Origin of the sequence: [Zimmermannella] faecalis ATCC 13722 (assembly GCF_000381765.1) — a bacterium.
Lineage (GTDB): Bacteria > Actinomycetota > Actinomycetes > Actinomycetales > Microbacteriaceae > Gulosibacter > Gulosibacter faecalis.
Genome location: NZ_KB907078.1, coordinates 170,972 through 228,642 on the forward strand (window position 1 = coordinate 170,972; position 57,671 = coordinate 228,642).

The 57,671-nt window shown below is 68.2% G+C and carries 46 protein-coding genes (2 of these 46 running past the window's edge); 10 read left to right on the forward strand and 36 right to left on the reverse strand.

Annotated features, from left to right (window positions below; all coding sequences use genetic code 11):
• The 5 genes from G328_RS14750 to G328_RS0107845 form a co-directional block, all read right to left on the reverse strand.
• On the reverse strand, nt 1-294 hold the start of the coding sequence (locus tag G328_RS14750) for a hypothetical protein (protein ID WP_019618793.1). It extends 420 nt beyond the left edge of the window; only the first 294 of its 714 coding nucleotides appear in the window; the start codon lies at nt 292-294; its stop codon lies off the left edge, out of view.
• 86 nt (nt 295-380) lie between these two features.
• The gene (locus G328_RS14755) at nt 381-3,017 is read right to left on the reverse strand and encodes a bifunctional metallophosphatase/5'-nucleotidase (RefSeq protein ID WP_154651548.1); all 2,637 of its coding nucleotides are present in this window, start codon (nt 3,015-3,017) and stop codon (nt 381-383) included.
• Between the two features lie 123 nt (nt 3,018-3,140).
• The gene (locus G328_RS0107835) at nt 3,141-4,106 is read right to left on the reverse strand and encodes an aldo/keto reductase (RefSeq protein ID WP_019618795.1); all 966 of its coding nucleotides are present in this window, start codon (nt 4,104-4,106) and stop codon (nt 3,141-3,143) included.
• A gap of 198 nt (nt 4,107-4,304) precedes the next feature.
• Nucleotides 4,305-7,265 (reverse strand): ExeM/NucH family extracellular endonuclease, encoded by a 2,961-nt coding sequence (locus G328_RS0107840; protein WP_019618796.1) that lies wholly within the window; start codon nt 7,263-7,265, stop codon nt 4,305-4,307.
• Between the two features lie 158 nt (nt 7,266-7,423).
• A complete protein-coding gene (locus G328_RS0107845) occupies nt 7,424-7,930 on the reverse strand; it encodes an amino-acid N-acetyltransferase (protein WP_026339741.1) in 507 nt (168 codons plus the stop codon).
• Between the two features lie 423 nt (nt 7,931-8,353).
• On the opposite strand from G328_RS0107845, the gene G328_RS0107850 reads away from it, so the two are divergent.
• Nucleotides 8,354-9,226: a Ppx/GppA phosphatase family protein gene (locus G328_RS0107850; RefSeq protein WP_338063024.1), complete on the forward strand. Its 873-nt coding sequence runs from the start codon at nt 8,354-8,356 to the stop codon at nt 9,224-9,226.
• 89 nt (nt 9,227-9,315) lie between these two features.
• Here the strand turns inward: G328_RS0107850 and G328_RS0107855 are convergent, their stop codons facing one another.
• The 5 genes from G328_RS0107855 to G328_RS0107875 form a co-directional block, all read right to left on the reverse strand.
• On the reverse strand, nt 9,316-10,602 hold the full coding sequence (locus G328_RS0107855; RefSeq protein WP_019618799.1) for an MFS transporter: 1,287 nt from the start codon (nt 10,600-10,602) through the stop codon (nt 9,316-9,318).
• A gap of 139 nt (nt 10,603-10,741) precedes the next feature.
• Entirely contained in the window at nt 10,742-11,359 is a 618-nt protein-coding gene (locus G328_RS15865; protein ID WP_019618800.1) for an ElyC/SanA/YdcF family protein, read from the reverse strand.
• Between the two features lie 4 nt (nt 11,360-11,363).
• Complete coding sequence (locus G328_RS0107865; RefSeq protein WP_019618801.1) at nt 11,364-12,470, reverse strand: NAD-dependent epimerase/dehydratase family protein; 1,107 nt, start codon at nt 12,468-12,470, stop codon at nt 11,364-11,366.
• Between the two features lie 148 nt (nt 12,471-12,618).
• Nucleotides 12,619-13,218, reverse strand: a complete 600-nt coding sequence (locus G328_RS0107870) for an arsenate reductase/protein-tyrosine-phosphatase family protein (protein ID WP_019618802.1) — start codon at nt 13,216-13,218, stop codon at nt 12,619-12,621.
• 12 nt (nt 13,219-13,230) lie between these two features.
• Nucleotides 13,231-14,745 carry a tyrosine-protein kinase domain-containing protein gene (locus G328_RS0107875; RefSeq protein WP_110463817.1) on the reverse strand — a complete coding sequence of 505 codons (1,515 nt, stop codon included), beginning with the start codon at nt 14,743-14,745 and terminating at the stop codon, nt 13,231-13,233.
• 140 nt (nt 14,746-14,885) lie between these two features.
• Here G328_RS0107875 and G328_RS16500 point away from each other — a divergent pair, with 140 nt between their 5' ends.
• On the forward strand, nt 14,886-16,244 hold the full coding sequence (locus tag G328_RS16500; RefSeq protein ID WP_019618804.1) for a hypothetical protein: 1,359 nt from the start codon (nt 14,886-14,888) through the stop codon (nt 16,242-16,244).
• The gene (locus G328_RS14765) at nt 16,241-17,269 is read left to right on the forward strand and encodes a glycosyltransferase (protein ID WP_019618805.1); all 1,029 of its coding nucleotides are present in this window, start codon (nt 16,241-16,243) and stop codon (nt 17,267-17,269) included. The genes G328_RS16500 and G328_RS14765 overlap by 4 nt, the downstream gene beginning before the upstream one ends.
• Before the next feature lie 107 nt (nt 17,270-17,376).
• On the opposite strand, the gene G328_RS0107890 is transcribed toward G328_RS14765, so the two are convergent.
• From G328_RS0107890 to G328_RS0107950, 13 genes are all read right to left on the reverse strand, one after another.
• Complete coding sequence (locus G328_RS0107890) at nt 17,377-18,570, reverse strand: hypothetical protein (protein WP_019618806.1); 1,194 nt, start codon at nt 18,568-18,570, stop codon at nt 17,377-17,379.
• Nucleotides 18,571-18,586: 16 nt separating this feature from the next.
• A complete protein-coding gene (locus G328_RS0107895; protein ID WP_019618807.1) occupies nt 18,587-19,933 on the reverse strand; it encodes a glycosyltransferase family 4 protein in 1,347 nt (448 codons plus the stop codon).
• A complete protein-coding gene (locus G328_RS0107900; protein ID WP_019618808.1) occupies nt 19,930-21,126 on the reverse strand; it encodes a DegT/DnrJ/EryC1/StrS family aminotransferase in 1,197 nt (398 codons plus the stop codon). Before G328_RS0107900 ends, G328_RS0107895 begins: the two co-directional genes overlap by 4 nt.
• Nucleotides 21,123-23,045 carry a polysaccharide biosynthesis protein gene (locus G328_RS0107905; protein ID WP_019618809.1) on the reverse strand — a complete coding sequence of 641 codons (1,923 nt, stop codon included), beginning with the start codon at nt 23,043-23,045 and terminating at the stop codon, nt 21,123-21,125. The genes G328_RS0107900 and G328_RS0107905 overlap by 4 nt, the downstream gene beginning before the upstream one ends.
• Before the next feature lie 496 nt (nt 23,046-23,541).
• The gene (locus G328_RS15870; RefSeq protein WP_019618810.1) at nt 23,542-24,204 is read right to left on the reverse strand and encodes a GntR family transcriptional regulator; all 663 of its coding nucleotides are present in this window, start codon (nt 24,202-24,204) and stop codon (nt 23,542-23,544) included.
• Nucleotides 24,205-24,236: 32 nt separating this feature from the next.
• Nucleotides 24,237-27,176, reverse strand: coding sequence for an FAD-binding and (Fe-S)-binding domain-containing protein (locus tag G328_RS0107915; protein ID WP_019618811.1), 2,940 nt, complete (start codon nt 27,174-27,176; stop codon nt 24,237-24,239).
• A 26-nt stretch (nt 27,177-27,202) separates the two neighbouring features.
• Nucleotides 27,203-28,471, reverse strand: a complete 1,269-nt coding sequence (locus G328_RS0107920; protein ID WP_040905122.1) for an aspartate aminotransferase family protein — start codon at nt 28,469-28,471, stop codon at nt 27,203-27,205.
• A 157-nt stretch (nt 28,472-28,628) separates the two neighbouring features.
• Nucleotides 28,629-29,312 carry an HAD-IA family hydrolase gene (locus G328_RS0107925; protein ID WP_019618813.1) on the reverse strand — a complete coding sequence of 228 codons (684 nt, stop codon included), beginning with the start codon at nt 29,310-29,312 and terminating at the stop codon, nt 28,629-28,631.
• A 35-nt stretch (nt 29,313-29,347) separates the two neighbouring features.
• A complete protein-coding gene (locus G328_RS0107930) occupies nt 29,348-30,550 on the reverse strand; it encodes an FAD-dependent oxidoreductase (RefSeq protein ID WP_019618814.1) in 1,203 nt (400 codons plus the stop codon).
• Nucleotides 30,551-30,601: 51 nt separating this feature from the next.
• Entirely contained in the window at nt 30,602-31,249 is a 648-nt protein-coding gene (locus G328_RS0107935; RefSeq protein WP_019618815.1) for an amino acid ABC transporter permease, read from the reverse strand.
• Complete coding sequence (locus G328_RS0107940; protein ID WP_019618816.1) at nt 31,249-31,905, reverse strand: amino acid ABC transporter permease; 657 nt, start codon at nt 31,903-31,905, stop codon at nt 31,249-31,251. Before G328_RS0107940 ends, G328_RS0107935 begins: the two co-directional genes overlap by 1 nt.
• Nucleotides 31,902-32,678 carry an amino acid ABC transporter ATP-binding protein gene (locus G328_RS0107945; RefSeq protein WP_019618817.1) on the reverse strand — a complete coding sequence of 259 codons (777 nt, stop codon included), beginning with the start codon at nt 32,676-32,678 and terminating at the stop codon, nt 31,902-31,904. Before G328_RS0107945 ends, G328_RS0107940 begins: the two co-directional genes overlap by 4 nt.
• Nucleotides 32,679-32,686: 8 nt before the next feature.
• Nucleotides 32,687-33,565, reverse strand: a complete 879-nt coding sequence (locus G328_RS0107950) for a substrate-binding periplasmic protein (RefSeq protein ID WP_019618818.1) — start codon at nt 33,563-33,565, stop codon at nt 32,687-32,689.
• Nucleotides 33,566-33,742: 177 nt separating this feature from the next.
• Here G328_RS0107950 and G328_RS15875 point away from each other — a divergent pair, with 177 nt between their 5' ends.
• Nucleotides 33,743-34,738 carry an Lrp/AsnC family transcriptional regulator gene (locus tag G328_RS15875; RefSeq protein ID WP_019618819.1) on the forward strand — a complete coding sequence of 332 codons (996 nt, stop codon included), beginning with the start codon at nt 33,743-33,745 and terminating at the stop codon, nt 34,736-34,738.
• A 6-nt stretch (nt 34,739-34,744) separates the two neighbouring features.
• Here G328_RS15875 and G328_RS0107960 read toward each other — a convergent pair whose 3' ends face one another.
• From G328_RS0107960 to panC, 7 genes are all read right to left on the reverse strand, one after another.
• On the reverse strand, nt 34,745-35,713 hold the full coding sequence (locus G328_RS0107960) for a D-2-hydroxyacid dehydrogenase (protein ID WP_154651549.1): 969 nt from the start codon (nt 35,711-35,713) through the stop codon (nt 34,745-34,747).
• Nucleotides 35,714-35,846: 133 nt separating this feature from the next.
• Nucleotides 35,847-37,325: an NAD-dependent succinate-semialdehyde dehydrogenase gene (locus G328_RS0107965; protein ID WP_019618821.1), complete on the reverse strand. Its 1,479-nt coding sequence runs from the start codon at nt 37,323-37,325 to the stop codon at nt 35,847-35,849.
• 288 nt (nt 37,326-37,613) lie between these two features.
• Nucleotides 37,614-40,142: an ATP-dependent Clp protease ATP-binding subunit gene (locus G328_RS0107970; RefSeq protein WP_019618822.1), complete on the reverse strand. Its 2,529-nt coding sequence runs from the start codon at nt 40,140-40,142 to the stop codon at nt 37,614-37,616.
• Nucleotides 40,143-40,223: 81 nt separating this feature from the next.
• Entirely contained in the window at nt 40,224-41,333 is a 1,110-nt protein-coding gene (locus G328_RS0107975) for a hypothetical protein (protein WP_154651550.1), read from the reverse strand.
• A gap of 123 nt (nt 41,334-41,456) precedes the next feature.
• Complete coding sequence (locus G328_RS0107980; RefSeq protein ID WP_019618823.1) at nt 41,457-41,648, reverse strand: hypothetical protein; 192 nt, start codon at nt 41,646-41,648, stop codon at nt 41,457-41,459.
• A 109-nt stretch (nt 41,649-41,757) separates the two neighbouring features.
• Nucleotides 41,758-43,260, reverse strand: coding sequence for a lysine--tRNA ligase (gene lysS / locus G328_RS0107985; protein ID WP_019618824.1), 1,503 nt, complete (start codon nt 43,258-43,260; stop codon nt 41,758-41,760).
• A 370-nt stretch (nt 43,261-43,630) separates the two neighbouring features.
• Nucleotides 43,631-44,485 (reverse strand): pantoate--beta-alanine ligase, encoded by an 855-nt coding sequence (panC, locus tag G328_RS0107990; protein ID WP_019618825.1) that lies wholly within the window; start codon nt 44,483-44,485, stop codon nt 43,631-43,633.
• A 349-nt stretch (nt 44,486-44,834) separates the two neighbouring features.
• Between panC and G328_RS15880 the strand changes: the two genes are divergently transcribed.
• Nucleotides 44,835-45,578: an LppP/LprE family lipoprotein gene (locus tag G328_RS15880; RefSeq protein WP_019618826.1), complete on the forward strand. Its 744-nt coding sequence runs from the start codon at nt 44,835-44,837 to the stop codon at nt 45,576-45,578.
• Between the two features lie 3 nt (nt 45,579-45,581).
• Here the strand turns inward: G328_RS15880 and G328_RS0108000 are convergent, their stop codons facing one another.
• From G328_RS0108000 to G328_RS0108020, 5 genes are all read right to left on the reverse strand, one after another.
• The gene (locus G328_RS0108000; protein ID WP_019618827.1) at nt 45,582-46,154 is read right to left on the reverse strand and encodes a YdcF family protein; all 573 of its coding nucleotides are present in this window, start codon (nt 46,152-46,154) and stop codon (nt 45,582-45,584) included.
• Between the two features lie 2 nt (nt 46,155-46,156).
• Nucleotides 46,157-46,909, reverse strand: a complete 753-nt coding sequence (locus G328_RS0108005) for a Rossmann-like and DUF2520 domain-containing protein (protein WP_019618828.1) — start codon at nt 46,907-46,909, stop codon at nt 46,157-46,159.
• 90 nt (nt 46,910-46,999) lie between these two features.
• Nucleotides 47,000-47,542, reverse strand: a complete 543-nt coding sequence (locus tag G328_RS0108010; RefSeq protein ID WP_019618829.1) for a DUF3558 family protein — start codon at nt 47,540-47,542, stop codon at nt 47,000-47,002.
• Between the two features lie 79 nt (nt 47,543-47,621).
• Nucleotides 47,622-47,942 (reverse strand): transcriptional regulator, encoded by a 321-nt coding sequence (locus tag G328_RS0108015; protein WP_019618830.1) that lies wholly within the window; start codon nt 47,940-47,942, stop codon nt 47,622-47,624.
• Nucleotides 47,932-48,390, reverse strand: coding sequence for a hypothetical protein (locus G328_RS0108020; RefSeq protein ID WP_019618831.1), 459 nt, complete (start codon nt 48,388-48,390; stop codon nt 47,932-47,934). The genes G328_RS0108015 and G328_RS0108020 overlap by 11 nt, the downstream gene beginning before the upstream one ends.
• A gap of 211 nt (nt 48,391-48,601) precedes the next feature.
• Here G328_RS0108020 and G328_RS0108025 point away from each other — a divergent pair, with 211 nt between their 5' ends.
• Complete coding sequence (locus G328_RS0108025) at nt 48,602-49,114, forward strand: protease inhibitor I42 family protein (RefSeq protein WP_019618832.1); 513 nt, start codon at nt 48,602-48,604, stop codon at nt 49,112-49,114.
• A 17-nt stretch (nt 49,115-49,131) separates the two neighbouring features.
• On the opposite strand, the gene G328_RS0108030 is transcribed toward G328_RS0108025, so the two are convergent.
• Nucleotides 49,132-49,950 carry a universal stress protein gene (locus G328_RS0108030; RefSeq protein WP_019618833.1) on the reverse strand — a complete coding sequence of 273 codons (819 nt, stop codon included), beginning with the start codon at nt 49,948-49,950 and terminating at the stop codon, nt 49,132-49,134.
• 360 nt (nt 49,951-50,310) lie between these two features.
• On the opposite strand from G328_RS0108030, the gene G328_RS14785 reads away from it, so the two are divergent.
• The 4 genes from G328_RS14785 to G328_RS0108055 form a co-directional block, all read left to right on the forward strand.
• Complete coding sequence (locus G328_RS14785) at nt 50,311-53,886, forward strand: family 78 glycoside hydrolase catalytic domain (RefSeq protein ID WP_154651551.1); 3,576 nt, start codon at nt 50,311-50,313, stop codon at nt 53,884-53,886.
• A gap of 262 nt (nt 53,887-54,148) precedes the next feature.
• A complete protein-coding gene (locus tag G328_RS16175; protein WP_187325748.1) occupies nt 54,149-55,555 on the forward strand; it encodes a polysaccharide pyruvyl transferase family protein in 1,407 nt (468 codons plus the stop codon).
• A 58-nt stretch (nt 55,556-55,613) separates the two neighbouring features.
• On the forward strand, nt 55,614-57,353 hold the full coding sequence (locus G328_RS14795; RefSeq protein WP_019618837.1) for a glycosyltransferase family 4 protein: 1,740 nt from the start codon (nt 55,614-55,616) through the stop codon (nt 57,351-57,353).
• A 168-nt stretch (nt 57,354-57,521) separates the two neighbouring features.
• Nucleotides 57,522-57,671, forward strand: partial view of an ABC transporter permease gene (locus tag G328_RS0108055; RefSeq protein WP_187325749.1) — the beginning only. Its footprint extends 741 nt past the window's final position; the window shows 150 of its 891 coding nt (coding positions 1-150); it begins with the start codon at nt 57,522-57,524; its stop codon lies beyond the right edge, outside the window.

Genomic DNA, 57,671 nt, shown 5'->3' on the forward strand with positions numbered 1-57,671 from the left:
CTCGGGCGACTCGGTCGGTTCCGGCGTCGGCTCGGGTGTCGCGGTGTCGCCCGGGTTCGCGGGCGTCGCGTCGGTGGAGGAGGTCGGCGCGACCTGCGCGCCCGTCTCAACCGGCGTATCCCCGCCCCGCAGCGCGCCGACGAGCGCGGCAACACCCCACCACACGAGCAGCACGACCACGACGACTAGCAGCGCCGCTACGAGTCGCCGACGGCGATACACCGCCGCGCTCGGCTTCTTGCCTGCGCCCCGCTGTTCACTGCCCTGCCCCGTGTCACCACCCTGCCCGCTCATGCGCTCAAGCCTAAACGGCCACGGCGGGCGAAGCCGGAGCCTCGCCCGCCGTGGCGGTGTGTTGCGTTGTGCCTAGTGCGTGTTGCCTACGCGTCGCCGCGGCGGCGCACCAGCATGAGCGTCAGGCCGAGCGCGAGGGCGAGCACGCCCGCCGCGATACCCGCGAACATCGCGGTCTCGTTCGCACCGGTCACGGCGAGCCCGTCGTTCGAGCCGTTGTCGCCGTCACCCTTGCCGGGGATGTCACCCGAGTCGCCTTCGGTCGGGGAGGCCCCGCCGTCGTCATCGCCGACCGTGAAGGTCACCGACGCGGCGAGCTCGCCCTGGGTCGCCGACACCGTGTAGGTGCCGGCCGGCCACTCGAGGTTGTCCTCGATGACGGCGCCCGTGTCGGCGTCGACCGTGCGGTACGTGAGGGTGCCGCCGAACATGCCGTCAGCATCCGCCTGCACCTCCTCGACCTCCGAGGTCGCGCCCGAGGCGTCGGTGATCGAGATCGTCACGGCCTCGTTCGGGGTGAAGTACGCGCCGGCGTACTGGATGCCCTCGGCCGACTCCGCGAACGTGTAGTGCTCCTGCTCGGTGACGATCGTCGGGTCCTGCACCTGCGTCTCGGTCGGCGACTGCGTCGGGTCGGTCTGCGACGGCGACGGCGACGGGGTCGGTGGCGTGGTCTGCGCCTCGGTGACGGTGAGCGGCAGGTTCACGGTCGAGCCCGAGGGCTGCGCGACGAGCTGCACCGTGTAGTCACCGGCGGCGGTGTCGGCCGGGACCGTGAGGGTGACGGCGGCGGCCGTGCCCTCGTCGCCCGCTTCGAGCGTGCCCTCGCCGATGACCTGACCGTCGAGCTGCACCTCGACCGAGGTGTTCTCGACCGCGTCGAGCGACGTGAGGTCGGTGTCGCTCACGGTGAACTCAAGCGAGTCGCCCGCGGCGACCGACGGGGTCGTGCCCGCTTCGCCGAAGTAGTCGGCTACCTGGAAGTTGCCGCGCGTCTGGTTCGGCACGAGTTCCTGGTTCGGCTGGCTCTGCACGTACTGCACGAACGCGTCGAGGTCGACCGAACCGGTGTCGTAGACACCCTCGTTGTTGTTGATCGAGAAGAAGTTGTCGCCGCCCGCTGCGAGGAACGACGGCATGACGACCTTGTAGACCTGGTCGTCGACGAGCGCCTCACCGTCGATGTACACCGACGTGATGTGGCTGCCCTGCGTCGTGAGCGGGTCGTCGGAGGTCGAGCCGGTGTAGGTGTAGTCGACGTTCGACGACACCCCGAGCTGCAGGTACGGACGCGACGGCACGGCGCCCTCGGCGTCGACCTGCCACTGCTCCTCGAGCACGTTCTTCAGCTCGGCGCCGGTGAGCGACACGACCGAGAGGTTGTTCACGAACGGGAGCACGACCTGCGCATCCTTGTACGTGAGCACACCGTCGCCGGCGATGTCGGCGCGCAGGCCGCCCGGGTTCATGATCGACAGGTCGGCGTCGAGCGCCTCGGTACCGACGCTCTGCGCCCAGCCGACCATCGAGTCGGCGATGAGCGTGCCGAGCGTCGACGTCGCGGCACGGTTGTCTTCAACCGTCACGTTGCCGTTCTCGTCGTAGGTCTTGCCGCGGGTGATGTCGTCGTTCACGACGCCGATCTGCTCAGCGCCGAGCACCTCGGCCTCTTCGAGCGCGGCCTCCTGAATCGCGACGACCTCGTCGTAGGTCGCGCGCGAGGCGTCAGAGAGGGTCGTGTAGTCGACGCGCGGGGCGCTCTCGCCCTCGGCGTCCTCCACGAACGTCGGAATCACCGACGACGACGAGGCGACGACGTTGCCGTCGGCGTCAACGTCGAGCACGATCTGCCCGACGTTCTCGGCGTACTGGCCGGCCTGCACGACCTGGCGGGTCTTGCCGTCAACCGTGGTCTCGTAGTTGTAGGCCTGGTGCGTGTGGGCCTCGTAGATCGCGTCGACGTCGGTCGAGGTCTCCTCGGCCATCTTCACGAACGTCGCGTTCGAGGCGTTCGAGTCGTAGCTGCCGCTCGTCGGGCCGCCCTCGTGGTACGAGGCGATGATGATGTCGGCTTCGCCGTTCGAGTCATCGCCGTCGGAAAGCTCGGCGGCGACCTCGTTGACCGCGTCAACCGGGTCGGTGAACGTGAGGCCCTCGATGCCCGCGGGGCTCACGCCCGACGCGGTCGACTCCGTCACGGCGCCGATCACGGCGACCGTGAAGCCCTCGATTTCGAAGGTGTTGTAGGCGTCGAGCAGCAGCGTGCCGTCTTCCTTGACGACGTTCGCCGCGAGCAGCGACCCGAACTCCTCCTGGATCGCGAGCGCATCCTCTTGGCCCTTGTCGAACTCGTGGTTGCCCGAGGTGAACGAGTCGACGCCGAGCGCGACGAGCGCGTCCTTCGTGGGCTGGTCACCGGCGACCGACGACTCGAACTCCGACGCGCCAACCTGGTCACCGTTGCCGATGATGAGGCTGTTGTCGGCGCCGAAGGTGTCCTGCACCTGCAGCACGTTCGCGGCGAACGCGTCGACCTGCGTGATGCGGCCGTGGAAGTCGTTAAAGCCGATGAGGTTGATCTGGGTGGTGCCGGCGGTGGGCTGAATAACCTCGCCGGTCGACAGGGCATCGGCCTGCGCCGGTGCCACGAACGCGGTGACGGCGAGTGCGCAGCCGGCAGTGGCTGCGACACCGCCCTTCACCATCTTGGACTTGTGAGCCACTTGGCCTCCTGTTGCTGGAAGTTGAACTCGGCAAGAGTTTCACTCCCAAGTAACGATCAGGTAAAGCTCAGGCAATAGCAAGCCCTTGACGTCGGTTGACGCCGAATTCGTGCCGAACTGCGGCTACTTCGCGCCCTCCGGCTGCCAGGTTGACACCTCGGTGAGCGAGGCAAGCTCGTCGTCGCTCAGGGTGAGGGTGGCGGATGCGATGAGGTCGGGCAGCTGCTCGGCGCGCGACACGCTCGCGATCGGCGCGGCGACGGCGGGCTGCTGGCGCAGCCAGGCGAGGCCGGTCGACGTGATGCTCGCGTCGTGGGCGGCACCGATGCGCTCGAGCTCGTCGATGATGCGCAGGCCCTGCTCGGTGGCGAACTTCGAGGCGCCGCCGGCGCGGGGCGAGTCGCCCTGCTCGACCTGCTCGCGGTACTTGCCGGTGAGGAAGCCGCTCGCGAGCGAGCCCCAGGGCAGGATGCTCAGGTTGTGGCGCAGCGCGACCGGCTGCACGTCGTCCTCGACATCGTTGCGGTGCACGAGGTTGTATTGCGGCTGCAGCGCGACCGGCTTCGCGGCGCCGGTGCGCTCGGCGATGTCGAGCCAGCGCTCGGTCTCGGCGCCCGAGTAGTTCGAGAGGCCGATGTTCGCGATGATGCCGTCGCGCACGAGCGCGTCGAACGCCGCGACGGTGTCTTGGAGCGGCGTTTCGGGGTCGGGCTGGTGCGCGTAGAAGAGGTCGATCTGTTCGACGCCGAGGCGCTCGCGCGACTGCTCGGCGACCGCGCGCACGTTCTCGGCGGTGAGCGACGTCGCGCCGGGGAGCATCCCCACCTTCGTCGCGATCTGTACGCCCTCGGGCTTGCGGTCGGCGAGCCAGGCGCCGATGACGCGCTCGCTCTCGCCGCCCTCGTGGCCCGGAACCCAGGCGCTGTACGAGTCGGCGGTGTCGATGAGGGTGCCACCGGCGGCGACGAAGGCGTCGAGGATCTCGAAGCTTGCGGCCTCGTCGGCGGTCCAGCCGAAGACGTTGCCGCCGAGCACGAGCGGGAAGATTTCGAGGTTGCTGTCGCCGAGACGGATGCGTGAAGTAGTCATGTGGGCGACAACCGACGGTGTTGCGTGGGTATTCCGGCGGGTTGCTGAAGTGTTGCTGGGTGCTACGCGCGGGTGCCGCTGCGTCGCGACGGCAGCGGGTGCATCCTGCGGTGGGTGGGTGCATGGTGTGCCATACACCCGCCCGCCGCAGGATGCTCCCGTTCGAGGCCGGGACCGCCGGGTTCGGAGCAGCCTGGACTAAGCGCGTCGGCGGGCGATCACGAGGCCCATCCCCGCGAGCACCAGCACGAGGGCCGCCGCGGCGCCGATGAGGAGCGCGTCGTCGGCACCGGTCTCGGCGAGGCCGCCGCCGTTCCCGCCAGCGTCGACGCCGTCAACGCCGCCGCTGCCACTGCCGTTTCCGCTGCCGGTCGTGCCGTCGCCCGGCGCGGCTGGGTCGGTCGCTGCCGGATCCGTCGTCACCGGATCGCTCGGCGCCGGAGTCGCGCCAGGCGCATCCGTGTCGCCAGGCGCGTCCGTGTCACCAGGCGTCTCACCGGGTGCGTCCGTGTCGCCAGGCCCATCCGTGTCGCCGGGCGTCTCACCGGGTGCGTCCGTGTCGCCAGGCCCATCCGTGTCGCCGGGCGTCTCACCGGGTGCGTCCGTGTCGCCAGGCCCATCCGTGTCACCAGGCCCATCCGTGTCGCCCGGCTCCTCGTCGGCGACCGACATGCCGACGATGATCGGGTTGTGGTCGGATGCGCGGAACGGCGACTCGTCGTATAGCTGCGTCACGTTGTAGTTGAAGCGGCTGTACTCGAGGGCGATGGGCTCGTAGGCGTTGATGGTCCAGATGTCGGCGGCGTCCATGCGCTCGGCCGCGGCGGGCGAGAGCAGCAGGTGGTCGAGCGAGCCGACCGTGCCGATCTTGCCGCCGGTCGCGAGCTCTGACGTGTAGAGGTAGCTGTAGTCGCCGTCGTCGGTGGCCGGAACGTATCCGGCGTCGGTGAGCGTCGTCACCGGCGCCTCCATGGAGTACGAGTTGAGGTCGCCCGTGATGAAGAGGAGATCGGTGCCGGCCGCCTCCTGCTGCGCGTCGGCGAACTCGAGCAGGGCCTCGGCCTGGCGCACGCGGTCGCCGTTCCAGCCACCGACGGCGCTCGCCGGGTTGCCGGCGTCGAGGTTCTCGTTGTCGCCCTCGCCCGAACCACCCTTCGACTTGAAGTGGTTCGCGATCACGACGAAGTAGTCGTCGACGTCGGCGACCGGGGCGAACGTCGCGGCGAGCGGGGCGCGCGCGTCGGCGAACGCCGGGTCGTCGAGCAGCACGGTGCTGCCGTCGAGGTAGGTGACCTCGGCGGGCTGGTAGATGAACGCGGTGCGGATCACGTCGTCGCCCGTCGCCGGAATCACCTCGGGCGAGGGCACGTAGGCCCACTTCTCGGAGCCCGCGGCCTCGTTCAGCGCGTCGACGAGCTGCGCGAGCGCGGCGTCGCGGTCATCGCCGAAGTCCGACGAGTCTTCGATCTCTTCGAGCCCGATCACCGACGCGTCGAGCGCGCTGATCGCCGTGACGATCTTCTGCTGCTGGCGCTCGAAGTTCGCCTCGTCGTAGGCGCCGCGCGGCGTGCAGTAGTCGGCTGTCGTGGGGTTGCCCTCGCGGTCGGGGTAGTACTCGCAGCCCTCTTCGGTGTTGCCGAGGGTCGTGAAGTAGTTGAGCACGTTGAACGAGGCGACCGTGTAGTCAGAGCCCGAGAAGTCGGCGGGCGCGTGCTCGCGGGCGTCGCTGAACGACGCGGGCGCGTTCTCGGTGCCGACGACCTGCTCCTGCGGCTGCAGGCGCCACATGTCGTAGCCGTACGACACGATCACCGGCTGGCTGAACGTCGTCGTCGCGCCGACCGTCACGGGCGAGTCGAGGTCGAGGTACGGCAGCGGCGAGTTCTTCGCGGTGTCGTTGCTCGAGTAGTCCCAGCTCGCGCCGTCGTCGAGCAGCACGGCGCGGGCCGTGTTCTCGTCGACCTGCGCCTGCGCCTCGGCCGAGCCGGGGGCGCCGACCTCGGTCGCGTTCACGAGCGGACCGTCGCCGAACGCGAGCCCGATCTCGCCGAAGCGGTTGAGCGAGTAGTTGTCGGTCACCGTGTAGGTGCCCTGCGGCGCGACGAGCATGCCCTCGTACTGCTCGCGCTCGGCCTCGGTTGCGGGCCACTCGTCAAGTTCGAGCGCCTCGACCGAGCCGATCGACTCGGGTAGCTCGGCCACGGTTGGGTTCGTGAGCTGCGTGAGGCCGTTGTACTCGTCGGGGGTGCCGGTGACGGCGACCGAGTCGCCGATCTCGACCGAGGGCGCTGAGCCCGTGTAAACGAAGATGCCGGTGGATGAGCCGTCGACGGCCTCGACGGGCGCGCCGGCCGCGTCGGTGGTCGGGGTCTGCAGGTAGAAGCCGTTGAGCCCGCCGGTCGGGTACGCCGCGGTGACGATGCCGCAGGCGGTGACCGGGGTGTCGCCCGGCAGCTCGGTCGCGTTGCCAGTTCCCTGAATCTCGGCGATCTCGATGTCGCACTCGGCCGGCTCGACCGGGTCGGGCGACGGCGGCGTCGACCCGTCGCCCGTCGTGACCTCACCCGGCGTGGGCTCGGCCGCCACGAAGTCGGCGGAGTTGTCGTCGGTGTCGGTGCCCTCGGCGTCGCGCTGCGCCGAAACGGCGTTGCCGAGCGCAGGTGCCGGAGCGGTCTCGTAGGCGTTGCCGCCCACCGTGCCGAAGCCGACGAGGTCGACAATCTCGCCCTGCGCATCCTGCAGGTGCACTGCCCCGTTCGATGCCCCGAGCGCGAAGTTACCGTCGACGTCAACCTCAACGTCGGCCGCGTCGGTGTTGTTGCCGTAGGCGCCGCCCACGACGAGCGTCTCGCCCGGCGCGATCGTCGTGCCCGCCGGCAGCGTGACGGCGTCGTCTTGCGGGTTACCGCTGCCCGAGTACCGCACGACCTGGTAGCTGCTGAGGTCAATTGCCGCGTCGGTCGGGTTGTAGAGCTCGACATAGTCGCGGTTGACGGGGGCGCCGCTGTTGCCGCCACCGCCGTAGACCTCGCTAATCACGACCGCGGTGCCGTCGGGCGCGGCCGCCGCCGAGCCGGGCTGGCCGAGCACGGCAACGCTGCCGGCTCCGAGTGCCACCGCGAGCGCCGCGGCGCCAAGTTGCTTGAAGGGGTTTCGCACGAACGCTTCCTCACGTCAGGAACAAGTTGTCCCGACCCTAGGCCAACCCAGCGACACGAAGGTAACGCGCGGGTAACGCGGCGGATGCGCGTGGGCGGGCTGGGCGATCGTCGTGCGGTGGCGTGTGGGCGGTCGTCGTGCGGTGGTGTGTGGCGGCGTCAGCGCGAGAAGGTGAGCAGCATGCGCGTGTTGCCGAGCGTGTTCGGCTTCACCCACGGCAGGTCGAGGAACTCGGCCGTACCCGCGTCGGGCGAGTGCATGATCTCGCTGTAGGTGGCCTCGTCGACGACGTGCTCGCCGACGGCTTCGAAGCCGTGGCGGCCGAAGAATTCGGTCTCGAACGTGAGGCAGAACAGGCGCTCGAGGCCGAGGTCGCGGGCGCGGTCGATGAGGTCGGCGAGCATCGCGTGGCCGACGCCCTTGCCACGCACCGCGTCGGTGGTCGCGATCGAGCGGACCTCGCCGAGGTCGCGCCAGAGCACGTGGAGCGCGCCGCAGCCGACGATCTCGCCGTCGAGTTCGGCGACGACGAACTCCTGCACCGCTTCGTAGAGCACCACGAGGTCTTTTCGGAGCAGGACATTGGTCGCCATCATGGGCTGCAAGACGTCGCGAATCGCGACCACGTCATCTGTGCGCGCGCGGCGCACGACCAAATTCTGCATCCCCCAAGTCTACGAGCGTCGTGGCCCCGCCCGCTGGCCGCACGCCGAGCCGCGGATGACCTGGGCACAGCCGGGCCACCCGGGCACACTTGGCCACGACACCCGACCCCGCCCACTGCATCCGAGGCCCGAGCCGGGAACGACGTGGGCACAGCCGGGGCCCGTGGGCACACTTGCCCACGACACCCAGCTACACCCACTGCATCCGGATGCGCGGGGGCACGCGGAAGCGCATCCGGCCGCGGCGCCTGGCAGCGCCCCCGCGACGCCCGCCCCACCCCACCGAGACCGAAACGTGGCCGGCGACTCCGGCGCAACACGCGCACCGTCGCCTAGGCTGTGGAGATGCGATTGGGCGTTCTCGATGTCGGTTCGAACACGGTACACCTTTTGGTCGTTGACGCTCATCCGGGCGCGCGACCGGTGCACAAGACGTCCACGAAGTCGGTGTTGCGGCTCATGAAGTACCTGCAGCCTGACGGCTCGATCTCGAAGGCGGGCGTCGAGCGCATCATGGAGACGATGCACGCTGCGGCCGCGCACATTGAGGCGGCGAACCTCGACGAGCTGCTCCCGATGGCGACGAGCGCGCTGCGCGAGGCGAAGAACGGCCCGAAGCTGCTGAAGCGCATCCGCAAGGAGTGCGGCATCGACCTGCAGGTGATGAGCGGCGCCGACGAGGCCCGCGTGACTTTCCTCGCGGTGCGTCGCTGGTTCGGTTGGAACGCCGGCCGCATCCTCCTCGTCGACATCGGCGGCGGCTCGCTCGAGCTCGCGGTCGGCACCGACGAGCTACCCGAGCTCGCGCTTTCGCTGCCGCTCGGCGCGGGCCGCATGACGAAGCAGTTCCTCACCGACGACCCGCCCTCCGACTCCGAGCTCGAGACCCTGCAGGCACACATCGACGAGGTGCTGCCCGAGGCCGTCGAGCGCCTCGGCGAGCTGCGCCACGCCGACCAGGTCGTCGGCTCGTCGAAGACCATCCGCTCGCTCGCACGCCTGGCCGGCTCGCAGGCCGAGGGCCTCGGCGGCAACACCCGCACCCGCCTGTACCGCTGGCAGCTCGAAGACTGGCTCCCCCGCCTCGCCGAGCTCCCCTCGAAGGCGCGCAGCGCGCTGCCGGGCATCACGCAAGACCGCGCCTTCCAGATCGTCGGCGGCGGCACCGTGCTGCTGTCGGTGATGCGCGCGCTCGACATCGAACGCCTCGACATCTCGCCGTGGGCCATGCGCGAGGGCGTGCTGCTCGACTACCTCGACCGGCTGCCGAACGACCCCGAGAAGAAGCGCAAGTAGCGACACGGGGCCGGATACGCGCCCCACGCCGCGCACGACGCCCAGCACCTGGCACCCAACCACCCGCCGACAACCGGCCGTGACCCCGCCTATCCGTCGCCGCGCGGCAGATACTTCGGCACGTACCGCCAAAGCAACCAGGCGCCGAAAATCCCGAGCACGCCGAACGTTCCGGCGGTCGCGGCGAGCCCCGCGACAACCTGGATTCCGGCGATGAGGAACGGCACGATCGAGCCCGCGCCGTCGCTCACGGTTCGCCAGGCGGCGAGGAACGGGGCCGGATGCTCGCGGTCGGCGAGGTCGGCGCTGAGCGTCATGTTGATGCCCGAGCCGACGCCGTTCGCGACGCCGAGCCAGAGCGTGATCGCGACGAACCAGGCGGCCGACGACGGCAGCTCGTGCGTAAACGCGAGCACGATGAACCCGACGCCGAGCCCGAGCATGGCGGGGAGTCCGCTCGCGAGGCGACCCCACTTATCCATGATCCAGCCCGACGTGAAGAACAGCGCGAAGTCGATCGCGCCGGCGATGCCGATGATGAGGGTCGTGAACGCGTCGTCGAGCCCGATCGAGATGCCCCACAGCGGCAGCAGAATCTGCCGGGCCGAGCGCAGCATCATGAGGATGCCCGCCCCTGCGCCCACGGTGAGCAGCACGTCGCCGCGGGTGCGAAACACCTGCCACACCGACTCGCGCACGTACGGGGTCTCGTCGGAGGGCAGCTGCACGGCGCCGGTCGCGGTGTCGTTCGCCGCGTCGAGGTCGATCTCGCTGCGGGGCCGCGTACCGGCGAGCTTTTCGACGTCGGGCAGCACCGACACGACGATCGCCGAGAGCGCGGCGCAGGTGATGAACACCCAGAAGTTCGTTTGCACGTCGCCGGTCGAGGCGATGAGCCAGGTCGCGAGGAACGGCCCCACGAACATGCCCGAGCGGAACACCCCGCCGAGCGTCGACATCGCCCGCGCCCGGTATTCAAACGGCACGTAGGTGCTGAGGAACGCCTGCCGCGCGAGCGCGAACGTCGCCGCCATAAGCCCCTGCAGGAACACGCCGGCGAGGAGCATCCAGGCGTTCACCGCGAACACCGAGATGAGGGCGCCGACGATCGTCGCGAGCGCCGAGATCACCATGGCGCGCCGCTCCCCCACGCGGCTCACGACGCCGCCGGCGGGCAGGTTGCCGAGCGCCTGGCCGATCACGAGTGAGCCCGCGATGAAGCCCGCGAAGCCGAGGTCGGCTCCGAGCGAGGTCGCGACGGCCGGGATCACCGGCACGATTGCGCCCTGCCCGACCGAGTACGTGAAGGTCGGCAGCAGGGCGATGACGAGGATGCGCCAGAGCGGCGGCTGCGCGCCATTCGTCTTGCTCGCCATCGCACTCCTCTGATTTCGCCGTGCCTAGTGCACGCTACTCCGTTCGCGACGCGCGTCGTGAATCGGCGAGGTCAGCGAGATGCGCGAGGTCAGGATGCGCGGGGCAGGCGGGATGCGCGGGGCAAGCAGCGCCCCAACCTCAGTGACACTTCACGGCGCTCTCGAACACGGCCTTCACGATGGCGGCGTTCTCGTAGACGAGCTCCTCGGCCCATTCGCCGGGCGTCAGCTCGGTGGGCGCGACCTCGACGTCGACGCGGGTACCGGCGGGCAGGCACTGCGAGAACACGTACTTCGCCCGGAACGCGTGGGGGCGGTCGGTGACGAGCAGCACGCTCGTCCACTCGTGCTCGATCAGCAGCTCTCGTAGCGCGAGCGCCTCGCCGAGGGTGCTGTCTTCAACGGGCTCGAAGCAGAAGAGGTTCGCGTCGGCGTTCCGCTCGCACACGCTCGTCTGCAGCACGATGCGCGAGTAGCGGTCGGTGTCAGAGAGCAGGGCGTCGTCGGCGATCCACGACACCGCGAGGTGCTCGGCGACGCCGCCCGACTCGTAGAGGTCGAGCGCGGTCGGCAGCCGGAACTCGCCCGGCGCGAGCGACACGATGACGTCGTAGCGCCCATCCACGCCGTGCTGCGGGAAGGCGATGTTCACCGAGACGAGGCTGCACCAGGCGACGGCGCTGCAGAGGGTGGTGATGAGCGCGAGCCGCAGCCAGCCGAGGGCCGACCGGCGCTTCGACGCCGCCGACGCCGCCACTACCTCACGCGAACTTCGCGAGTTCGCGCTCGGTGACGCTGTCGGCGACCGCATCGTCGTGGGTCGCGCCGAGCGCGCGCACGGGCGCGAGCTCGCGCGTGGCCTCGGGCCGGTACTCGAGGTACCAGTCGACGAACGCCTGCACGCCCTGCTCGATGGGGGTCGCGGGCACGAATCCGGTGAGCGCGGTGAGAAGTTCGGGGCTCGCAAAGGTGTCGACGACGTCGCCGGCCTGCATCGGGAGCATCCGCTTGCGCGCCTCGGTGCCGAGGCTCGCCTCGATCGCGCTGATGAAGCGCATGAGCGGAATCGGCTGCCCACCCGCGATGTTCACGACGCGCCACGCGGCGACGGGCGACACCGAGTCGGCGACGCCGGCGGCGGCCGCGAAGTCGCCCGCGGTCGGCACGACATCGCCGAGCCGCACGATGCCCTCGACGAGGTCGTCGATGTACGTGAAGTCGCGCGACATCTCGCCGTTGCCGTACACGTCGATCGCCTCGCCGCGGCGGATGCGGTCGACGAACTTGAACATCGCCATGTCGGGCCGACCCCACGGGCCGTACACCGTGAAGAAGCGGAAGCAGGTGGTGGGAATCTCGAACAGGTGGGCGTACGAGTGGCTGATCGCCTCGGTCGCGCTCTTCGTCGCCGCGTAGAGCGACACGGGGAACGCGGTGCGCGAGGTCTCGGCGAACGGGAACACCGTGTTCCCGCCGTACACCGACGAGGTGGATGCGAGCAGCAGGTGCCGGGGCGGGTGGTGACGCAGCGCCTCGAGCAGGTTGAAGGTGCCCTGCACGTTCGCGCTGAGGTAGGCCCGCGGGTTGTCGATGCTGTACCGCACGCCGGCCTGGGCGGCGAGGTGGATCACGAGCTCGGGCCGCTCGGCCGCGATGACGCCCGAGAGGAGTTCGAAGTTTTCGAGCTCGCCATGAATTGACGTGAATTGCGAATAGCCGGAAAGCACTTCTTCGCGGCGACGCTTCAATTCGGGGTCGTAATACTCGGTAAAGGCGTCAAATCCAATTACCGTGTGCCCCGCTTCGAGATACCGACGGGCGGTGTGGAATCCGATAAATCCGGCGGCACCGGTAATCAAGACCTTCATCGAGATATGCCCTTCCACTCCGCGGCCGATGCGAGTACATATTCCGGCGCCGAACGCGCGCGGAACATCTCTCACGCTAGCCACGAGGCGCGTTTCACAGCAGGGGCAAATTCCGGGTCAACGGGGGCGATGAATCCCCGCCGCGGGGTTAACTTTCAGGGGGAAACCGAGAAACGCTGCGGCGCAGGAAATCCGCGATCGAATTCACCGCCGGCACGACCTCGGCGGCGGCGCGCTCGTGCACGCGCGGGGGCCGGCGGTACGGGTCGATGACGTCGAGGTTCGCCGGATCGGTCGGCGGCAGGGTGCCGCGACGCGAGGCGACGACGGCGAGCGCCGCGCGCATCCGTTCGCGGGGGTCGGTGTCAGACCCGACGCCCGGCAGCGCCTCGTCGGGCAGCTTGTCGACGATGCGCGCGAGCTCGCGCAGCGTGTACGTGTACCGCGTCGCGGCGGGGGCGAGCTCGACGATCTGCCGCCGGTGCTCGAGCGTGAGCGCGAGCACGAGGTCAGACTCGGCGAGCAGCTCCTTCGTGAGCTGCTGGGCGACGTGCTCGCGCGTATCCGCGACCCCGAGGCGCTCGGCGACCTGCTGCGATTCGGGGTCCATGGGCGCGCCGACAACGGCCGCGACGCCCGCGCTGGAGAGCGTGAACTCGCGCGGGTCGAGCTGGCGCCGCAGCAGCTGCATGGCGAGGGGGGAACGGCAGATGTTGCCGGTACACACGGGGAGGATGCGCACCGTCATGTCGGGGGTGTCCTATCTCTCGGTCGAGGCGGTTGCTCCAGCATCGGCCGGCTCGTCGGCGGCGGTGCCAGCGCTGGCACGCCGGGCCGACGCGGGCCTCGACTCGGTGGGTTTGGGGTCGGTGGGTTCCTTCGCGTCCGGCAGCGGCGCGGCGGGGTCGCCGTACGTCTGCGCCGAGCCGTACGCCCCGTAGGCGCCGCCCGCGAGGCCCTTGAGCGGCATCTTCGTGAGCACGACGCCGAGCAGCTTGCTGCCCGCGCGGTCGAGCGCCTGCACGGCGCCCGTGAGCTCGAGGCGCTTCGTCGACCCGGCGGCCGCGACGAGCACGACGCCGTTCGCGTGCTGGGCGGCGACCGCGGCGTCGGTCACGAGCAGCAGCGGCGAGCTGTCGATGAGCACGTAGTCGGCGTCGATCGCGAGCTCGCGCAGCACGCTCGCCATCGCCTCCGAGCCGAGCAGCTCGCTCGGGTTCGGCGGGATGCGCCCGGCCGGCAGCACGCGCAGGTCGGAGCTGCCCCACGGCTGCACAACATCGTCGAGCTCCGCGTTGCCGATGAGCACGTCGGTGAGGCCGACGGCGCCCTCGATGCCCATGTAGTCGGCGATGCGCGGCCGGCGCAGGTCGCCGTCGACGAGCACGACGCGGGCCCCCGCCTCGGCGAGCGCGATCGCGAGGTTCGCGGTCGTCACCGACTTGCCCTCGCCCGGCACGGCACTCGTGACGACGAAGATCTTGCTGCCCTCGTCGGGCGTCACGAACTGGAGGTTCGTGCGCAGCGTGCGGTACCGCTCGGCGCGCGGGTTACGCGGTTCGGCGTGCACGATTAGCGGGCGCTGCTTCGCCTCGGGGTCGGTGTTGATGCCGCCGAGCACGGGCGCGTTCGTCGCGCGCTGCACGTCCTTCGGCGAGTGGATGCGGTTGTCGTTCACCTCGCGCAGCACCGCGAGCGCGATGCCGACGAGCAGCCCGAGTGTGAGCCCGAGGCCGATGTTGATCGGGTAGTTCGGGGTGACCGGGTCGGTCGGCACGGTAGCCGGCTGGATCGTGATGATCTGCACGCGGCTCACGCCACTCGCATCCGGAATCTCGATCTCGGTTGCGACCGTGTCGGCAAACACCGTGCCGGTCGTGTTCGCGAGGTCGGTGACCTCCTGCGGGTCGGTGCCCGAGGCGGTGATGTTGATGAGCACCGAGTCGGTCGGGCTCTCGGCCCGCACGTCGTTCTTGAGCTGGGCGGCGGTCGCGTCGATGCCGAGCTCGCTCGCGACCTCGTCGAGCACGATCGCGCTCGTGACGACGTCGACGTAGCTCACGACGGCCTGCCGCGCGAAGGTCGTGCCCTGTACGAGGTCGCTCGCGCCCTGGTCAGAGCTCGTGCGCACCGCAACGTAGAGCTGGGTCGTCGATTCGTACTTCGGCGTCGTGAGCATCGCGAGCCCACCGCCGACGATGACCCCGAGCAGTGTGCACGCCACGATGAGCAGCCAGCGCTTCCGCAGCACGCGCGCGTAGTCACGCAAATCCAAGGTAGCTACCTTCTCTCGTCCCCCGATGTTTCGATCAGACTACTCACACGTATCCACCCCAGATCGGGCCGATTTCGGCCGCGTACCCCCTGCATATGATGACCGCAGTTAGTTCCACGACCGGCGAAGAAAGAGGCACGATGCGGGCGTTGCAGGTCTCTGTGCTCGGCCTTGCGTGCATGATGTACATCGTGTTCCGGCCGGTGTCGTCGGGCAACATCCTCTACCCGGTGCTCGCGCTGCTCGCGGCGCTGTCGCTCGCCGACCTGCTCGGCCTCACGTCGCTGCGCGGCCGCCGCCTTGAGCCCCGGTACGTGCTCGCCGTGCTGCTGCTCAGCGCCTCGATTCTCATCGCCTCGCTCGTCGGCATGGTGCGCGATACGCCCGGGTTCACGCACCAGTTCCTCGTGTGGTTTGGCGGCACGCTCATCTGGTCGGTGTGGGCCGCGGCGATTCGTGCCGAGCACATCCGCCGCCTACTCACCGCGATTACCGCGGCGGCCGGCGTGCTCGCGGCGCTCATCGTGCTCTACGTCGGCGCGAACCTCGGCTGGCTGCCCGAGATCATCCCGTCGGAGCTGCTCGAGGAACAGGGCGCCGGCTTCGACGGCACGTCGGGCTCGGCCATTCGGCTCTACGGCCTCTCGTCGCTCGTCATCGCGGGGCCGCTCGCGGTTGCCGGCGCGCTCTCGCCGCGCAACCGGTACCTGCCGAACCGCTGGCTGCTCGTCGGCGTCGCGGTGCTCGCCGCCCTCGCGTCGTTCGTCGCCGGACGCCGCGCGATCACCCTCGTCATCGTGCTCACGCCGCTACTCATGCTGCTCGTGCGCTGGGCCCTCGCACCCCGCCGCGAGCGCACGCAGCCGCGTCGCGTGCGCATCCCGGTGTGGGCCGTCGTAGTTTTCCCCCTGCTGATTCCCCTCCTCGCGTGGTTCGTCACCACCCCGCTCGCCCGCCAGGTGAGCCAGGCATTCGTGAGTGTGCTCGACCTGCTCGGTATTCTGCAGACCGGCACCGACTCGGCCGACCTGCGCACCGAACAGGCCGGCGAGCTGCTCGTGGGCTGGTCGCAGCATCCGCTGCTCGGCGCGGGGCTCGGGGCCGAGCTCGCGAGCGGATACACGCGGTCAGACGAGCGCTCCTGGTCGTTCGAGTTGCAGTATCACCAGTTCTTGTTCAACTACGGCGCGGTCGGCGTCGTGCTGCTCGTCGCCGCGGCCGTGCTGGTCGTCTCGCTCGCTCGGAAGGCCGCCGCCGCGCATCCCGAGAACCTGCCGGTGCTCGTCGTCGTCGGCACGGCCGCGCTCGCGCTGCTCATCGCGAACGCGACGAACCCGTACCTGCAGGCGACCGGACACCATTGGGGCCTGGCGCTCGCGATCGGGGTCGCGCACGCGCTCGCGCTCGGGCGGGGTTTGGATGCTGATGATGCGGGGCCCGAGGTGGCTTCGGCTGGGGCTGGGGCTGGTCTGGATGCTCGGTCGGAGGCCCGCGCATGACCGACCTCACCGTCGTCGCGTCGTACGGACGCACCGCCGGCAGCGCGCGCGTGCGCATGTACGACTGGCTCGATCACCTGGGTCTGCGCGCCCGCGAGTACGCGTATCTCGGCACGTCGCGCCTTGGGCTCGGGGCGCTCGCGCGGCGGCCGCTCGACGTCGCGCGCGCCGAGGCGGGTCTGCGCCGAATCGGCTCGGGCGATGGGCCCGTGCTGCTCTCGCGCCGGGCGAGCCCGCTGAGTCGAGGTGGCCTCGAGGCGCGGATACTCGGGCGCGCCCGACGCGGCGTCTACGACTTCGACGATGCGCTCGCGGTCGATTCGCGCGGTCCGTTCCCGATCGCGACCATCTGGCGTCGCGCGGTCAGCGCCGCCGATGTCGTCATCGCGGGCAACGAGCTGCTCGCGGAGCAAGCGCGGGAGCATTCCGACCGGGTGGTCATGATTCCAAGCTGCATCGAACCCGGCCTCTACCGCGCGAAGACCGACTACCGGCTCGGCGAGCCGACGGCGGTGTGGATCGGCAGCCCGAGCACCGAGTCGTACCTGGAGGCGATCGCCCGCCCGCTGCTCGAGGCGCATCGGCGCACCGGGCTGCGGCTGCGGCTCGTGAGCGCGGGCGAGGCGTCGCTCGGCGAGCTCGACGCCATGATCGACCGCGTCGCCTGGACCCCCACCGGCTTCGCTGCCGCCCTCGAGTCGGCTGATTTCGGCGTCATGCCGCTGCCCGACGACGAGTGGAGCCGCGGCAAGTGCGCCTACAAGCTGCTGCAGTACGCGGCGACGGGGTTGCCGCTCATCGGAAGTCCCGTCGGGGTGAACGCGAGCGTGCTCGAGGGCGCGCGCGGATGGGCTGCCGACGGCGACGACGCCTGGCTCGACGCGCTGCTCGCCTGCGTCTCGGCGAGCAGCGCCGAGCGCGCAGACCGTGGCGCGGCCGCGCGCGAGTTCGTCACCGCCGAGTACAGCTTCGCCGCGTGGGCGCCGACGTGGCGCGCGGCCGTCTTCGGCGACGCCGAGGCGTAGACCGCGCCTCCGCGCCCTGCCCCCGAGACGCTGCATCCTCCGGCAACCGGCAGTACCGCACACCATGCAGCCGCCCGCCGCAGGATGCACCCACTCGCGCCCCGCGCCTACACGGGCTCGGGCGCATGGCGGCGGCGGTCGATGAGCGACCAGACGATCGCGGTGCCGACTCCGGAGATCGCGTAGGCCCAGATGCCGCCGGCGAGTCCGCCGAGCATGACGCCGGCGATGGGGATCAGCGTGACGATGAGCGTCTGCGAGATGCGCCCCGTGAGCAGTTCGCCGGTGGTCGCGCGCGAGCGGCAGCGAATGTAGGCGTAGTGGCCGACGAAGTTCGCGAGCACCGTCACCGCGACGGGCACCGTGAACGGCAGCAGCGAGTTGAGCACGCCGATCTCGAGGCCGAGCCAGCCGATCGCCTCGAGCACGAGCAGCACGGCGAGCGCAACGACGACACCGAGCCCGACGACGCCCCACCAGCGCCGGTTGCCGGTGGCCCAGCGCGCATCCCGAGTGTTCGTGATCACGGGCCGCAGCGGGTTGAGAATCAGCCGCACCGGCACGGCGACGTTCGACACGGCGCGGTACGTACCGAAGCCGGCGACGCCGAGCATCGGGGCGAGGAAGATCGGCGTGCAAATCGAGCCGATGTCCATGAGGATCGAGTCGGATGCGAGCCGTCGCGCCTCGCGCCCATGGTCGCGGAACCAGGCGAGCGGTGACGCGAGCCGCCCCTCGCTCGCGGGCAGGAACCCGAGCAGCATGACGCCGGCAGCCGCCCACGCGAGGTAGACGGCGAAGGTCGGGTCGCCGGTCACGACGAGCGTCACGACGCCGGCGCCGACGAACACGATCGCGTAGGCGACGTCGGCGTACCCGGCGCGGCTCACGAGGTCGCGCTGCAGCAGGAAGTAGCGCGTGGGCTCCCAGAACGTCGCGAGTCCGATCGCGAGTCCCGCGAGCACGGCGATGCCGAGCGAGAGTCCGAGCACGAGACCGAGCACGAACGCCGCAGCCCCCGCGAGCAGCGCCAGCCCGGCGGTCGCCGACGCGTACGGCAGCCAGGCCGCGCCGCGCCCCGCGAGCACGCGGATGTGCCAGGGTTCCGAGATGAGCGAAAGGCTCAACGAGAGGCAGAGCGCGTACGCGAAGTAGATGAGCGAGAACCGCCCGAACTCGGCGGCGTTCATCGTGAGCAGCGCCGACACCTGCGGGGCGAGGCCCGCGAAGGCATTGAGCGCGGTGACCGTGGCGAGGCCGACCGCGCGTCGGTTCTTCGTGATGACGCTGACTCCGTTCACTGCGTTCCCGGGGAGCCTACGCTCCCGAAACGCGGTGGGCGATCTGCGGGTCGGCCGCGCCCGAGAGAATCTCTTCGACGCCCGACCAGATGCGCTCGGGCTGGAACTCGGTGAGCACGCGTTCGCGCGCGGCCGCACCCATCCGTTCGCGCAGTTCGGGGTCGTTCGCGAGGGTGTGGATGTGCTGAAGCAGGGCGTCGGTGTCGCCGGCGTCGTAAAGCAGACCGGTGACCCCGTCGACGACCGAGTCGACGGCGCCGGTCGCGCGGGTCGTGATGGTGGGCAGGCCGACCGACGATGCCTCGAGCACGACGTTCGGGAAGCCCTCGCGCAGCGTCGGCAGGCAGAGCGTGTCGATCGCGGCGAGGTGGCCCCAGAGGTCGTTGGTCCAGCCGACGCGGTGCACGCGGTCGCCGAGCACCGCGACCTGGGCGGCGAGCTGTTCGTCTTCGGCTTCGCCGATGCACAGGAGGCGGATGCGCGGGTCGGTCACGCGCGCGAAGGCCTCGATGAGCTTGTCGACGCCCTTGTCGTAGGTGATGCGGCCGACGAAGCCCACGACGTAGTCGTCGGGGCCGAACCCGAACTGCGCGCGGAGTTCGTCGCGGTCGACCTCGGCGGCGCGGGCGGCGACCTCGTGCGCGAGCACGCCGTTGCTCGAGCCTTGGCCGATTGCCCACGACTTGCGGCCGTCGAGCAGGCCGCGGCGCTGCGCTTCGCGGGCGAGCGACGGGCTCACGAACAGCACGTCGGTCGCGACGCGCATCGTGAGCCATTCGGTGAGCCAGAGCACCCACATGAGGGGGCCGTGGGTGCCTTCGATGCGCAGGCCGCGCACGACGTAGAGGCGCCGGGGCACGCGGCGAATCCACGCGGCGATGCCACCGACGAAGCCGGCCTTCGGGGTGCCAACGTTGACGGCGGCCGGCCGCAGCTTCTGCAGCAACTTCAGCCAGCGCCGCAGCGAGATGAGGTCGGCGATCGGCGTGATGCTGCGCGACATCGGCAGCGCGTAGAACCGCACCTGTTCGCGCTCGGCGGCGACGTACGCGTCGTCGTCGGGCGAGCTCGTGAGGCGCACATCCCAGCCGCGCTCGCGCAGCCACGCGAGCTGCCCCCGCAGCAGGCTGTAGGCGCTGCCACCGATCGTGACGCCGTAGACGACGCGGCCGGGCACGGGCCCCTCGGCGGGGATGCTCGGCTCGGGCCGGGCGGCGGGCGCGGCGGCGTGCTTGGGCGCGGTTTCGCGCTTGGTTGAAGCGGCCGTCTGGGGCGCGGTTTCTCGCTTCAGCACGGTTTCGCGGTTCAGCGCGGTTTCGCGATTCAGCGCGGTTTCTCGATTCAACTCAGCGTCGATCGTCATCGGGTTCCTGTTCGTGCGACGGTGCGAATGACCCCGTGGATGCGGTCAAGGTCGGCGTCGGTGAGCGCCGAGCCGCTCGGCAGGGTGAGGCCGCGGTCGAAGAGGCGCTCGGAGGCGCCGGTGATGCGGCCGCGAGCGCCCGCGAAGACGGGCTGCAGGTGCATGGGTTTCCAGAGCGGCCGGCTCTCGATGTCGTCGCCCGCGAGTGCGTCGCTGAGGTCGGCGGCGCTCCAGCCCGTGACCTCGTCGTCGACGACGATCGAGGTGAGCCAGGCGTTGTCGTGCTCGTCGCCGTCGGTGCCGAACACCTCGACGCCGTCGATCTCGGCGAACAGCGCCTTGTACGCGTCGCGCACCTCGTGGCGGCGGGAGATCATGTCGTCGAGCCGCGCGAGCTGTGCCCGGCCGAGGGCGGCGAGCAGGTTGCTGAGGCGGTAGTTGTAGCCGATGTCGACGTGCTCGTAGTGGGTAACGGGCTGGCGTGCCTGCGTCGCGTAGTAGCGCACGCGGTCGGCGAGCTCGCCGTCGTCGGTGAGCAGCATGCCGCCGCCCGATGTGGTCATGATCTTGTTGCCGTTGAACGACACGGCCGACGCGGCGCCGAAGCTGCCGGCGGCGCGGCCGGAGTGGGTCGCGCCGAGTGACTCGGCCGCATCCGACAGGATGGGCACCCCGTAGTCGGCGGCGATCGTCCCGAGGGTCGTGTAGTCGACGGCTTTGCCGAAGAGGTCGACCGGGACGATCGCCGCCACCCGCTCGCCCGCAGCCGTGAGCTCGTCGAGCGCCTGCGCGACGAGTTGCGGGTCGAGGTTTCCGGTGCCGGGGAGGGCGTCGATGAAGTACGGTTCGGCGCCGACGTAGGTGATGGCGTTCGCGGTGGCGGCGAAGGTCATCGTCGAGGTGATGACGACGTCGCCGGGGCCGACGCCGAGCGTGAGCAGGCCGAGGTGCAGCGCGGCGGTCGCCGAGCTGAGGCCGACGCCGTGGGCGACGCCGACGCGCGCCGCGACCTCGGCTTCGAAGGCGGTGAGGTCGGGGCCCGCGGGGGCGACCCAGCCGGAGCGGATCGCCCGCACGACCGCGAGCTCTTCGGCCTCGGTCACGTCGGGTGGCGAGAGGAAGATGCGCTCCTTCGCGCCGCCGGCCGGTGCGGTCGGTCCGGCCGCCGTGGCGGGGTTCGCGGTGAGGGTCACGGCGCGGCCACCGCCTTGACCGCGACGAGCTTGCCGGCGGGCTGCGCCTGCGGCTGCAGCTCGGGCTTCGGCGCGCGCGGGGCGTGGTGGGTGCGGGCGCGCCAGCCGTCGAAGTCGAGCGCGAGGGGCGCGAGCGCCTCGACCTGCGCGTGCGAGATCTTCGGGTGGTGCGGTCGCTCGTTCGCCTCGAACACGTCGAAGAGCTCTTCGTGGAGCTTCTCGCCCTCGCGCAGGCCCGTGAAGACGATCTCGATGTCCTTGCCCGAGATCGCGATCATCCGCTTCGCGATGTCGAGGATGCGCACGGGCTCGCCCATGTCGAGAATGAGCACCTCGCCGGTGTTGCCGATGCCGCCCGCCTGCAGCACGAGCTGGCAGGCCTCGGGGATCGTCATGAAGTAGCGGGTGACGTCGGGGTGGGTGACGGTGAGCGGGCGGCCCTCTTCGATGAGGCGTGTGAACAGCGGCAGCATCGAGCCGCGGCTGCCGATGACGTTGCCGAAGCGCACCGAGAGGTAGGGCTTGCCGGTCTCGCGGCCCATCCAGGCGGTGAGCCGTTCGGCGAGGCGCTTCGAGTGGCCGAGCACGCTCGTGGGGTTCGCTGCCTTGTCGGTCGAGATGTTGATGAACACGCCGACGTCGGCCGAGCGCGCGGCCTCGAGCACGTTGCGGGTGCCGAGCACGTTCGTCTTCCAGCCCTCGTCGGGGTACTGCTCGAGCATCGGCAGGTGCTTCAGCGCGGCGGCGTGGAACACGACCTCGGGGCGGCGGTCGTGGAAGATCTGCTTGAGCGCCTCGGGGTCGCGGATGTCGGCGAGCACGACGTCGGGGGTGTCGAGCAGGCCGTGGCCGTCGATGCCGAGCTGGGTGGTCTGCAGGCCGGTCTCGTCGCGGTCGAGCATGATGAGCTCGGCGGGCTTGAAGCGCGCGATCTGGGCGCAGAGCTCCGATCCGATCGACCCGCCGGCGCCGGTGACGAGCACGCGGCGGCCGACGAGGTAGCCGGCGATGTTTTCGACGTGGGTGTCGAGCGGCGGGCGGCCGAGCAGGTCTTCGATCTGCAGGTCGCGCAGGTCGGTCGAGCGCAGCTCGCCCTGGCGCAGCAGCTGCTCGATCGGTGGCAGCACCTTCACCTGCAGGCTGAGCTCGGCGGCGGCGCACTGCACGCGGCCCAGCAGGTCGGTGTCAGCGTTCGCGACGGCGACGACGATCGTGGTCGCGCCGGTCGCGCGAACGATGCGCTCGAGGTCGTCGAGGGTGCCCTGCACGCGCACGCGGTGGGCCTCGAGGTTGCGCTTCGCGGGGTCGTTGTCGATGAAGCCGACGGGGCGGAACGCGCTGTCGGGCTCGGTCGTGAACCGGCGGGCGAGCTCGGTGCCGACGTCGCCGGCGCCGAAGATGAGGGTGGGTTCGGCGTCGGCCGAGGGGTGGATGCGCGCCTCGGTCGTCACGCGCTTCAGCCAGCGGGTGGCGAGCATCGTGATGAGGGCGATCGGCACCGAGATGAGGCCGACGGTGCGGGGTGTGTTGAGCGGGTCGCCGAGCACGAGCACGGTCGCGGCGAGCACCGCGCCGACGAGCAGGGTCGTGAGGGTGACGCCGCGCACCTCGTCGAAGGTGCCGTGGCCGAAGCGGCCGCGGTAGAGCTGCGTCAGGGCGCCGATGCCGAGCTGGAGCACTGCGACACCGGCGACGATGACGGCGAGCTGTGCCCACGCGATGGCGCCGGCGTCGAGTTCGAAGCGAAGAATTTGCGCGACCGTAATCGCGAATGCCCAGCTGGCGACATCGACTAAATACTGGGCTCCAAATCGCGACAGCCAATTCAGTGCGGCGGCACGAATTGACTGGCGGGATTCACTTGTTTCTGGTGATTCCGAAATGGGTTGTTCGACCTCGTCAATATCGGTTTTACGCACGACGAAACACCCCTCCCTCTGAGAGAAAACAATTATTGCGTGGAGGCTTGCAATTGAAGTTTCCGCGCACGAAGCAGGTAACGGCTCTCAGCCTAGGAGTGCGGTTTCCCGCCAACAAGGCGAGATCTGCCCCGTTTTTCCATCCCCCGGGGTGAGTGGGTGAATTTGCCCCAGGGTGAATAATTTGAATTCAGCATCCCCCTGTTGGAATACGAATATCGCCAGGGTGAAGCCGGGTGGGTAATTCTCTCGCACTGCGCCGCCCCGTCGCCGCGACGGACGCACGATGCCGCCCGCGCATCCGTGCCGCGCGCATCCCTGCTGCTGCGCATCCATGCCGCCTCGCGCATCCCTGCTGCCGGGGCCGCGACCGTCCCCACCGCCACACTTGATGCAGTTTTCTATCAGCGATGCGGCCGTAACCGCATCGCTACTAGAAAACCGCATCACTCCGCGACCCACTGGCCGCGAACGCGCGGCTGCGAGCGCGCGGCCGCTAGCTCGGCTGCTCGCTCCCCTGGTGCGCGTCGATGAAGCGGTGCGACACCTCGAGGTGTTCCTGCCACGCCTCAATGAGGTCGGGCAGCTTCGCGGGCTCGGCGAGCATGTCGTAGAGGTGCGCGTGCTCGGCGTAGAGCTCGGCGCCGCCCTGGTACTGGTACTTCAGCAGGGCGTTGAGCAGGCGGGTTTCGCTCACGAGGGTCGCGAAGAATGCGCTGAGGCGGGGCGACCCCGCGGCGTCGACCACGGCCTGGTGAAACGCGACGTCGGCGTGCGAGATCTTTGGCCAGCTCGAATCCTCTTTGAGCCCTTCGAACCCGACGAGCGCGCGCTGCACGCCCTCGAGCGAGTGCGAAGAGCCGTGGATGAGCGTGAGCGCCTCGACCTCGACGAGGCGACGGATGCGGTAGAGGTCGTTGACCTCGCCGGCATCGAACTGTCGCACCCGCGCGCTATACCCAGCCGGGCGAACGAGGAGCCCCTCGTTAATGAGCTGCTGCACGGCCATCCGCGCCGTCGGCCGGGCGATGCCGAACTCGTTCGCGATGCTCGTGTCTTTCAGCTCTTGCCCGGCGGTGTATTCGCCCGCGAACAGATCGTCGCGAAGGCGATTCGCGGCAGCGTCTACGACCGAGACGGTCTGCAGTTCCTGACCCACTTGGGATCCTCCTCGCGTTCCTCGCACCGAGTCTACGTCGCGTCGGCTGCGCCGGGTTCGGCGTCGAGCGCGAGCGCGAGGTGGTGCGAGGTTCGCGTCGGGCTCACCTGGCCGACCTGCATGTGGCAGCTGAAGCCGTCGGTCAGCACGAGCGCGTCGGTGGCAGCGTTGAGTGCGGGCACGATGGAGTGTTCCGCGACCCGCATCGACACGTCGAAGTGCTCGGCCTCGAAGCCGAAGTTGCCGGCGACGCCGCAGCACGACGACGACTCGGTGATGTTGCCGACGCCCCACTGTCGCAGCACGCTGAGCTGCGCGCCGGGCCCGAAGGCCGCGTGTTCGTGGCAGTGCGTCTGCAGCACGGCGTCGGCGGGCGGCGCCGTGCGGGGGCGCCAGCCCTGCCGCATTGCCGTGTCGACCGCGCCGGCGAACGTGCGCACACGGCCGGCGACGCGCGTGGCGGCTTCGCTGCCGAGCAGCTTCGGTCCGTCGTCTTTGATCGCCGCGGCGCAGCTCGGCTCGAGCACGATGATCGGCCGCTCGCTGCCGTCGTCGAGCTGCTCGACGAGGTTCGCCATGCGTTTCGCGGCACCCTGTCGCTGGCCCGTCGAGATCCAGGTGAGGCCGCAGCAGGCGTCTGGGGAGCACTGCACCGACTGCCCCGCATCGCGGAGCACTCGGGTGGCGGCGGGAATGACCTCGGGGCGGAACGCGCGGGTAAAGCTGTCGAGAAACAGCACGGCCTCGCCGTGCGGGTCGAACTCGGCGCGCTCGATCGCCCGCGTGAGGTCTCGGTGCGGGACGAACTGGGGAAGGATGCGGTGGCGGCTGATCCCGAGCTTGTCGGCGACCCAGCGCAGGGGCGCGAGTTTCGAGACGACGTTCGCGATGCGGCTCATGCGGGTGAGCATGGGCAGCCACCGCGGCAGCCAGCCGATGCTGTAGTGCGTGAAGGGGCGCAGCTTGCCCCGGTAGTGGTCGTCGAGCAGCTCCGACTTCGCCTCGGCGATGTCGACGCCGGTGGGGCAGTCGGTCGAGCAGGCCTTGCACGACAGGCAGAGGTCGAGTGCCTCGCGCACCTCGGGGGTGCCCCAGCCGCCGGCCGAGCGCCCGTTGTTGCGCACGAGTTCTTGCAGCACGCGGGCGCGGCCTCGGGTCGAGTCCTTCTCGTCGCGGGTCGCCCGGTAGCTCGGGCACATGAACCCGCCGCTCGTCGACCGGCAGCGGCCGACGCCGATGCACGCGTTCGCGTTGCCGACGTACGTGCCGAGCTCGCTCGCCGCCTGGCGCTTGGTGAGTAGTGGCAGCTGCGTTCGCCCGCCGAGCACGCCGTGCGACTCCGCCGAGGCCCCGGGCATCCCCTCGAGCGCGAGGTCGTCGGTCAATGCGGCCGGCGACACGATGATGCCAGGGTTGAGCAGCCCATGCGCATCCCACAGGTGCTTGAACTGCTGGAACGCCCGCATCATCTGCTCGGAATACATGAGCGGCAGCAGCTCGCCGCGGGCACGCCCGTCGCCGTGCTCGCCCGAGAGCGAGCCGCCGTACGACACGACGAGGCTCGCGGCCTCGCGCATGAAGGCATCGAAGTGCGCGCGCCCGGCGTCGGAACGGAGGTCGAAGTTCACGCGCATGTGGATGCAGCCGGCGCCGAAGTGGCCGTACATCGCGGTCGTGTAGCCGTACCGTTCGATGAGCGGCTCGAGCTCGGTGAGGTAGTCGGCGAGCCGTTCCGGCGCGACGGCCGAGTCTTCCCAGCCGGGCCAGGTCTGCGTGTCATCGAGCTGGCGCGACGAGAGCCCCGCGCCGTCTTCGCGGATGCGCCAGAGCTTGCCGCGCTCGGCGGCGTCGGTCACGATGACCGCCGCACGCGCGTGCCCGGTGTCGGTGAGCCGGGTTCGGAGGACCTCGCAGGCGCGCTCGGCCTCCTCGGCCGTGTCGCCCGGAATCTCGATGAGGAGGTAGGCCTCGCCCGCGGGCAGCAGCTCGACCGATTCGGGTCCACGACGCGCGCGCATGATCTCGACGATGCGCGCGTCGAGGCCTTCGAGGGCGCTCGGCGCGTACTCGAGGATCGTCATGACGTCGCGGGCCGAGTCAGCGGTCGAGCCGTACCCGGCGCACAGCATGGCCGTCGCCTGCGGCCGCGGCACGAGCTTCACCTCGGCGCGCACGACAAGCGCGCACGTGCCCTCGCTTCCCGCGAGCGCCGCGGGGATGTCGAAGCCGTTCTCGTCGAGCAGGCTGCCGAGGTGGAAGCCCGACACCTGGCGCGGGATGGTCTCGAGTTCGGTGCGCAGCTGGGCACGGAACCGCTCGACGAGGTCGCGCAGCCCTGCGGTGAGGGCTCGCGCGCGCTCGGCCGAGTAGGTGTCGTGTTCGTCGACCGCGCGAAGGTATCCCTTGCCGGCGATGAGGTGGGCGCCGTCGATCGTCAGCAGCTCGACTGCGGTGACGTGCTGGGTCATACGACCGTAGGCAACCGAGTGGTTGCCGCACGCGTCGTTGCCGATCGAGCCGCCGACGGTGGCCCGGGTGGCCGAAGACGGGTCGGGGGCAAACGTCAGCCTGCCGCCGGTCGCGCCCTCGACCCGTTTGCGGAGTTCCGCGAGCACGACGCCGGCATCGACCCAGACCGAGCTGGTCGACTCGTCGATCGCCTCGACGCCGTGCAGCCACCGGGAGGTGTCGATGATGACGCCCGCGCCGACGGCGTTCCCTGCCATCGACGTGCCGCCACCGCGGAACGTCACCGACACCCCGGCGGTGAAGCACTCGTGCAGCGCGGTTCGGCACTCGCCGATGCTCGTGGGGAACACGACGGCACTCGGCCGGACGCGATAGTTCGACGCGTCGTACGAGTACTCGCGGAGCCGCCGCTCCGAGGTGTCAACCGTGATTCCCGCTGCGCGAAGCACGTCAACCCAGGCGGGGGTCGACGAATCCGCGACAAGCTGCGCTGCTTGAGTCATCCGCTCTCCTGTCTAGGTCAGAAACACTACTGGAGCACCGGCACGCGCAGCACGCTCGCGAGTGCCGCGTCGAGCGCGCGAAGCGCGAGCTCGACTTCGGACTCGTTGACGGTGAGCGCAGGCACGACCCGAATGACGTTGTTCAGTGGACCGCAGGTGAGGAGCAGGAGTCGCTCGGCGACGGCGGCCTGCTGTACGGCGGCGGCCGATGCGGAATCGGCCGCGCCGTCGGCCGTCGTGAATTCGAGCGCCTGCATGAGCCCGACGCCGCGCACGTCGCCGATCTCGGGGTACTTCTGCTGCAGCTCGGTGAGCCCGGCCTGCAGCTGCGCGCCCCGCGCGGCCGCGTTCTCGACGAGCCCCTCGTCGCGAATCACGTGGAGCGTCTCAACGCCGGCGGCCGCGGCGACGGCGTTGCCGCCGTAGGTGCCGCCCTGCGAGCCGGGGAAGCCCTTCGACATGAGCTCTTCGCTCGCGGCGATTGCCGAGATGGGGAATCCCGAGGCGATGCCCTTCGCGGTGATGAGCACGTCGGGGCTGATGCCCGCGAACTCGTGCGACCAGAACTTGCCGGTGCGGCCGACGCCGGCCTGGATCTCATCGACGATGAGCAGGATGCCGTGCTCGCGAGCGCGCACCTCAAGGCCGCGGAGGAACTCGACCGGCACGGGAATGTAGCCGCCGTCGCCCTGCACGGGCTCGATGATGAAGGCGGCGGTCTCGCCGGGCGCGGTCACGGTCGCAAAGAGGTAGTCGAGCTCGCGCAGTGCGTACGCCACCGCATCCTCTTCTGAGAGCCCGAGGCGGTAGGCGTACGGGAACGGCGCGACAACGACCCCGCCGACGAGCGGCGAGAAGCCGGTGCGAAACTTCGTTCCCGCGGTGGTGATGCTCGCGGCGCCGAAGGTGCGGCCGTGGAACCCGCCCTGGAAGGTGACGATGTTCGGGCGCCCGGTCGCCATGCGGGCGAGCCGCAGCGATGCCTCGACAGCTTCGGCGCCGGAGTTCGCGTAGAAGACCGAGTCGAGCCCGGTGGGGAGCACCTCGCCGAGCAGCTCCGTGAGCTCGAGCAGCGGCTGGTGCATCACGGTGGTCGCCTGCGCGTGAATCACCTTGCCCACCTGCTCCTGGGCGGCCTTGACCACCCGCGGGTGGCAGTGCCCCGTTGAGGTGACGCCGATGCCCGAGGTGAAGTCGAGGTAGCGAACCCCGTCAACGCCGAGGATCCAGTTGCCTTCTGCGCGGTCGACGACGACCGGCGTGGCCTGCTTCACGAGTGGACTCAGTCGAGCCATGTCAGCTCCCCCTTCGGATTCCGCGGTCGCCCCTGCGCGACCGCATTTCAGGATAACTGTATAACAGTTATCCACCGTGTCAACGGTCTGCCGGAATGCCCGGCCAAAACGCAACGTGGCGCCTACGCACTCGCGCAGACGCCACGTCGGCCCAGGTCTACTCCGAGGCGCTCCAGAAGTCGGGGAGCGTCGAGAGGTCAGAGATCTCGTGGTACGGCTGGTAGAAGTCGCTGCCGGGGAACCCGTACCGGTTCACCCAGATTCGCCGCACGCCGTACTTCTTCGCGGGCATGATGTCGTACTCCCAGCCCTGCGCGACGTGGGTGATCAGCTCGGGCCCGCGGTCGATGGTCTTGAACAGGTGCTCGAACGCGCCGTCGTTCGGCTTGTACCAGCCGGCATCTTCGGCCGTGACGACGTAGTCGAAGTCGACACCGATGGTGTCGACGTGGTACGTGATGAAGTCGCGGTCGGAGTTCGAGATGATCGCGAGCTGCACGCCCTTTTCCTTGAGCTTGCGCAGCGCCTCGGGAACCTCGGGGAATACCGGGAGCTCCTTCGCCTCTTCAACGAGTCGGTCGCCAAACTCCGGCTCGTAGCGCGCGCCGTGCAGCTGCATCGTCTTTTCGAGGGTGAGCCGCACGAGATCCTGATAGCGGGTGTACGGTCCCTGGGCTACCGCGTAGAACCGAATAACGCGCAGGTTATCCAGGAACGTGTCGTGGTCAATTCCAACCTCGTCGAGGCGATCGCGAACAATTGGGAGCGCCAAACGATTCAGGTCAAAGTCGATCAGAGTGCGGTAGCAATCGAAGGTCGCGATCGGGCTGGTGTTACTCACTGAAATTTCCTATCAACTGGGTGGTGGTGAATGAATTACTTGGGGCCGCCGGCTGATTCGACGACGGAGTTATGCGTCGTCGTACCGGTGGCAACATCGGTGATATTGAATACGGGCGGGGCGGATACGAGAAAGTCAAGATCGAACGGGGTTTCGCCGGAGGTCGCGAGGTCGGCGCCGATTTGCCCGAGGGCCGGCGCGATTTTGAACCCGTGGCCCGAAAAGCCACCCAGCACGATCGTGTTGGTGTGATCGGGAGCGAGCGCGAGGTATTCGTGCATGGAGCGCGTATAGCTCTCGACGTACGTCGCCATGCGCACGGGGTTCTCGCGGAGCCCGGGCAGCAGGTCGCGAAGAATCCACGCGAACCGGTTGCGCTGGTCGTGGGCGTCGTCGTACTCGAGGTGCCGCGGCAGCGTGTCGGGGTCGCCCGTTGGGAGGTGGTCGTTGAACCCGAGGCCGAGCTTGACCGACTTCCCACCCTCGGACGGGATGCCGTAGCAGTAGCCGGGCGCGACCTGCATGAACGGGGGAAGCCCGTCGAGGTAGCCGTCGTCGCGGCCGATGAACCAGGCCGAGGTGAGCCGTCGCGTGACGATCCAGTCGCGCAGCTCGGGCACGAGCTTGGTCGTCCAGCCGCCACAGGCCACGACGACGCGGTCGAACGTCGCCGTCTCGCCCGACGCAAGCGTCAGCTCAACCGACTCCCCCGTTTCTCGCAGGGAGGCGACGGGCGCAAACTCGTGCACGGTCGCGCCGTGCGCTGCCGCCTGGCTGACCGCCGTCATCACGGCCTTCTCGGGCGAGATGACGCCGGCCCCGGTGTCGACGACGCCGACCTGCCCGTCGCGGAACGTGAACTGCGGGAAGCACGCGCGCAGCTCGGCGCCCTCGTACTGCGCGATTGGGATCCGCCAGTCGGCGGCCATGCGGGTGGCGTGCTGAATCTGCGCATCGTCTCGGTCGCCGATCAGCAGCACCCCCTGCCGCGCGATGAGCGTCGTGTCGCTCGCCGCTTCGAGCTGGCGCCAGCCGCGTGCCGACTCGCGCACGAACGGCATGTACGACTCGGTCGTGAGCTCGAGGTTGCGATACAGCCGCCCCTCACCACCAGCGCCCGCGAACGGGTGACCGATGTAGCCGCTCTCGAAGCCGTATGCCTCGATACCGGGGCGCTGGCTCAGCTGCCACAGCGTTTGGGAGCCGACGGCACCCAGGCCAATTACCGCGATTTTCATGTGCGAACCTTTTCCTGATTCGTGAAATGTACGTAGAACTCGATTGCGTGATTAGCGGTCGACTTTGAGACGACGCTCGACATTGGCAACAATGCGCGAAGACACGATGCAGATGACGGCGTACATCACGCCCGCCAAGAGCAAGACATTGAAGTACTGGAACGTCATCGCACCAATCGAGAAGGATTTACTGGTGAGCTCACCAACACCAATCGCGAATGCGAGCGAGGTGGACTGGAACACCATAATGAGCAGCGACGTCAGCGGACCGAGCACCGCCCGCAGCGCCTGCGGCAATACGACGTGGAAGAATCCCTTGACCGGAGTAATTCCGAGGCTCGCCACGGCTTCGCGCTGCCCCGCCGGCACGTGCAAGATTCCCGCGCGGAACACCTCACTCGAATAGGCGGCGAGATTCAGACCGTGCGCCATCACCATGGTTGCGAATGCGCTCATCGTGATGCCCGCATCCGGCAGGCCGAAGTAGAACAGGTAGATCACGGCAAGCAGCGGGATCCCGCGGCACACCTCGATGAAGGCGACCAGGATCTGCCGAACCCACTTCGGTCCGCTCACGCTGAGCACGGCGAGCAGGAGCCCGAAGGGCAGTCCGACGAGCGCCGTCGTGCCGGCGAGCGCGAGTGACACACCGAGGCCGTCGAGCAGTTGCGGGAACCATTCGCCCCAACGATCGAACATCAGACGGTCACCACCTTGCTACGAATCTTGGCGTCAACGAATCGCGAGAAGTACGACAGCGGGATTCCCACAATGAGGTAGAGCACGGCGGCAACCGAGAAGACGAACACCGCGGATGCGCCTCGCGAGACCTCGAGCTGCGCGACGAAGATGATGTCGGCGACCCCGATGATGGAGGCCTTCGCGCTGTCTTTGAGCAGGCTCACGGCGTACGACGCCGAGGGCGGCAACGCGAGGTTCAGTGCCTGCGGCGCGATGACCCGCCAGAACTGGTTGGCCGGCGTCAGGCCGAGGGCCGCCGCCGCCTCCCGCTGGCCCCGGCTGACATTCTCGATGCCGGCGCGGTAGTTCTCGGCGAGGTAGGCCGCCGAGATCAGGCTCAGGCCGATCAGTGCCGCGGGGAGCGGCGACAGCGTGAGAATCGGGCTGATGCCGTAGTAGATGATGAGCAGCCACACGAGCGGCGGAACACCGCGGCAAAGGTCGATGATGCCGATCGCCAGCCACCGCAGCGGCAGGAACTTCGACACTCGCGAGAGTGCGAGCGGCACCCCGACGAGGGCACCCGCGACGAACGAGACCACCGTCAAGACAATGGTGATGCCGAGCCCAGCACTGATGCTGGAGAACAGGCCACCGAGATCAATTCCACTCATCGATGCAGCACCGCCTGTAAGAACGACTTCGTGCGGTCTTTCTGCGGGTTCTTGAAGAGCTCGCTCGGGCGCCCCTCCTCGAGAATCACCCCACCATCGAGCAGCATGACCCGGTCGGCGACCTTCTCGGCGAATCGCATCTCGTGCGTCACGACGAGCATCGTCATGCCGCTATCGGCCAGGTCACGCATCACCCGCAGCACGCCATCGGCGATCTCGGGGTCGAGCGCCGAGGTCGGCTCGTCGAACAGCATCACTTCTGGGTCGAGCGCGAGCGCTCGGGCGATCGCGATGCGCTGTTGCTGCCCGCCCGAGCACTCGGACGGCTTCGCGTTCGCCTTGTCGGGGAGCCCGACCTTCTCGAGGAGTTCGTGCGCGATGCGCTCCGCATCCTTCAGATCGCGCTTCCCGTTGAGCTTCTGGGCGAGCACGATGTTCTTCAGCACGCTCAGGTGGGGGAAGAGATTGAAGCTCTGAAAGACCATGCCGACTCGGCGGCGCAGGTCGATGAGCTCCTGCTTACTCGGGTTGAGGGGGTCGCGAAACATTGGCGTTCCGCCCAGCTCCAGCTGGCCGCCCGTTGGGCGTTCGAGGTAGTTGAGGCAGCGCAGAAAGGTGCTCTTGCCCGCCCCACTCGGCCCGATCAGGGCGATGACCTCACCGGGCCGCACATCCACCGAGATGCCCTTCAGTACCTCGTTCTCACCGTACGTCTTCGTGATCGCGTCGGCGCGCAGCAGCACATCTGCGCCGTTGGTGTTGGCCTGGTTCACGATTTCGTTCAGTCCTCTGTCTCAGTCGGGTCGGCGATCCACTGCGGGTCGAGCCCGTATTCCTCAAACTGCTCTTGCATCTGGCCCGACTCGATGTAGTCGGCAAGCACGGTGTTGACGCCGTCCTTCAGTGCGACGTTGCCCTTCTCGACGAGCACGACCGCGAGCGCTTCCTTCTGCGTGTGCGGCAGCTGCTCGGAGGGCTCCATCGTTTCGAGCGTGAGCTCCGAGTACTGCGGCTGCGTGAGGCGCCACGAGTTCGCGTGGTTGTTCACGATGCCAACGTCGATGCGGCCGGCCTTGACGTCGTCGATCACCGCGACGTCCGACTGGTACTCGACGACGTTGTCACCGAAGAGGTCGTAGAGTTGCTCGTTCCAGAGGTAGCCCTGCGGGGTGCCGATCTTCTTGTCTTTCAGCTCCTCGACGGTGTGCCAGCCCTCGCCCTTCGTCACGACGCCCATCGTGCTCTGGTACATGGGGTTGCTGACTTCGAACAGTTCGCGGCGCTCGTCATTGACGGTCCAGTTGCTCGAGCTGAGGTCGGCCCGGTTGTTCTGCAGGCCCTCGATCGCACCGGCGAACGACGTGACCTGGTAGTCGAGTTCGAGGCACAGGCCGGCGGCGATTTCCTTGAGCAGCGTGCCCTCAACGCCGGAAATTTCGCCGCCCTCGGTCGTGACGAATGGCGGGTGCTCAACCACGAGCGCGGTGAGCTTGCCCTCGGTCATGGTCTCGACCTCGGCGATGGGTTCGCAGTCTTCGGCGACGGTCGAGCCGCCGGTGTTTCCGGCGCAGCCCGTCATCAAGAGCATGAGTGAAGCAAGGCCGCCCGCGAGGAGGTGTCGCTTCTTGATGTTGTGAAGGGGGTAACGAGTAATGGACATGGAATGATCCTCGATCCTGTTGGAATCACCAGCGATTCGCATACTCCGTGTTGATTGAGCCAACCAAACCACCCCAATCTGTTCATGTCAAGCTCGAAAATTGCGGCTTTTGTTCGTTAGGGTGCCCTCAGTTGCTGATCTATTGCATCAACTCGAACCACATGGAAGGATCTGTTCATGGAGCTAGATGAGCTGGACCGGCAAATTCTTGCCGCGCTGTACGTCGACGGGCGCTCCTCCTGGGCAAAGATCGCCGAGGAGATCGGGAGTTCGACCAGCACGGTTCGACGCCGTTTTGATTCCCTCTCGACCCGTGGACTCGTGCGCGTCATCGGCCGCACCGACGTGTCGCGCCTCGGCTACGGCCCGCCGGCTATCGCGAAGTATGTAGGCCGCGATGCGCTCACGAAAGAGTTCACCGAGCACCTGCAGCAGCATCCGCACGTGCGATTTGCCGCATCCACCGTCGGGTCGGCCCACGTGCTCGCCGAGATCGTGCCGCGCTCGCTCGCTGACCTGCAGCGCATCCTCACCGACATCGCCCAGCGCTTCGACGTGACCTCCGAGAGCTTCGTCGTCGCCCACACGTACACGTCGGGGCAGGACTGGCTGCCGAACGCCGCCCGCCGCATCGACACGGCCGCGCAGGGCGACCCGCTGCAGCTCACGCCCGATCAGACGAAGGTGCTCTCAGAGCTGCTGCCCGATGGCCGCACGCCGTTCGCCGCGCTCGCAAAGACGCTCGGGAAGTCAGAGAACACCGTGCGAAAGATCGTGGAAGACATGTTCACGCGCGACATCGTGTCGCTGCGCGTGCTCGCCGAGCCCGAACGCCTCGGGTTCGCGGCGACGTTCTGGGCGATGCTCAATGTCGACCCCGCGACGCTGACGCAGGCCGCGCCGATTCTCGCGGAGCTCCCCTCAACGAAGACGCTCTTCGCGACGACGGGCAGCAGCAACATCGTGGGCCAGTTCGTGCTGCCGCACCACACCGACACGTACACGTTCATGAGCGACGTGCTCGGCACCCTACCGGGCATCCGCGGCTACGAGCTCCTCCTTGAGTCGGCGACGCACAAGCGCGTGTGGAACACGATCAACGACGGCATCTACGGGCCAGTGGCCGGGCCGGCCTGGCTCTTCGGCGAGCACTCCGCGAGCACCGCCGGGTAGCGACGCCTACCCTCGCAGCAGCAGCGCCGCAAGGTCGACGACGTTCTTGAGCGGCTCGCCGCGCTCGAACCTCGCGTGATTGTCGAGAAAGAGGTCAACGGCGGCGTCGCGCCAGCCCGTCGTGTCGGCCGACTGGTGCGGCGACACGAGCACGCCCTCGAGACCCCAGAGGGGACTTTCGGGTGGCAGCGGCTCCTGCGCGAAGACATCGAGCGTGGCGGCACCGATCGAGCCCGACCGCAGCGCGTCGGCGAGGGCCGCCTCGTCGAGCAACTGCCCGCGGCCCACGTTGATCACGTGCGCGTCGGGGCGCATCAGCGCCAGTTCGTGTGCACCGATCAGGCCCCGCGTCGCCGCCGTGAGCGGTGCGGCCAAGACGATGTCATCGGCATCCGGCAACAGCTCAGGGAGCTCGTCGATGCCAAAAATCTGCTGCTCCGATCCGTCGTCACCGCGCTCGGCACGCCGTGTGCGCCCCACGAGGCGAACCTCGATACCGACCGCACGAAGGAGCGCCGCGATCGCGCGCCCGACTCCCCCGGCGCCGACCACGAGTGCCCGCCTGCCGGCGAGGCGGCCCGTCGGCTGCTGGTTCCAGACGCGCTCGCGCTGCTGGGCAACCAGGCGGTCAAACGCCTTGGTGCGAAACAGGATGCTCGCGAGCACAAACTCGGCCATTGGCTGCTCGAACAGCCCGCGCGTGTTCGTTACCGTGGCCGCCTTCGCAGCCTCGGCGGTTGCGACCGCGTTCACGCCGAGGCTGTTCGTGTGAATCCACGCGAACGTCCCGGGGCCGCACTCGTGCACGAGGGTCGTGTGGAGGTCCCAGACGAGCAGCACCGGCGAGCTCGCGGAGTTCGCTCGGAACTGCTCCGGTGTCGAGACGTAGACCGGTGTCACCGTCGATTCGAGGCGCCGCAGCTCGGGCGGGGGCGCCGCAGCATCGGCAACCGCAATCACCACGGTGGGTTTCACGGGCGTACCTCCTCATCTCGTGCGCGCATCGCGCACGCACGCGTCAATCCTCGCAGGCCGACCAAGCCTCGCAGGCCGGTCGGGCCGTGCCGGCCGGCCCACGCTCGCTTGCGCGTCAGTCGTCGCCGGGCGGTTAGTCCTCGTCGACGATGAAGCTGTACTTGTACTCGAGGAACTCGTCGATGCCGAGCACGCCGCCCTCGCGGCCAAGACCCGACGCCTTGACGCCGCCGAGCGGGGCCGCCGCATCCGAGATAATCCCCGAGTTGATGCCAACCATGCCGATTTCGAGCCGGCGCGAGACGCGCATCGCGCGGGCGAGGTTCTCGGTGAGCACGTAGCCGGCGAGGCCGTACTCGGTGTCGTTCGCGAGCTCGATTGCCTCGTCTTCGGTGCGGAACGTGAGGATCGGCGCCACGGGCCCGAAAATCTCTTCTTTCGTGAGCTTGGCGTCGCGCGAGACGTTGCGCAGCACGGTCGGCGGGTAGAAGTTGCCGGGCCCGTCGGGCAGCACTCCCCCGACGAGCACTTCGGCGCCCTTCTCGACGGCGTCGTCGACGAGGCCCTGGATGCGGCGGCAGCTTGCCTCGTCGATCATCGGCCCGATCTGCGTGCCGTCGTCGAGTCCGTTGCCGACCTGCAGCGTGCCAAAGTGCGCGGCGAGCCGCTGCGCGACCTCGTCGGCGATGCGCTCGTCGACGATGATTCGGTTCGCAGCGGTGCAGGCCTCCCCCATGTTGCGGAGCTTCGCCGCCGAGATCTCGGTGACCGCGCGGTCGAGGTCGGCGTCGTCGAACACGATGAAGGGCGCGTTGCCGCCGAGTTCGAGCGACGTGCGCACCATGTGCTTCGAGCACTGCCCGTGCAGGATGCTGCCGACCTGCGTCGAGCCGGTGAAGGAGAGGTGGCGCACGAGGCCCGAGTCGAGCATCGGCGCGACGGTCGCCGACGACTGCGACGTCGTGATGACGTTGACGGCGCCGGCGGGCACGCCGGCCTGCTCGAGCAGTTTCGCGAAGAAGAGCATCGTGAGCGGCGTCTTCTCGGCCGGCTTCACGACGACGGCACAGCCAGTCGCGATGGCCGGCGCGATCTTGCGCGCGCCCATGGCGAGGGGGAAGTTCCACGGCGTGATGAGCAGCGACACACCGACGGGTTCGCGCGACAGCACGATCTGCCCGCGCCCATTCGGCGTGCGGCTGTGCGAGCCCTGCACGCGCACGCCCTCGTGGGCGTACCACTGCAGGTAGCTCGCCGAGTAGTCGACCTCGCCGAGTGCTTCGGCGTAGGGCTTACCCATTTCGGCGGTCATGATCGCGGCGAGCTCGTGCTTGCTCTCGAGCAGCAGCGCGTGGGCGCGGTGCAGGATGCCCGAGCGGGCCTGCGCCGTCATCGCCGCGAATGCCGGCTGTGCCGCATCCGCCGCGCGAAGCGCCCGCATGCCGTCGTCGGGGCTGGCGTTGGCGATCTCGAGCAGCAGGTCGCCGGTCGCCGGGTTGGTCACGCGAATGGGTTCGCGCTCGCTCGGCTCTTCCCACTGCCCATCGATCAGAATTCCACGCGGAACATTGTCTAGCTTCACTTCGACCACGGCGTCGCCCTCCCACTTCATGACTGCTCGTCTCGGCAATCTCGAGCCGAGTGTATAACAGTTATTCAGTGAGACACAACAACACTCGACACCCGCCCCGCGCGCAACCAACCCGCGCATCGGCTCCCGCCGCGCATCCCCGCCGCCCACACCCACGACTTGACGCAGTTTTCTGGCAGCGATGCGCCCGCAACCGCAGCAAAACCAGAAAACCGCATCACTCCGCGACCAACTGGCCGCGAACGACTCCGCACAACGAAAACGCGGGGGTCGAGCGCAATGCTCGATCCCCGCGTTTTGCGAGAGCGTCTAGTCGTCGGTGCCGGTGGTCACTTCGGCCTCGGCGTTGCTCGCCGCGGTCTCACCCGCCGACACGCCAACGGCCTGTCGCTCGGGGCGCTTCACGTCGAAGTCAAATTTACCGTCGGCGTAGTCGACTGCGACGTGGTCGCCGCCGCGAAGCTCGCCGCGCAGGATGAGCTCCGACAGTTGGTCTTCGACCTCCTGCTGCATCGCGCGACGCAGCGGACGCGCGCCAAGCGCGGGGTCGTAGCCCACCTTGATGAGCTGCTCCTTCGCCGTGTCGGTGAGCTTGACCGTCATGTCTTGGTCGAGCATCCGGTCGGCTAGGCGCTTCGTGAACAGGTCGACGATCTGCAGGAGCTCCTTCGGCGACAGCTGCGGGAACACGATCGTGTCGTCGACACGGTTGAGGAACTCGGGCTTGAAGTGCTTCTTGAGCTCCTCGTTCACCTTCGCCTTCATGCGGTCGTACGACGTCTGCGTGTCGCCCTCGACCTGGAAGCCGACGGGGCCACCCGTGATGTCCTTCGTGCCGAGGTTCGTGGTCATGATGATCACGGTGTTCTTGAAGTCGATCACGCGGCCCTGGCCGTCGGTGAGTCGACCCTCTTCAAGAATCTGCAGCAGCGAGTTGAAGATGTCGGGGTGTGCCTTCTCGATCTCGTCGAACAGCACGACCGAGAACGGCTTGCGGCGCACCTTTTCGGTGAGCTGGCCGCCCTCTTCGAAGCCGACGAATCCGGGAGGGGCACCGAACAGGCGCGAGACCGTGTGCTTCTCGCCGAACTCCGACATGTCGAGCGTGATGAGCGCCGACTCGTCGTCGAAGAGGAACTCCGCGAGGGCCTTCGCGAGCTCGGTCTTACCGACACCGGTGGGGCCAGCGAAGATGAACGAGCCGGATGGGCGGTTCGGGTCCTTGAGGCCGGCGCGGGTGCGGCGGATCGTGCGCGAGAGCGCCTTGACCGCTTCTTCCTGGCCGATGACGCGCTGGTGCAGCGCCTCTTCCATGAACACGAGACGCGCGGTCTCTTCTTCGGTGAGCTTGTAGACCGGAATGCCGGTGGCCTGGGCGAGCACCTCGGCGATGAGCCCGGCGTCAACCGTGCCCGTGGCCTTGACCTCGCCGGCCTTCCACTGCTTCTCGAGGCGCAGGCGCTCGCCGAGCAGCTGCTTCTCGTCGTCGCGCAGCGACGCCGCCTTCTCGAAGTCCTGCAGGTCGATCGCTTCTTCCTTGTCGCTGCGAACCTTTGCGATCTTCTCGTCGAGTTCGCGCAGCTCGGGCGGCGACGACAGCACCGACAGGCGCAGGCGTGCGCCGGCCTCGTCGATCAGGTCGATGGCCTTGTCGGGCAGCTGACGGTCAGACACGTAGCGGTCGCTCAGCTGCACGGCGGCAACGATCGCCTCGTCGGTGATCGTGACCTTGTGGAACGCCTCGTACTTGTCGCGCAGCCCCTTGAGAATGTTGATCGTGTGCTGCGCCGACGGCTCGTCGACGATCACCGACTGGAAGCGACGCTCGAGCGCCGCATCCTTCTCGAAGTGCTTCTTGTACTCGTCGAGCGTGGTCGCGCCGATGGTCTGCATCTCGCCGCGGGCGAGCATGGGCTTGAGGATGTTCGCCGCGTCGATCGCGCCCTCGGCCGAGCCGGCACCCACGAGGGTGTGGATCTCGTCGATGAACACGATGATGTCGCCGCGGTTCTTGATCTCCTTGGTGACCTTCTTGAGGCGTTCCTCGAAGTCACCGCGGTAGCGCGAGCCGGCGATGAGCGAGCCGAGGTCGAGCGCGTAGACCTGCTTGTCTTTCAGTGTCTCGGGCACTTCGCCGTTCACGATCGCCTGCGCGAGGCCCTCTACGACGGCGGTCTTGCCGACGCCGGGCTCACCGATCAGCACGGGGTTGTTCTTGGTACGGCGCGACAGAATCTGCATGACGCGCTCGATTTCCTTCTCGCGCCCGATCACCGGGTCGAGCTTGCTGTCGCGCGCCATCTGCGTGAGGTTCTCGCCGAACTGGTCGAGCACGGCCGAGCCCTGCGGGCTGGCCGACGACGAGGCGCCCTCGGGGCCGGCCGCGACCGGCTCCTTGCCCTGGTAGCCGGCGAGCAGCTGAATGACCTGCTGGCGCACCGAGTTGAGGTCGGCGCCGAGCTTCACGAGCACCTGCGCGGCAACGCCCTCGCCCTCGCGAATGAGGCCGAGGAGGATGTGCTCGGTGCCGATGTAGTTGTGGCCGAGCTGCAGCGCTTCGCGCAGCGATAGCTCCAGCACCTTCTTCGCGCGCGGGGTGAATGGGATGTGGCTTCCGGGCTTCTGCTGGCCCTTGCCGATGATGTCCTGCACCTGGTCGCGAACGGCTTCGAGTGAAATTCCGAGCGACTCGAGCGCCTTGGCTGCGACGCCGTCGCCCTCGTGAATCAGGCCGAGCAGCAGGTGCTCGGTTCCGATGTAGTTGTGGTTGAGCAGCTTCGCCTCTTCCTGGGCGAGCACGATCACGCGCCGAGCGCGGTCGGTAAAGCGTTCAAACATCAGGCGTCTCCTTACGAGTTGTTAGAAGACTAAACGCGTGCCGCCTGAGATCGCGCCCCTGTTCGCCGTTGGCGTGCACCCCTACGGGGTCGGGGCAAGTTCGGGCGTGCACGACGCCTTCGCCGACACCATCGCGTCTTGCCACAGCTCGCCGAGCGCCTGCGACGACGCGGGCCAGCCCCGGTCGCCGGTGAACGCGCATCCGGCCACCTCGAAGGCGAACTTGAAGTTGCCGCCGTCGATGAGCGGGTTGCCGAGCACCTCGACCTGGTAGTTCACGTCGTCGCCGAGGCGCTCCATGAGTTCGGGCAGGCGTTCCCAGACGGCGGTGGTCATGAACGCGTCGTCGGCCTCGGCCGCGGTGACGTCGCTCATCGCGTCGTCGAAGCTCACGACCTCGATCTGCAACGGCACGTCGGACTCGGGGTGATACGCGACCTCGCAGCTCGCGAGGTCGGCGATCTGCATGAACGTCGTGGCGACCTTCGAGGCCTGCGAGAACTCGGTCTTGCCGGGGAACGTCGCGGCGTGGAACTCGGCCTTGAAGTGCGCGTTCGGCACGAGGATGTCCCACTGCCCGTCGTCCGAGCCGGGGTCGGTGACGCCGCGAAGGGCCGACACGGTCTTGTCGGCCTGTTCGGCGTCGGCGTCGTCGGGCAGCTCGATCGCGATGTAGCGCGGGTCGGGCGACTCGACCTCGTCGCCGTCGAGCACGTCGTCGCGCGGCAGCATCGAGATGCGTTCGGAGTAGCCGCTCACCGACACCGCATCGACGCCGTCTTGCTGCAGCTCGAGCCAGAAGGCGAGCTGTTCGGCGAGGGCCTCGCTGTCGAGGTTGTCGAAGTACGAATAGGTCGATTCGCCGAGCGCGAGCTCGGGCGAGCTCGAGCTGACGCCCTGCTCGTCGGCGGTCGCCTCGAACGTCGCGGTCTCGGCGCCGACGGCGGCGAGCTCCTCGGCCGAGATGTCCTCGACGAGCGTGACGTCGAGCCCGTACACGTCGGTGCGTTCGCTCGAAATGTCGAGTTCTGCGTCGGTAACGCCGGGAAGTTCACGGATGCCCTTCACCAGGTTCGCGAGCGGGTTCGTGTTCACGAACGTTCCGGTGGGCTGAGCGGCGGCGCAGCCGGTGAGCGATGACAGCGACAGCATCGAGCCGATCGCGGCAAGGCCCAGCAGGAGTCGGCGCACGCGCATCCCTCCCTACTTGCAGCCCGGCACGGTCATCGCGCGACAGCTGCGGGTGTGCGCGACCACGCCAGCGTACGACCGCGACCGGAGTAGACCCTGGGCTTTGCCCGAACGTCGACCGGGCTACGCCTCGGGGGTGCGCTTGCCGCGCTCCCGCTCGAAGCGCTCGCGCTCTTCGCGCTCGACGTCGGCGCGTTCGCTGCGAATCTTGCGGTCAGCGTTGAGGGCGGCGTAGATGATGCAGCCGAAGAAGGCGCCAATGACGATGGTCGGGATCACCGACCAGAGCGCGTTCCACCACCAAGCTGCATCCATAACCCGCCTATCCTATCGCGCGAAGCCGCGCGGCGGCGCCTGCCGGAGGGGCTTCCCCGGTTTGCTGCGCCGGCCTACTTCACGGGGCCGACCTACTTCGCGCGGCCGCCTACTTCACGAGCGGGAAGAGCACGGTCTCGCGAATACCGAGGCCGGTGAGCGCCATGAGCAGGCGGTCGATGCCCATGCCCATGCCGCCCGACGGGGGCATTGCGTGCTCGAGCGCGGCGAGGAAGTCCTCGTCGAGGCGCATCGCCTCGTCGTCACCGCGGGCGGCCTCGCGGGCCTGCTCGACGAAGCGGGCGCGCTGGTCGACCGGGTCGATGAGCTCGGAATACCCCGTGGCGAGCTCGAACCCGCGCACGTAGAGGTCCCACTTCTCGACGACGCCCGGCTTCGAGCGGTGCGCCGCCGTGAGCGGCGAGGTCTCGACGGGGAAGTCCATGACGAAGGTCGGCCGCTCGAGGTCGCCCTTCACGAAGTGCTCCCAGAGCTCTTCGACGAGCTTGCCGTGGTTCGGCAGCTTCACCTCGACGCCCTCGCGCTCGGCGAGCGCGACGAGCTCGTCGACCGAGGTGTCGGGCGTGATCTCGACGCCGGCCTTCTCGCTGAGCGACTCGTACATCGAGATGCGCGGCCACTCGCCGCCCAGGTCGAACTCGGTGCCGTCAGCCCAGGTGACGACGGCCGAGCCGTCGGTCGAAACGGCCTTCGCGGCGTTCTGCACGAGCTCCTGAGTGAGGTCGGCGATCGCGTTGTAGTCGCCGTACGCGAGGTACGCCTCGAGCATCGCGAACTCGGGCGAGTGGGTCGAGTCGGCGCCCTCGTTACGGAAGTTGCGGTTGATCTCAAACACTCGCTCGAGCCCGCCGACGACGGCGCGCTTGAGGTAGAGCTCGGGTGCGATGCGCAGGAACAGCTCGGTGTCGAACGCGTTCGAGTGCGTCACGAACGGGCGGGCCGCGGCGCCGCCGTGGAGCGTCTGCAGCATCGGCGTCTCGACCTCGAGGAACCCGTGGCGGGCGAACGTCTCGCGCAGCGACGCGTTCGCGCGGGCGCGGGTGACGACCATCTCGCGCGCGGCGGGGCGGGCGATGAGGTCGAGGTAGCGCTGGCGCACGCGGGTTTCTTCGTTGAGCTCGCGGTGCAGCGTCGGCAGCGGACGCAGCGACTTCGACGCCATCTGCCACTCCGTCGCCATGATCGACAGCTCGCCGCGACGAGACGTGATGACCTCGCCCTTCACGAACACGAGGTCGCCGAGGTCGACAAACTCCTTCCAGGCCGCGAGCGCATCCTCGCCCACCTCTGCGAGCGAGAGCATCGCCTGAATCTTCGCGCCGCCACCCGACTGCAGGGCCGCGAACGCGAGCTTGCCGGTGTTGCGCACGTGCATGACGCGGCCGACGACGCCGGCGATGTGGCCGGTCTTCACGTCGGCCTCGAGGCCCTGGTTGTTCGCGACGATGTTGTCGATCGTGTCGCTGATCGGCAGCTCAAGCGGATACGGCGTCAGGCCCGCTTCGAGCATGCGGGCGCGCTTGTCGAGGCGAACCTGCGTCTGCTCCGAGAGCTCTTCGGCGGTGAGTTCGGGCTCCTGGCGGTCGGCCATGCGTGCTCCTATCGTGCGGCGATGAAGATGCCGCCGCGTACGTCGGGCGGGCGAAGCCACCAGTTTACTGGTGTCGCGTATCCGGGCCAGTTGGTGGGGTTGGGCTAGTTCGACGAACTAGCCCAAGAAAGAGGGGTGCGGCGCAGCCGGCTGCGGCCGACCCCCATATTTCGGGCTGGTTCGACGAACTAGCCCAGAATCTCGGCCGACGGATACGCGGGGCGGTCCCCGCGTATCCGTGCCTGGGTGCTGGCCCAGGTCGTCCGGACGTTTGGCTATCTAGCCCGAGAACAGGGGGTCCTCGCCCTGTACGTGACGAGGACCCCCTCTTTTCGGGCTAGTTAGCAGCAGGCAACCGAGGCCCACCACCTCAGACTTCAAACGCCAGGTTGTCGATGAGTCGGGTCGTCCCGACCCTGGCCGCGGTCAGGGCGAGCACGTCGCCGCGGTGATCGTCGCTCACCGGGGCGAACGTCGCGGGGTCGACGAACTCGACGTAGTCGGGGGCGATCCCGGCATCGGCATATACGGCTTCGGCGGCAGCCCGAGCAGCACGGATACGCGCCTCACCACCCGAGGCAGGCCCGGTCGCGGCGTCGGCGGCGCTCCGCAATGCGAGCGAGAGCGTGCGGGCCCGGTCGCGGTCGGCGCCTTCGAGGTACGTGTTGCGGCTCGAGAGGGCGAGGCCGTCGGGTTCGCGCACGATGGGTTGGGCGGCGATCTCGAGTGGGAAGTGGAGTTCGCGCACCATGCGGCGCACGAGGGCGAGCTGTTGCGCATCCTTTTCGCCGAACACCGCGACGTGGGGGCGCACGAGGTGGAAGAGCTTGGCGACGACGGTGAGGACCCCGTCGAAGTGGCCGGGTCGGGTGACGCCCTCGAGGATGCGCCCGGCCTCCCCCGCCGAGACGGTCGTGGTGGCGGGCCAGTTTGGGTACATTTCGTCGACCGTCGGGTGGAAGACGTGCTCGATGCCGGCGGCGTCGAGCAGCGCGAGGTCGGCGTCGAGGGGGCGCGGGTAGCGGTCGTAGTCTTCGTTTGGCCCGAACTGCAGCGGATTCACGAAGATCGAGACGATGACGGTGTCGGCGAGGCGCTTGGCGAGTTCGACGAGGGCGAGGTGTCCGGAATGGAGCGCGCCCATGGTCGGCACGAGCGCGACGAGGCCGAGGTCGTCGCGGTCACGCAGCGCGCGGAGTCCCTCGATGTCGAGTAGCTGAGTCACCCGACGAGTCTAGAGCGGGCCCGCTCACACCCACGCCGCACGCGGGTCGCGCATCCGCCTCGTCGGAGCTCATGATTGGCTACGGATGCGGTCACGTCGAGCGAGGGGGCGGTTATGGGGCACGCAGCACGAACGGGGCGATTCCGGATGCGCGTGGCGGCGCTGTCTGTGGCGGTCGGGCTGACGCTCGCAGTGGCCAGATGCACGGTCGCATCCGACGCACCCGGCCAGACATCCGGCGCCTCAGAGTCGACAGCTCCCGACTCCACCGACGGCAACGGCCGCCCTCGAGTCGGCGTCGCAGGTGCGCGGCTGCGTGTTCCCGCTGTATCCCGACGCCAATCAACCGATGGAGTGGGTCGTCGAGCTCGCGCAGGAAGACCAGCTGCCGCTCATCGAGGCGCTGCGCGCCGACCCCGACGTCTTCGAGGCGAACACGTCAGAAGCGCTCGCGTTCTCCTACGACGTCACCGACGACGGTGGCCACACGGTCATGGTGTCGTACGTCTTCTTAGGTGACGCCTGGATAATCGACCTCGATGGCGTGAAGTTCGGCGTGCTGACGGCGTCGGCGGTGCGGAACCTCATCACGTCGGTCACCGAGCAGAACCCCGACGTCGACTTCCCGCTCGCGACCGACCCGCCGAAGGGATACGACGCGACGTGCGCGGCGGCCGACGCGAAGACGGCGACGCAGCGGTACGGACTCATTCTCGAGCCCTACGACATCGGCGGCACCGACTATCCGTGGTCGCTCGACGACGAGAGCACCATCGCGGCGGCCGAGGAGACGTTCGATCCGTGTGCCGAGCTGTCGTCGATCACGGTCACCGTCGAGGGCGGCACGGTCTCGTCGCCCTCGCACATCATGTTGTTCCATCACGGCGACTACCTGGGTACTGCGAGCTCCGAGGCGTACGGCTTCTGGCCATCCACCGAGCGCCTCGATGATGGCTCGATTCAGGTGACCTACACCTATCCGCTGCCGGACGAGAGCAACGCCGCGGCGAGCGGCCGCGCGGTCTCGGTATTCACGCGGAACGACTCAATGCAGGGCGTCGACCACACCGGTGAGTTCCCGCCGCAGGGGTAGCCGTCAGCACCCACTCACGGTCGCAGCTTTCATCCACCCGCCGGTCTCGTAGGCGAAGCGTTCGAGCACAATGCCGGGTCTCCAGCCGCGGGTGATGCCGATGAAGTAGCTGTCGACGTCGGGCGCGCACTGGTCGAAGTACCAGCGGGACCGTGAGACGTGGGTGCGGTAGGTGACGACCATGACCGTGTCCCAGCCCTGCTCGTTGGCGAGCTGCTGCACGTATTCGGCCTCGCCGCGCGTGTCGAACGGGTCGGGCGTGAAGCAGTAGAGCGACATGGTGGTCGCGAGGTCGATCGTGGCGCCGTCTTCGTAGTCGCGGCAGATCCAGGGCACGCGCGCCGGATCGCTCAGGGGGTCAGGCGACGACACGACGAGGTTGTCGGCGTAGCCGCGGTTCGCGAGCTCGAGCGCGTGGCCGAGCCGCTCGTTCGGAACGCCGAGCACGACGATCGCGTCGACGTCGCGGGCCGCGTCGCGCACGGGAAGAAAGTAGACGCAGCCGAAGCCAAGCACCATTGCCGCGAGGGTCGCCCCGGCCTGCCACCAGAGGCGTCGCAGCCACCGGTCGGCCACCGTTACTGCTCCGGGTCGTCGAGGTCGGCGAGCGAGTCGTCGACGGTGAGCGGGTCGCCGGCCTGCGCGAGCGCGTTGTCGGCAGCCGAACGCACGAGACTCGAGAGCACGAAGCCGGGCTGGTCAACGCCGATTTCGTCGAGCAGGCTCGTCGCCTGCTGCACGATCGAGCGGGTGAACGAGGTCGCGGTCGCGACGGCCTCGGCGTACTTGCCGCGGTTCTCCTCAGCGATGACGACGGGCTCGGCGCCGAGTTCGACGACGAGCGCCTGCGCGATCGGCAGCACCGGGCGCGGCGCGGTGACGGCGCACCAGCCCTCGCGCAACCGGGCGAGGTCGAGCGAGGTGCCGGTCACGTCGATGGCGGGGTGAATCGCGAGCGGAATCACGCCCCGGTCGAGCGCCTTGCCGAGCGGCGCAGTGCCGTATTCGGCGCAGTTGTGCACGACGAGCTGGCCGGGCACCCAGGCGCCCTGCTCGGTGAGCTCGCGGATACGCGCCTCGAGCCGGTCGGCGGGCTCGGCGAGAATCACGAGTTCCGATCGCTCGATGACCTGCTCGGCGGTGAGTCGCCCCGCGCCCGGCAGGATCGCCTTCAGCCGATCTGCGGCCTCACCGTCGCTGACGGCGGCACCGATGAGCGCGTGGCCGGCGCCGGCGAGGCCGGCCGCGAACACGGGCCCGAAGGGAGCGTCGCCGACGAGTCCGACGCCGAGTCGGCCGTCGCGCTGCTGCGCGGAATCGAATGAGGTCATGCCAGCTTTCTGAGCGGGAAGCGGTCGGCGACAATCCTAGCGAGCGGGGCTAGCCGGCGATGTTGCGCGTCGAACGGCGAGCCGCAGCCCCTACAACCGCCCGTAGTGCGCGAGCACGTCGCGCATCGCGAGCTCGAGGGCGTCGTGCGCGTCGATGTCGAGTTCGGCGCCGAGGTAGTTCACCGAGAGTGTGACGTCGTCGAAGTAGGCGACGTAGCGGCCGGAGTTCCCGGCGATCGACCACACGTTGACGTCGACGCCATCGATCGTCACGATCTCGTCGTTCTCTGACGGCGTCTCGGGTTCGGTAACCCAGAGCACGAGCGAGGGCGTCGTGTAGTCGTTGATGCCGCTCCAGTCGCAGCCCGGGGCGTCGGCCGTCGTCAGCTCGACCGGTTCGAGCTCGGCGAGCCCGAGTTCTTCGAGCGTCTCGTCGCTGAGCGCGGTGCAGGCATCGACCTCGTCGGCGGCGAGGGGACGCTCGGCGTCGGTGACGTCTTCGCCGTTGACCGTGTGCGTCACTTCCTGTACCGAGCAGCCGCTGAGCAGCAACGCGGCGCCGGCGAACGCGGCGACCGCCGCGAGGCGCGGGCGGCGAATGGCGGCGAGGAACGAGAACGATCGAGGCTCCATGCGCCCATCCTTACCCGACCAGCATGCGGCCGCATCACTCCCGGGAACGAACTCGACGCGCATCCCCGGCAGAGGACCGCTACTCCCCCGCTTGCGCGGCTTCCCCGGCCATCTCGCGCAGCGCGGCGAGGTGCCCGTCGAAGGCCTTGCGGCCCTGCGGCGTGAGCTTCACGGTGGTGACCTGGCGGGCATCCGCGCGCAGGGGCGAGGCCCGCTTGTTTGTGGTGACGTAGCCGAGGTCGGCGAGGTTGCGCACGGTCTTCGAGAGGTTCGCCTCGCTGAGCTCGAGCGTCTCGGCGATTGCCGCAAAGTCGGCTTCGTCGAGTGGACGCAGCATCGCACACAGCCGCAGGCGGGTCGGCGCGTGAATCAGCTCGTCGAAGCGGGGTTTAGCGCGCACGCTGCACCTCGACTGCGTACGTGCGGTCGTACGCGGCGACGATGAGCGTGATGAGCACGCCCGCGACGAGGGCGATGAGCAGGAGCCAGCCCGTGCTGACACCGAGATACGCGAACAGGATGTTCGTGGCCAGCGCGGCCACACAGACGAGGCCGAGCACGATGAGCCAGACGACGCCGAGGGGTCCGGCCGGGCGAGAGATCGTGAGGCTGCTGCGTCGACGAAAGTACACCTCGACGCCGAAGAAAATCAGCGCGGCTGCGAGGAATGGCAGCCAGGCCCACTGAATCCCGGCGGCCGGGCCGGCGATGAGCAGCGCCGTGGCGAACCCTTGCGCGGGGGCGCCCCACCAGGTTTCGGCGGTCATGCGGCTGCCGATGCCGCTGCGGTCGCCCTCGAAGGCATCGAGCGCGTCGCGTGCGGCAGCGGGGTCGTGACCTTCTGGCATGTTGCTTTCCATGCGGTTAAGTAAATCACTTGCCGAGCAGTTAACCAATAGTCGCGACGAACTTTCTCAACCGGATGCGCGGCCCACGTCGACAGCCCGGCGACCAGCGTCACCCGCGAGACGCACCCGCGGGTCGCTCTCGCGGATGAACCGGCGGCCAGCGAGTTGGCTCTTCCTCCCGGCCACTCGCGGCCGACGTTACGCTCCAACCATGGGGAAGAAAATCGGGATACTCGCGGGCGCGCTCGCCGCGTTCATCGCGGCGCTGGTCGTGACGGTGGTGCTCGTTCTGAATGTCGCCGGTAGCCCGACCGACGGCAATGTCACGGAGACCATCCTCGACCCGGGCCCGACGCCGACCACCGCTGACCCCGCCAGCGACACCGTCGTGATCCCTCACACGCAGGCGACGGTCACGGTTCCCGTCGGCGAAACGCTCGTCGTAGATTTCGGCACCATCAACTCGAGCATCGGCGACGGTTGGCGCATCACGCAGGAGCCCGATGCGGCCGTGCTCGACGAGCTCGAGACGTTCAGCACGCCCGATCCGTCGGCGTCGCCGATTGCGCCCGGCTCCGACACGAAGCTCGCGCTGCAATTCACCGCGGTCGCGCCCGGCACGACCGAGGTCACGTTCCAGTATTCGTACCGCGGCGACGACCAAGACACCGACCGCTTTGACTCCCCCGGCACCGTCACGATCGAGGTCACGGTCACCGAGTAGGTCGAGGCGGGATGCCCCTACCGCACGACCATGGTCGGCAGCGCCGGCTCCTGCAGCAGTTCGTGGCTCACCGAGCCGAGCAGCAGGCGCCGGAATGCTCCGCGCCCGTGGCTGCCGACGACGAGCAGTCGGGCCGTTTCGGCCGCGTCGTTGAGCACGTCGACGGGGTGGCCCTCTTCGACCTTCCGCTCGATCTTGAGGTTCGGGTAGCGCGCCACGATGGGCTCGAGTGCCTCGTCGAGGGCGTCGGCCGATGAGCGCTCCGAGATCGCGACGAATTCGGCGTCGTACGCGAACTCGCTGCCGAGTCCGACCTGTAGCTGCCACGAGCTCACGGCGATGAGCGGCTCGACCGACGAGCTGGCTTCGGCGGCGGCGAACCCGAGCGCGAGCGTCGAGACTTCCGATCCGTCGACGCCGACGACGACGCCGCGGCGGCCGGTCATGTCGACGGCGGGCACCGCGACGACGGGTGCCTTGCTCGCGGCGGCGATGCGCACGGTGGCGGGGCTGCGCTGTCGTCGGCTGTGGGAGTCGCGGCCGATGACGAGCAGGCCGGCGCTTGCCGAGACCTCTTCGAATCCTTCGGGGAGGCTCTTCGCGCGGTGGAGTTCGGTGCGCAGCTCGATGGTCGGGGCGAGGGCGCGTGCGGCGGCGGCGTGTTCGGCGAGGAGTTCGTCGGCGCGCTGCTCGAGTTCGGCGCCGGCCGAGCCGGCGTCGATCACGACAAAGATGAGGAGCGTGCCACCGTCGCGTGACGCGAGGTTGGCTGCCCATTCCACCGCCTTCGCGTCGGCATCAGAGCCGTTGATACCTACGACGATTCGATTGACCATGGCGTCCTCCTCATCGAGGCCCGGGCGAACAGGTTCGCCAGGGCGAATACGCGGTGAATGGGTACTTTCACCCTACGTCCGCGAGCCCGCGGCGACCATGCGACCGGCCGAATCGTTAGGTTCGGGCGCCCGCGCCAGCACGCCGTTCACAGGTCGTCATTCACCGCCGACTGCACTGCCGACAGCCCTGGCAACCCGACCCAACCCTTGTTGCAACGATTCATCATGACTAGGGTCGGAAGCGCTGACCGCAACGCCGCGGCCAGATTTCACTCACCCACTCCCCAAATCTTCGCCCGTGCGCCGCCAAAAGCAGCACTCCGCGCGGATTTTGAATCGTTCTACGAGCAGGAGGCGCCGATGCCTTTGTCCGCCCGTCAAGTTCCGAAGTCCATCTACTACGTGCTCGTGAGCCTCTTTGCCCTGACGCTCACGCTGCCCATGTGGCTCGCCCACATTCCAGCGGCCGGCGCCGATGAAGGCAGCACCGCACCGGTCGGCCTCCGCGTCAACGGCCTCGCCGAGCCCGCCGACCTCGATGACCTGAGCAGCCCATCCTTCTCGTGGCAGGTGCTCAGCACCACGCAGAGCGCCTACCGCATCGTCGTGAGTTCGGATGCGGTGACCGCGGCAGAGGGCACGGGCGACACCTGGGATTCCGGCAAGGTCGCCTCGGCCGAGCAGACGAACGTGCCGTACGGGGGCCCTGAACTCGAGCCGAACCAGCGCTACTACTGGTCGGTCGAGACCTGGGACGCCGACGACGTCGCAAGCGGCCCATCCGAGACCACCTGGTTCGGCACCGCGCCGGGCTCAACGTGGGGTGACAGCGAGGCGATCTGGGCGTCGCTGCCCGACAACGATGCCGTCACCTGGGGTGACTACACGGCAACGATGAACGTCACGATCACGCAGACGGCGCTCGGCGTCCTCTTTCGCGCGCCCGACAGCAGCAACGGCCTGATGTGGCAGTTCCGCGCTGACACCAACACGATCGTGCCCCACACCCTGAAGAACGGCACCTACGCCGCGCTCCCCGCGGTGCAACTCCCGGCCGGCACGATCGCGCTGAACACGCCGCTCGAAATCGCGATCACCGTCGAGGGCACGACCGTCACGACCTCGATCGACGGCACCGAGGTCCACGAGACCGAGATGGCGGATGCGCCTGCCGAGGGCAAGATCGGGTTCCGAACGGGCCGCACCGAGGCGGGCCAAGTGCACGATGTCGCGGTCACGGCCGCCGACGGCACCGACCTACTCACGAATGACTTCGCCTCGAGCAACCCGTTTAGCTGTGGTTCGATCGAGGGCGGCAACTACCTTGTGAAGAACAGCCTGGCCTGCACCGTCGCGAGCCCCGACCAGAACGACGACTGGGCGCTGCTGCGCACCGAGTTCGCGCCGAAGCAAGACGACATCGTGGCCGCGACGCTCTACGCGACCGCGGGTGACTTCCGCGACCACAAGCAGTACGCGTACAAGGCGTACATCAACGGCGAGTTCGTGGGCCTCGGCCCGACGAACCACATCGACGCCGAGAACCGCTACGACGGATTCGACGTCACCGACCTCATTACGAGCGGCGACAACGCGATCGGCGTCATCGCCTACACCCAAAACGAACAGAATCAGCGCTTCATCGCGATGCTGCGCATCGACTACGCCGACGGCACCACCCAGACCGTCTCGAGTGGCGACGACTGGCAGACGATGACCGGCGGCGAGGTGTGGCCCGATGTCGGGTCGATCGGCACCAACTTCTACGCGGCGCCGAAGGAGAACCTCGACCTGCAGCACTTCCCGTCGGGCTTCGATGAGGCGGGCTTCGACGACAGCGCGTGGCAGCCAGCAACGGTCAAGACCCAGTTCGAGCAGCTCGAGGCAACCCCGACCGCAAAGGTTGAGGAGCAATTGCATGCCCCGGTCAACATCACCGAGGTGGGCGACGGCCACTACTTCGTCGATTTCGGCGAGACGTGGATCGGCGGCGTGAACCTCACGTTCGAAAACGGCACGGCCGGCCAGCAGGTCGACCTGCGCTTCGCCGAGGTGCCGACAACCAAGGGCGGCACGACCGCAAAATACCAGCTCAACACGGGCAACACGTATCAAGACGTCGTGACGCTACGCGACGGCGAGCAGACGATTGAGACGTGGGGCATGCGCGTGTTCCGCTACGTCGAGATCATCGGTGCGCCCGAGGAGATCACGGCCGAGAACCTCAGTGCGCTCGCGCTCGTGTATCCGTTCAACGAGGAGGCCTCGTCGTTCACTTCGTCGAACGACAACCTCAACCAGGTGTACGAGCTGTCGAAGCACTCGATTGAGGCGCTCAACGTGAACTTCTACACCGATTCGTGGACCCGCGAGCGCATCAACTACGAGGCTGACGCCTACCTCCAGCAGATGTCGACGCTGTACCTCATGGAGGATCTCTCGCTCGGCCAGTACTCGATGAACTATTTCGAGAGCAACCGCACGTGGCCGACCGAGTGGCCGATCTACGTGGTGCTCGCGGTGCACGACGCGTGGGCGCAGACCGGCAACATCGGCCAGGTCTCGAGCTACTACGACAACCTCGTCGAGAAACTGCCGACGCAGTGGCTGAACGACGACACGGGGCTGATCGGGAAGAGCGATCGCTCGAACGGCTGCAACAGTCAGACCGACTGCGACATTGTCGACTGGCCGACGAGTCAGCGCGACGGATACGAGTACCGGTACTACAACACGGTGCTCAACGCCCTGTCGTATCGCGCGTACGTCGACATGGCGAACATGGCCGAGGCGCTCGACAAGCCGGAGGATGCCACGACGTTCCAGAACATCGCCGACGGTATTCGCGACGGCATGAACGAGCACCTCTTCGATGCCGAGAACAACCGCTACGACGACGGCATGACGGTCGACGGCACGCTCACCGGCCACTACTCCCTGCACGCGAGTGCGTTCTCACTTGCGTTCGGTGTGGTTGACGATGCGCACGCCGCTTCGGTTGCCGAGTATGTAGCGTCGCGCGGCATGGCCTGCAGCGTCTACTGCGCCGGGTTCTCGATCACCGGGTTGTTCAACGGAGGTCAGGCGGATGCGGCGATCGATCAGCTCTCGGCCGACGGCACGTCGAGCTGGATGAACATGATCGACCGCGGCGCCGGCGCCACGTCGGAGGCGTGGGATGAGTCGCAGAAGAGCAACCTCACCTACTCGCACCCGTGGGCGGCGAGCCCCGCGTTCCATGTGCCGAGTGGCCTGTTCGGCATCAAGCCGGTGACGGCGGGCTACAGCACCTTCGAGATCGCGCCGCAGCCGGACTCGCTCGACTACGGCACGGTGACGGTGCCGACGGTGAAGGGTGAGGTCGGTGCCGGCTTCGCGCACGATGGCGCGGGCGACCTCGCGGTGATCGCGCAGGTGCCGGGCAACACGAGCGCGTCGGTGACGGTGCCCGTGCCCGACGGCACGACGCAGGTGTTCGTCGACGGCGACGCGGTCGACGTCACCCCGACCGGCGGCAACGTCGTGCTCGAGGACGTCACGGCGGGCTGCCATCTCGTCACGCTGAGCGCGGGCTCGGATGCGGCGAGCGACGCCAACCTCACCTCGATCTGCGATCCGACGACGGATGAGCCGGGCCCCGAACCCGCGCCGGCCTGGGATTCGACGGCCACGTACAACGAGGGCGACACCGTGACCTACAACGGGTCGACGTGGGAAGCCTCGTGGTGGACGCGCAACCAGGCCCCGGGCGACGCCTATGGCCCGTGGCAGGAGATCAAGGTCGACGACGACGGCAACAACGTCTGGACGCCCTCGCGCATCTACGACACGGGCGACGTCGTGATCTACGAAGGTGAGTTCTACGTCGCGAAGTGGTGGACTCGAAACCAAGCTCCGGGCGACCAGTGGGGCCCGTGGGAGCTGCAGGAGGGGTAGCCGATAACGTTCGGGGTGGCAGCTAGCACGCTGCCACCCCGAACGAACTCGCCTCTTCTCTCCGGCGACGGGCTGCGCGCGTGCCCGGCCTACGTCGACCGATACCACGCAATATCCTCCTCAGAACCATGCCCGAGCGTCGTTGACACCGCAGACGGACTCTTGCACTATTCCCATGGAGCCTCATCGCACAGACTCAGGGCTCGCTTCATCGGCCGACTACTACGATGTAGAAATTAACCGCACTTTAGGGAGACACCGCATGTCGAGCCATGGTGGCAAGCCTGCAACTACGGCGCGACTTTTTTATGGCCACGCTGCATCAAATTGGGGCGACCTCGCGATTAATTACGGAGCAGTCGAGTTGCTCCGAGAGGCGAACCTTGATGTATCGGGTTCCACAGCGGTATTACTACGACCCTCAGACTCGTTTCGACGAGCTGCCATCGAGAGTCTTGGCGACCTCAACACGCACGACGTTCCCACTACTCCGCGCGAACTCGGAGGTGAAGAGCTCCAGCTTGTCGACTACTTGGAGAATCCTACGAAGTTTGCCGCAGACTACGAGATCACTCCCGAGTCCATCGTCGTACTCAACGGCGGCGAGCACATCCATGAAAGTTCGGCGACGCCCGGCAACATCATCGACTTGGCTTGGCGGGTGCTCCCCGCGCTGGCTGCGGCAGTCACCGGCGCACGGGTCGTAGTGCTTCCTTCTACGCTGGGCCCCTTCCGCTCGCAACTCGGAACTGCGGCGCGGGAATTCCTCCACGCCAGTGGAGCCGGTGCCCTGCGGGATGCAGCTTCTCCTTCACTAGCAGGAGGCAGTGTCGAGCAGGATTGGCCAGTGCTGGTCGATGCCGCGTTCTTCGACGCGCAGCTAAAGTCGACCGAGACAGAGTTCGACCCCCACGGTCGAATCACTATCGTTGCGAGAGTCGAAGACTTTGGTCTGCGAGCCGGAACTGCACGCAGCAATTTCGTTGAAGCAAAGTTCCGGAGTGAGGGGTACAAAAACTCGCGCGCCTATCAACTGTTTTACGAGATCGCGGCGCGAGCGATCGAAAACGGCAGAGAGGTAGTGATCGTAGTCCAAACTCGCTCAGATCGAGGACTCGCCGTCGCGCTCCACGGCGACCTAGTCGAGGCACATCCCGACGCACGCGTGTCATTTGAAGATCCGATCGATTACGGCGCCTTTATCGACCTCCTACGACACGGCAATCTCGTTCTGACGTCTCGATTCCACGCAGCCATTTTGGCCCTCTCGCAGAGCGTTCCTGCCGTGGGAGTGTTCTCTGAAACACATGGGCACAAGATGCCTGGACTCTTCGAGCTCCTCAAGTTCCCGAGCGGCGCCGTGCGGCTCGATGATCGAGTCGTTGAACAGGTTGCAGACGAAGTGTTCTCCGCGGCAGAGCATGTGGCCTCCACGATCGAAAAGACGAATGAGGTCATTCGCGGCCTCAAGGCTGAAACGCTCAAGTGGTTCAAGGCTGCCGTAAGCCAAGACAACCGTTCCGCCGACACCTCTACGCTTCGTATCTCGGCCCTTGCGGCACTGGTTCGGCAGTCTCACGTCACCCGCTCACGAGACGATTTCGCCTCGTTGAAAGCGAAGCTGGCCGCGATTCAGGCCACGATCGCAAAATTTGAGCCATCGAGTTAGCTTCACACGAACGGAGTGTGGCCCACGGGTCAATTCCAACCTTCATAATTGACGGATCATGCCCGCGAACTTCCCCCGCAATTTCCGCATCGCCGCAACGGCGGTCGCCGGCCATTTGCTCGATGACCCGGCTCGCTTTGCGCTGCTCGCGTCGCAGCGGTTCCCGAAAGGTTTCGCGAAACCGGCGGCGGCACTCCTTGAGCGCTTCGGCCCGCTCGGCGAGGCGTATGCCGAATGGATGCGCGGGCACCGCGACGACGCGGTCGAGCGGCTCGCAGCCCTCCCTCCGCAGGGCCGGCGGCAGCAACAGCTCGTCGCGAATCTCGCGATCGCGGCCGACCGCCCCGACCTCATCGCGAACAGCGAGTCAACGACCTCGCCCGTTCTGACGGCGCGGGCACGCTGGCAGCTCGGCGACCTCAGCGGCGCGATCGACGCGCTCAAGAGCAGTCGCTCGCAGGGCGCGCGCACCTATCGCCGCGTGCTCGAGGGCGAGCGCACGCTCCTCACCCCGAGCTACCGGCTCCCGAGCTCCGCAAACCGCATTCCGAAGCCGACGCCGTCGAAGACGCCGCGAGTGCTGCACCTGCTCACGAACTCGCTCCCCCACACGCAGTCGGGGTACACGCTGCGCTCGCACGAGATCCTCAAGGCCCAGCGCGAGGCCGGCATGGCGGTCATGGCAGCGACCCGCATCGGCTACCCGGTGACGGTAGGCAAGCTCGGCGCACTCGACGTCGACGTCGTTGACGGCATCGAGTATCACCGCGTGCTGCCGGGGCGCCTTGGCGCATCGATGCCCGATCGCCTCGACCGGCAGGTGCGTGAGCTCGACGCGCTCGTGGCGCGGTTCCACCCGACAGTCATTCACACGACGACGAACTACACGAACGCCCTCGTCGCGCAGGCACTCGCGAAGCGGCACGGCCTGCCGTGGACGTACGAGGTGCGCGGCATGCTCGAAAAGACATGGGCAACGTCACGCGCGACCGACGAGGCGCGCGAAGCAGCCCTCGAGAGTGAGCGATACGGGCTCATGCACGCGCGCGAAGCGCAGATGGCGATCGAGGCCGACCACGTGTTCACGATCTCGTCGACGATGCGTGACGAGCTCGTCGAGCGCGGCGTACCGGCCGAACGCGTGAGCTTGATCCCGAACTCAATCGACGAGCACCTCCTTGAGCGCGAGAGCACCCCGGCCGACGTGCGTGCCGAGCTCGGGCTCCCGCGTGACGGGTTCTGGGTTGGCGCGGTATCGTCGCTCGTCGCGTACGAGGGCCACGATGTGCTTGTGGATGCGGTGCTTGAGCTGCGCGAACGGGGCCTCGACGTGCGCCTGCTCCTCGCTGGCGACGGTGCGGCGCGCCCCGAACTCCTGCAGCGTGCGGCCACGCTCGGCGAAGCGGCGGTCTTCCCGGGCCGGGTCGCGGCCGACCTCGCGAAGCGGTACGTGGAGGCGCTCGACGTCGTCGCGGTGCCACGCAAGGACCTCGACGTGACGCGATCGGTCACCCCGTTGAAGCCGATCGAGGCGATGGCGCTCGGTCGACCGGCCATCGTGAGCGACCTGCTGCCGCTGCGAGAACTCGTGGGCGATGACGAGCGCGGAATCGTGATTGCGCCCGATTCGGCTCCCGCGATGTCGCAGGCGCTGACTATGCTTGCAGACGATGTTGCCCGTCGTGGCGCCCTGGCGGCAGCCGGGAAGCGGTTCGCGGCGACGCGAACTTGGAGCGCTGCGGCGCTCGAGTATGACCGAACATTTACGAGGCTCGGTGGCACTGGCTTACCGAGCTGACGCATGGTGGTGAAAGAATCGCGCCGAGACGTCACCCCACCCCTGGCATCGACGAATTGAGAGTGTGTGAGCAAAGGACGCCAAGCAGCGAGGCGAAGCGACTCGCTCCCCGCAGTTGATGGGCCACCAGCGCACATCTCGCGACGGCTGACGCGGCCCGAGCGGAAGGTGCGCGACCGACTCAATCGGTCGGCTTTCGCGTTCGATGTCGAGGCCGCATATGGTGACCTGACGCACTTAGCGCGGGTCAGCGTGCGTCCACCGATTGGCGAATACATTCGACAAATTTGGGACCGACGGCACTTCGTTTGGCGCGAG

Coding starts and splice junctions, on each gene's coding strand:
- G328_RS0107835 (WP_019618795.1), bottom strand. CDS start 4,106: ATGACTACTTCACGCATCCGTCTCGGCGACAGCAACCTCGAAATCTTC.
- G328_RS0107845 (WP_026339741.1), bottom strand. CDS start 7,930: ATGCAGAATTTGGTCGTGCGCCGCGCGCGCACAGATGACGTGGTCGCG.
- G328_RS0107855 (WP_019618799.1), bottom strand. CDS start 10,602: ATGGCGAGCAAGACGAATGGCGCGCAGCCGCCGCTCTGGCGCATCCTC.
- G328_RS0107865 (WP_019618801.1), bottom strand. CDS start 12,470: ATGAAGGTCTTGATTACCGGTGCCGCCGGATTTATCGGATTCCACACC.
- G328_RS0107870 (WP_019618802.1), bottom strand. CDS start 13,218: ATGACGGTGCGCATCCTCCCCGTGTGTACCGGCAACATCTGCCGTTCC.
- G328_RS16500 (WP_019618804.1), top strand. CDS start 14,886: ATGCGGGCGTTGCAGGTCTCTGTGCTCGGCCTTGCGTGCATGATGTAC.
- G328_RS14765 (WP_019618805.1), top strand. CDS start 16,241: ATGACCGACCTCACCGTCGTCGCGTCGTACGGACGCACCGCCGGCAGC.
- G328_RS0107895 (WP_019618807.1), bottom strand. CDS start 19,933: ATGACGATCGACGCTGAGTTGAATCGAGAAACCGCGCTGAATCGCGAA.
- G328_RS0107915 (WP_019618811.1), bottom strand. CDS start 27,176: ATGACTCAAGCAGCGCAGCTTGTCGCGGATTCGTCGACCCCCGCCTGG.
- G328_RS0107920 (WP_040905122.1), bottom strand. CDS start 28,471: ATGGCTCGACTGAGTCCACTCGTGAAGCAGGCCACGCCGGTCGTCGTC.
- G328_RS0107930 (WP_019618814.1), bottom strand. CDS start 30,550: ATGAAAATCGCGGTAATTGGCCTGGGTGCCGTCGGCTCCCAAACGCTG.
- G328_RS0107935 (WP_019618815.1), bottom strand. CDS start 31,249: ATGTTCGATCGTTGGGGCGAATGGTTCCCGCAACTGCTCGACGGCCTC.
- G328_RS0107940 (WP_019618816.1), bottom strand. CDS start 31,905: ATGAGTGGAATTGATCTCGGTGGCCTGTTCTCCAGCATCAGTGCTGGG.
- G328_RS0107950 (WP_019618818.1), bottom strand. CDS start 33,565: ATGTCCATTACTCGTTACCCCCTTCACAACATCAAGAAGCGACACCTC.
- G328_RS15875 (WP_019618819.1), top strand. CDS start 33,743: ATGGAGCTAGATGAGCTGGACCGGCAAATTCTTGCCGCGCTGTACGTC.
- G328_RS0107965 (WP_019618821.1), bottom strand. CDS start 37,325: ATGAAGTGGGAGGGCGACGCCGTGGTCGAAGTGAAGCTAGACAATGTT.
- G328_RS0107970 (WP_019618822.1), bottom strand. CDS start 40,142: ATGTTTGAACGCTTTACCGACCGCGCTCGGCGCGTGATCGTGCTCGCC.
- G328_RS0107980 (WP_019618823.1), bottom strand. CDS start 41,648: ATGGATGCAGCTTGGTGGTGGAACGCGCTCTGGTCGGTGATCCCGACC.
- lysS (WP_019618824.1), bottom strand. CDS start 43,260: ATGGCCGACCGCCAGGAGCCCGAACTCACCGCCGAAGAGCTCTCGGAG.
- G328_RS15880 (WP_019618826.1), top strand. CDS start 44,835: ATGGAGTGGGTCGTCGAGCTCGCGCAGGAAGACCAGCTGCCGCTCATC.
- G328_RS0108005 (WP_019618828.1), bottom strand. CDS start 46,909: ATGACCTCATTCGATTCCGCGCAGCAGCGCGACGGCCGACTCGGCGTC.
- G328_RS0108010 (WP_019618829.1), bottom strand. CDS start 47,542: ATGGAGCCTCGATCGTTCTCGTTCCTCGCCGCCATTCGCCGCCCGCGC.
- G328_RS0108020 (WP_019618831.1), bottom strand. CDS start 48,390: ATGCCAGAAGGTCACGACCCCGCTGCCGCACGCGACGCGCTCGATGCC.
- G328_RS0108025 (WP_019618832.1), top strand. CDS start 48,602: ATGGGGAAGAAAATCGGGATACTCGCGGGCGCGCTCGCCGCGTTCATC.
- G328_RS0108030 (WP_019618833.1), bottom strand. CDS start 49,950: ATGGTCAATCGAATCGTCGTAGGTATCAACGGCTCTGATGCCGACGCG.
- G328_RS14785 (WP_154651551.1), top strand. CDS start 50,311: ATGCCTTTGTCCGCCCGTCAAGTTCCGAAGTCCATCTACTACGTGCTC.
- G328_RS16175 (WP_187325748.1), top strand. CDS start 54,149: ATGTCGAGCCATGGTGGCAAGCCTGCAACTACGGCGCGACTTTTTTAT.
- G328_RS14795 (WP_019618837.1), top strand. CDS start 55,614: ATGCCCGCGAACTTCCCCCGCAATTTCCGCATCGCCGCAACGGCGGTC.